Below are 57,671 nucleotides of genomic sequence, written 5' to 3'. Positions count from 1 at the left end.
CCTTGCCCGGACGCTTGTGGTTGCTTGGGCGGCACTCCCGGCGCTCGCCGACGCCGTCACCTCCGTACGCCTGGCCTTCCGGCTGCGGGGCGAACGCTTCGGAGCACGCGCCCTGGTGCCCGTGCTTGAGCGCACACTCGAGCACGCGGTCCGGGTTGCCGCGGCCCTGGAGTTGCGCGGCTTCGGGAGCCGGGCAGCACACCAACCCGGCCGCGGTGTTGAAACAGAAGCACCGGTCCTTATCCGGGACGCACAGTTCCGCATTGGTGACGCGCAGGTGCGCGTCGCAGGGTTCACGCCGTCGAGCGGGTCGATTGCGGTCATTACCGGGCCGACAGGTTCCGGCAAGTCCACCATCCTGCGGGGTATCGCCGGCCTCCTTTCACACGTTGATGGCGGAGAAATCTCCGGCACCGTGCGCGTCGCCGGAACCGACCGTGCCGCCACGCCTCCGCGCGATACCGCCCGCCACATCGGCGTCGTACTGCAGAATCCCCGCGCCGCATTCGCCACCACCCGGGTCCGGGACGAAATCGGCCTCGCACTGGAACTGCGCGGCATGGCATCCGGGACCGCCAAGGCCCGGGTGCTGGAGGTTGCGGAGCGCATCGGAGTGTCCGCGCTGCTGGACCGGAATGTCAGCACCCTCTCGGCGGGTGAGGCAACGCTCGTAGCCATCGCCGCCGCGGTGGTGGATCGTCCGGCCCTGCTCCTGGTTGATGAGCCCCTGGCTGATCTTGACACCGCAGCACGCGGACACGTCATCGCCGTGCTTAACGCCCTCGCCCGCGACGCCGGTGTCTGCGTGATCGTGGCGGAGCACCGGGCGCAGCCGCTCGTACCGGTTGCCGACTCGTGGTGGACCCTCGACGACGGCACCCTGGTCCCGGGTGCCACGCCAGCCGCGCCTTCCCACCCCCTTGAGGCCAGTCCGACGCCGGCTCAGCCGGCGGAGCACGCGCCCGTGCTGACGGCGGCCAAGCTCTCCGTGCACCGCAAGGGCAAACCGCTGGTGCGCGACGCATCCCTGACCCTGCACCGCTGTGAAGTGGTGGCCCTGGTGGGGCCGAACGGGGCCGGGAAGTCATCCCTCCTGGTGGCCCTCGCCCTTGGTGAAGGAACGGTGGGTGAAGGGACGGCCGACGGCGATCGCGTCGCCCTGGTGCCGGACGCCTCGGACGACCTCTTCACCAGGGATACTGTCGCGGCAGAGCTCCGCGCGGCCGAGCGGCGCCTTTCGCGCCGAAAAAACGGCGCACGGCCCACGCCTGGCGCCGCGGCGTCACACCTTGCCCGTCTGCGGGGAGACGTCGGGATTCCCATTGGACACGAGCATCCCCGGGACCTCTCCGCCGGTGAGCGCAGGATCCTTGCCATCGCGCTGCAGACCATGGACAGCCCCTCGGTACTCCTGATCGATGAGCCCACCCGCGGACTCGATCCTGCGGCGCGGACGGCAGTTGCGGCGGCGCTGCGGGCTGCAGCGGACTCAGGTGCGGCGGTCCTGATCGCCACGCACGACCTCGATTTTGCGCACGGCCTCGGCGCCCGGATCCTTCCGATGCGTGACGGCGTCGTGCCCTCTTCCGTGCCGGCCAATGCACCTGAACCTGTCCCTCCGTCGCCCCGGCAGGCAGGTGCCGGACCAATACCAAGGGTCATCGACGAACCGGCAGACTCCCCGGGAGCGGAAAGACAGCGCCGCATCCGGATGCCGCGGGGCGTCGAGCTCGCAGTTCTCGCGGCTGCAAACCTGCTGGCGCTGGGTGCATTCTGCTGGCCGCTGCTCGCCGCAGCCCTCCCGGAGGATGCCGCCGCGGCCCTCCCGTACGCGGCGCTGGCCATTGCGCCGCTCGCCGTCGTCGCCGTCGTTGTGGCCATCGACGGCTCGGTCAGCTCCGCACACACGGTGGCGTTGCTCGGTGTCCTGGCCGCCGTAGGTACGGCGGTGCGGGTGGCCAGCACCGGCGTTGGAGGCGTGGAGGCAGTCTTTATCCTGCTGATCCTGGCCGGCCGGGCCTTCGGTGCCCGTTTCGGCATGCTTCTCGGCGCCGCCACCATCGCCCTCTCGAGCGCCTTGTGGGGTGGGATCGGGCCCTGGACACCGTTCCAGATCTTTGCCTGTGCGTGGGTGGGCGCCGGCGCCGGCCTGCTCCCCCGGCGCGTGCGCGGGAAAGCCGAACTGTGGATGCTGTGCGGCTACGGCGTCCTGGCATCCTACGTGTTCGGCCTGCTGACCAATCTGTGGTTCTGGCCCTTTGCGGTGGGAGCCGGCACCGGCATCTCCTACGTTCCCGGCGCGCCGCTGGGCACCAACCTCAGCAGCTTCCTGCTTTACTCGCTGGTGACGTCGACGGCGGGCTGGGACACCCTGCGCGGCATCACCACGGTCATCGGAATCGCTGTGGTGGGGCGGGCCATTCTCGCCGCGCTCCGGCGGGTGAAGCCGGTCTCCAGCGCGGGCGGAAGCGTCAAGGGACACGCCACCCAAGCCAAAGACCGGCTTCGACTCGAAGTCTGATCAGTGACCAGTACCTGCGCCACGCAAGCCGGGGATAACACTCCCCGCCGGCTCGGCCGTTAGGCCAAGCAGCAGTTCTTACTTACTCGGTACCGTCGCCTGTCTGGGCATCTGGTGCCAGCGGTAGCTCCATGAACGCGTACAGCTCCCGCCAAGCGTTATCCAGACGCATCTCTGCCAACACGATTTCTTCTTTGCCGGCATCATCACCGCGCTGCCGCAACTCGTAGAGCTCGTTGTACAGCTCCTCGACCTGATCCAAGCGCTTCTTGAATTCCATGTCAGCCATCGCAAAAGACTAGCTGAACGACAGCGAAGGAGGACAGATCCCGGGCTTTTGTCATCCCGCCAAGCCCCTTTCATGGTGCCTGTGCGCCCCGGGTACCTCCGAACGTAGGTGCGGCTGCCCCAAACGGGGAAGGGACCGGATTAGCTGCTGCAGCGGTTGCATGTCCTATGGTGCTCGCGGCGTTTCCGCATTCCCCCACTTTCTCGGTCCGGATGCGCTGGAGCTCCCAGCCCTCAGGCACAAGGGCAGTGAGTTGTCGATCCGACGTATACAACCGTGTAGCCGCACTCCTCAAGGAAAGGTGTGCCGCTTGGACGCTTCCCAAAGGCTGACGAAAGATCCATAATCGGCGTTTCCGACAGTCAAGGCACCGAGGCCGGACAGATTGAGCAACCAGATCTACGCTGCGCCTTGCCTAACAATCGCGAAAGAAAGGCCCTGGCCCAAACCCACCGCTGAACATCTGGGAACCGAAAGCCCAGGATGATTCCGGCTGCCACCAATTTCGCGGCTAGTGTGATTGCACAGTTGAACCAATAGCTCCAGCCGATCGCAAAGCCAAAGACGGCGAGACGAAGCGATGTAGTTTGCTACGGTGTACCGTTACGTCGACCGATCGGCTAGGACCGTCTTGCGGAACTGGAAGTTGGGTTGAAATCAGGGGGAGCCTGATGATTTCATATACAGCCAGAGGCCGTGGACACAACACCCTTGCCCCCGGCCAAGGGGACGGAAGCAAAGGCATTGATACTCCAACCGCGGCGGTGAAGCACTCGTGAACCACGCAATACGGAAGTCGTGGGTGGCGGCTATAGCTATGTTCGCCCTCATTTTCGGCGCCATCAGCTATGTCCAGGTCATAGGTGCCGACGAGCTCAAGGCGAACCCCTGGAACCAGCGCGCCGTCCTGCAGACCTTCTGCAGCGACCGCGGCGCCATCGTCGTTGGTGGATTTCCCGTTGCAGAGTCCGTGAAAACCGGTTCGGAGACCTGTGCCTTCCAGCGCACGTACCCGCAGCCGGAACCGTACGCCGGGATCACCGGTTACTTCGCGCAGAACTTCGGCGCCACCGGCCTGGAACAGTCGATGGGGGGCGTACTGGCGGGCAACTCCGACCAGCTGTTCCTGGAACGGCTGGGGCAGCTGTTCCTCGGAAGCCAGCCCAAGGGCGCGTCCGTGGAACTCACCATCGACCCCGAACTCCAGCAACTTGCATACAGCCTGATCCCAGACGGGCAGCGCGGACACATTGTCGTCACCGACCCCAAGACTGGCGCAATCCTGGCCATGGTATCCAAGCCCTCCTACAATCCCAATCTTGTAGCAATGCATGACCTGGAAGCCGCCGCCGCCAATATGAGCGAACTCGTCAAGGTGCCTGGAATCAACCTGAATCCCAACGTCAGCGGACCCACCGGTGAGCAGCTTGCACCGGGCTCCGTGTTTAAGCTCGTGGTGACCGCCGCGGCCTTGGCGTCCGGGAAGTACAACGAGGACAGCGAGCTGCCCAACCCTGCAGAAATGCCGTTCGAGGGCATTCAATACCGGCTCCCCAACTACGCCGGCGGAAACTGCTACACCCGGGATACGGCCAGTTTTGCGTTCGCGCTGCAGCAGTCCTGCAACACCCCGTTCGCCAGCATCGCCCTGGACCTTGGTCGCGATGCCATCGCAGAACAGGCCAAAAAGTTCGGTTTCGGCCAGGAGGTGGGAGACCAGCTGAAGCTGGACCACGCCCTCGGCAACACCTTCCCCGACAACCTTGACGCCCCCGGTCTGGCGCAGTCGGCTATCGGCCAGAAAGACGTCCGGGCCACGCCGCTGCAGGTTGCCATGATGACCGCGGCGATCGCCAACGACGGCGTGCAGATGCAGCCCAACCTCATCAAGACCGTGCGCTCCCCGGATCTGCGCGTCATTGACGAGCCACAGCCAGAGCAGCTGCGGACTTCCACCACCCCGAAGATCGCCAACCAGATCACCGAGTGGATGGTCAGCGCTGTAAGCGAAGGCATCGCGAACCGTGCAGCGGTTCCGAGCGTCCAGGTGGCGGGCAAGACCGGAACGGCGGAGCTTGGCAACGGAACCAACAACTCGTGGTTCACCGGATTCGCCCCCGCAAACAACCCGCAGGTGGCTGTCACCATTGTCATGGAAGGCGTAGACATCACCACCGGCGCACAGCTGACCAGTCCGAACGCGAAGAGAATTTTTGAGGCAGTGTTGAATAAGTGATCCTCTACAGCGGGGTGGAGCAACCATGTGCAAAACAACGGTTCCCGCAACCACTTGTCAACAGGACCGCACTGGGGCGATGACGGACACTGGACAAAGCTCGGGGCCCGCCGGCACCTCCCTGGGCAGCAACCGGCTTGGCACAGCGGACGTGCTGGCCCGACGTCTGGATAGGCCCATGGGGATCCTGGGCGTCATCTTCCTCTTTGTGGTCCTCGGTCAGCTGATAGCAACAGAGCCGGTCATGGCGTGCACCGTTGCCGCTGGAGTCGACAAAAGTGCTCTAAATGGGCGCTGGACTGCAACCGGCCTCCCGCAGAGCCAGGACCTCGTTAGCGGTCGACCCCCACCTGGTAACTGCGGAGGTGTACTGGCCAGTACGGCGTCCCGGTAGACGCACGCAGACTTTGGCGTCCCGTTTGGATATGTCGATGCTGGCACACTTCTCATGAAGAACGTCCATGACGGTCTCCGCTTCCTTTCCGTATCCGTTCTTGTGGATGAATGTGTATCCGGGGAGGGCAGGTTGAAGCAGAAGACTCTCACGCGTGCTCAAGGCAACAATCCACGGTTCCCGCGGAAAGGCCCTCCAGGACCATGCTGATATGCGGGATTACGAGCACCACGGCTGAGCGGCAACTGACCGGAACACACGATCAGCCTGCGCGCCCCGGACGTTTGAGCTGGCAAGGGCCGCGAACAGGACCGGAGCGGACCACAATTTTTCTGATATCACGGAGGGCGGCAGCGCTCTCGACTGCTGATATGCGCGGGTTGGTTACCGCAGGACGAGGTGTTCGGCTGGAGGGGTGCCGCTGGTCTAGCAATGTCGGGCGTCACCGGTGATTTGCCGGTTGCCCATAGGTGTATCGCGTGTCTCCTCCACGCTGCCAGGCCATCCGGACGGGCGGGAACGGGAGGTCTATTCATCCGTCCACGGGGGCTCCTGTTGGACCGGGGCTGCCAGGGACCAGCACCCAGCCGGCCAGTTCCCGGGCAACGGCGACGTTGGCGATGACCCGGCGTTTGTGCCGGGAGCTCGAACTGCTCCCACTTGCGGTGCGGCCGGTGGTTGCCCTGATGGCCGCGGACCTAAGGACACCTCGTCCGCGACGTCCCGGCGGGAGCGCATCTCCTGGCTGGCATGGTAATGGGCCGGCGGTGATGCCAGGCGGCCTCGACCAGCAGGCGGCGGGCATGGGTGTTCCCGGTCTTGGTGATCCCGCCCTGGGAGCGGGAATACGTCAGCCCACGCCGAATGAGCCACCTCTTTCCGGAAGGCGAGTCCTTCGAACCCGATCAACGACCGTGTAGTCGTCGTGCCAGTGGCAGGAATAACCAGGTGACAAGTCCTAGTGCCAACAAACCACCAGCGGTCGCCATCGCGAGATCACCAGGAAAGACCACTTGCGTCACGTACCAGATCGAACTCGTCAGTGAGACCAGTAGCAGTGCCAGGGCCGTTATTGCTTGACGTGTTGCCGTACGGATCAGCAGCTTCTTGTCATAGGGTTTACCCCGTAGCCGATGGTAGGCGCTCTCCCCTAGCAGGAGCACGAGGGAACCACCGGCCGACATCAGCGACACCATGTATACGATCCGATCTTGCTCCGGCATACCGACGAATCGGGAGGAAAAGGGAACAGTTAAGAGGAACGCGAACAGCACTGTCACCCCGGGAATGATCGTTCGGAGTTCACTGGACAACTCGTCAAGTTGCCGTGCCGCTACCTCAGAGTCTTCGTCGTCCGTCATCTGATCGGCTCGAGAAGTGTCCGTGTGATGTGATAGGCCAAAGTTGTGGCGTCGCCTCCTATTTGCCGTGGTTCAGCTTCTAGCGCCGCGTCTTTAGTCATAATTTCATTATGGGGCTATCCTCTTAGCCGTGGGCGGAGCGGGTGCAGTCGTCGCCGGCCTACTGCTGGCCCGATGGAAAGACCGAGCCTCGGCAATCCAGAGCCTGGCGGAACAATGAGTGCCTCGCCGCCGGACGGGAGACCAAATGTCTGGACCACGGGTGTAGGCCACGCAGACGTCAAATTGAACCTGGCGATCCTCGCGGTCCTGGCCGTAGTCCTGACATCCATGGCCCTGAGCGCGGTAAAGCTGGTCCTCATACCAGCGCTGATTGCACTGCTGCTTACCGGCGCGATCCGACCCCTGGTGGGAAAAGCCGTCAAACTCCACCCGCTGGTGATCCTCATTGCTCTAGCCGTGGGTGCGATCCTGGCCGGCATCATCGGGGCGGTCCTCGCCGTTCCGATTGCCGCCGTCATCTGGACCTCCATAAGAAGCTGGAACAAAGCCCGGCAACTGAGCAAAACAACCATGAGCAGAGGGGCCTCCCGACACCACTTGGACCGAAGTCCCAATCAAACGCCCCACCGCCAACCGTAGCCCGCCACCAGAACATTGATCCAGGTTGGATAAGAACCACACGAGGGGAGCCGCAATGGCCAGCGAACAGAAAGAGGGGATGCCCCGGTTCATGGCGCAGTGCGCCTGGGCTCTTCTGCTTCTGTTGGCCTTCGCTGCCATGATGACCGGGACCTTCGGGGCGGAAACTTTGTTCTCCAGCGGATCGATACAACTCAGTGTCACTTCGGGCGTGCTGCTCCTGGTCATCCGTCCCGCAGTCCCGGTGAAAGGCAGGACCTGGGCGATAGTTGGAACAGCCGCGTCCGTGATCGGCTTCGAGATCATCCGGATACTCGCCGAGGCAGTCCCACCCGGGCCGATACTCGGTGGCTGGCTGATAGGACTCACCTGGCTGGGAGCTACTGTCCGGGCCTTTCGCCGGTGGCAGCAGACCGGCCTCCCGCGGACCCGGTGGTGGGTGCTGCCTGCACAGGACCGGGCCGCGCTGGTCCCGGCCCCAACCGGGGACCCGCCACTCCCACCGATGCGTACCACCCGCCACGCCGAACCCGGCAGTTAAGAACATGCCGCTCGAACCAACAACTGACCGACAATGAAGACCCCATCTACAATGCCAGCGACCCTCAGGCCAGCCTATGGGACTGCATTGAATCGTAATGCGCGCCGGGCGCAGTGAAGTAGGCAGTGACGAGGCACCCTCGTCGGCAGAGGACTGCACCACGGGTCGCTGAACTTGCGCAATGTCTCGGCCATATCCTTACATGGCGGTACTCGTCCCGCCACAGATGCCAACTTCCTTAATCTAAGTGTCCTTCAAAACTAAAGCCGCTAGGAGCGGGTTGGTGCTGTGGGCAGAAGGCATGAATCGGCTGAGCTCATTCCAGGCGGCTTCGAAGGTCTAGTTTGGCCTTGGTGACGGCGTCGGCTGCTCGAATGAAGCCGAGGTGGCTGAATGCCTGAGGGAAGTTCCCAGCCAGCCGCGCGCTGACAGGATCGTACTCCTCCGCGTAAAGCCCGACGTCGTTCGCGTAGCTGGTGAGCTGGTCCAGTAAGGCTGTGGCGTCCTCTATGCGGCCGCTGAATGCGTATTGTTCCACCAACCAGAACGTGCAGATGAGAAACGGGTACTCATGGCCTTCCAACCCATCGAGTCCTGAGGCCGTGCGGTAGCGGTGCAGCAGGCCGTGTTCCTCCTGCAAATCGGTCTCTATCCGGGCAACGGTGCCAAGCATTTTCGGGTCATCGTATGCCACGAAACCGGTGTGCGGCAGCTGCAGCAACGACGCGTCCACCTCGGTGTTTGAGTAAGTTTGTGTGAACGAGTTGAGCTCGTCGTTGAAGCCGCGGTCCATTATCTCCTCACGCAGCCGATCTCGCAGGCCCCTCCATCGTTCCGCAGGCCCTTCCAGTCCTTGCTCCTCCACCGCGCGTACACCCTGATCGAACGCCGCCCACATCATGACCCGTCCATGAACGAAGTATTCTGCTTCCCCTCGCATCTCCCATATCCCGTGGCCTTTACGGTCTAGGTTCTGCTCGCAGAAACGCAACAGGTTCTTCTGCAGCCCCCACGAGTACTCCCCCTCTGGCACGCCGGCGTCGCGAAGGGCAGCCAGCGCCAGCATTACCTCGCCGATGACATCGGCCTGGTACTGACCTGCGGCCCCGTTGCCAATCCGCACCGGTTTCGATCCCTCGTAGCCGCCCAGGTGCTGCAGTTCGCTCTCAGGCAGTTGGCGTTCCCCCGCGATGCCGTACATGATCTGCACCTGATCAAGGTCACCGGCAACCGCGCGCAGGAGCCAGTTGCGCCAGTGCAGAGCGCCGTCGGTGAAGTCGTGGGCTATGAGGGCCTCGATTGTCAGAGCCGCGTCCCGCAGCCAGGTGTAACGGTAGTCCCAGTTGCGAGACCCGCCGAACTCCTCGGGCAATGACGTGGTGGGAGCTGCCACGATGCCGCCAGTCCTGCCGTGTGTGAGTGCCCGCAACACCATAAGGGAGCGCAACACCGCCTGATCGTGCTGATCGTGGACCTCTACGCGAGAAGACCAGTCCACCCAGAAAGCGGTCGTTGCCTCCAAGGCTGCGGCCGGGTCTGCCGGTGTAGGAAGTTCATCATGGGACGGGTGCCAGGTGAGTACCCAGTCAGCGGACTCACCGGCGGAGAGCGGAAACTGTCCGGTCAGTCGCGTGGACACAGCGCCCTGATAATCGTCCGCGTGGCCTTCCGGGGATGCCTCGTGCCGTTCCTCCATGCCGGCTTGCGGCTCTACCTGCTGCTCCTCGTACGGATGCAGCAACGGTCCGGCCAGCAACAGCGCATCCGGCCCGGCCACCGACAGCAACCCCCGGATGTCAGTCCCGTCGAGGTCAACCCGCCGGGTCCAAGGTTTGGCCCGGACGTAGTCGAAGCGGATCCGGAGGTCATGCTCAACCTCAACGGTCCCGGAGACGCATTCCACCCGCCGCACAAGATCTGATTGCGTGTCACCGGGCGGCAGGAAGTCAGTGACGACAACCGTCCCGGTCGCTGTCCGCCAGGTGGTTTCCAGGATGAACGTCCGCGGCAGATACCGGCGGGAGATCACCTCCCCGTTGACGGGCGATAGCTTCCACCGTCCATCTTCCGGATTTCCTAGCAGAGCCGCGAAGACGGACGGCGAGTCAAAGCGGGGGAAACATAACCAGTCGATGCTGCCTTCCCGCGACACCAGCGGACCGGTGCCCATATCGGACAGGAGTGCGTATTCCTCCAATGGCGTGGACAAGTGCTCAGCAACCTGATCTCTCATCTCCCCATTCAATCAGCACCCCAAAATGCCGGCAGTGCCACGGCCAGGGCTGATATCCGGTTTCCCGGCATTAGGCGGGGGGCAGGAAGCAAGGGCATGTCCGAGTGTGGGCTACTGGTACGCGTGCATATTCGATTTCGGACTATGCAAGCCTTCTGAACAACACTGTGGGACCAGTTCAATCAAAGTCATGGCGGCCTCGGGTAGGCAGCCGGAGTCATCAAGCCCGAAAACCTGGCCGGCGTGCCGAGTGTAAGTCCGGTTAGGGCACACTCCAGCCTGACAACGGGAATTGACTGTCGCTCCGCTTCGAAGAAGCGGTGTGCAACCGCCGCCCACAGCCAGGGACAATTCTCATAGGTTATCCACCGCTGCTGCCAGGGAGTTACCCAACGGCGCCTAGTTCCAGCCGTGGATAACCTGAATTGACCCCAGCCATGGCCGGATCAAAAGTCGCCGAACAGTCCGGCCGCAGAGGACCGCAATAGCAAGGGCGCCAGTTAGGCGGGCTGCAAGGAACTGCCCGGGCCAGAGCAGGACGAGGAGGCCACTCCCGCACGCGGAGAGGATGACCAGGGGATCACATCCTGTCCAGAGGTGCGCGGATGATGCTGTATAGGCCGTAGCATACGAGCCCAATCGCTACGATCGAAAGAGCGACAGTGCCAAGGAACTGTCCCTGTAATGCTTTCAACGCCCCGTCCAAACCAGTGGAGTCCTCGGGTGATGCAGTTACTGCGGCCACAATGATAAGCGCCCCCACCACCGCCAAAGCAAAGCCCTTCGCCAAATACCCAACCGAACCCAGGATATGGATTACAGCACCACGAGGTCCTTGTGGGAGTGTCCCGAGGTCCTTGCGGTAGCCCTTAGTGGCACCCTTGAAGAGGTGATAGCACCCGATGGCAATGATTCCCACACCTACTGCAATCAACAGTGCGGCACCTAACGGAGCCGCCAACAGGTCTGCCGTTAACTTCCGAGCCTGGGCGCTGCTGTCAGTCTCGCCGCCAAGGGCATAGACACCGAATGACACAGAGACTGCAGCATATGCAGTTGCCTTGAAACCGGCTTTCAGCCGCTTCATGACTTTTTCCTTTTTGTCTCGGTGTTTCCAACGAAAAGCGGCCTCGCTCAGCTGAAAAACCGCAAGGGCCGCGGCCCCTAGGAAACTGGTCCACAGCAGGATGTATCCACCGGGTAGGTCCGCGAGGGCTTCCAGTGCGCCCGATCGTTCAATGTCGCCCCGGGCGCCAGCGGCCACGCTAACGGCGATAACGCCGACAACAAAATGGAGCAATCCATTGGCCGAGTACCCAATTCGTGCGCACACTTCGAACGTTCTGGAGTCGGCCGCATCTTCAAGACGGCCGAATACTCTCATGGCCACACGACCAAGATCGCGTGCCAGTGTCTTCCATTTCTGGGTCGAACGTTCCATCTCGTGCTGCACGATCCACCAGCCATCGTTGTGAGACTTATACTTTTCCACAATATGGGGCATTTCTCACCAGACCCAGGGCTCCCGTCCCTGCATCGGAACGGTGCAAAGTCTCGATGAACCCAGGCTGGAACCTAAGCCTGGTTATGCAGGTGTCGGCGAGGAACTCCAGAGCAGTAGCGCATCGCAGGGGCAAGTGGGGCAAGTCGTCTTTGTCGATAACCCATCAACGGGCGTTCCCGGCCAGGACACCCGCGACCAGAACCAGGAAACCAGATGCTCCCGCAGCCCGGCGCTTGCGTACCTCGTGGCATAGAGACGGTCAACACGGCCAGCCCAAGTCGTTATTTCCGACTGTTCTGCCACGAGTTCTCTTGGAACCCCGCCCGTCCCCCATGGGCGGGGTTTCCGTAGTCCCCGGCATTGCGAGGGCTCTGCCACGGGCGCCGCCTTAGCTATTCATCAAACGAGACGATGACAGAAGGCATCCAGGAGCGCTCCCAACGGCCTCCCTCTGTCCAGCCGTGGATAACCCGATTGACCCCCAGCCGTGGACGGCACATGGTCACATTGCTCCCGCCACCTTGGTCAGGAAGCAAATGCATGTCCGATCCCTGCAGCTTGACGGTAGCTCTATGATCGGGGTTTCAGGGGGTGCTAGTTGTTCCTGCAAGGGTGAACAAACGATATTTCCATCCTGCCCGGATCGGCTATGAGTGTCCCGACTCTCCGTAGGGAACGGTCCCAACGCCTACACGGCCGCTCGGCAGAACCTACTTTGCGTCGCGCTCTTTGTGGGGCTAACAAAATTTTTCTATAGGCTATATCCAGCCAATTCCCAGAAAGCTCCTTGCCGACTTGCAGTGACCTATCAGCCCGTTGCCTGCCTCTGCCCAAGCTGCCTGAATACGTTTAGGTCGTTCGGAGGTCTAAAGACAGGAAACGACACATGGCAGGCCTGGGCAGGATACGCATTGGTATGACTGTTTTGGACAGCATGGGAGCCATCATTGGGGTGGTGAAGGCCCTAGAGCTTGCTGAGGGCGTCAAGCCACCACTGAATTTGGTCTTCGGTGGAAGTCGGGACCGGCAGATCGTTGAAGCAGCAACCCGGGAAATTGCACGGACAAACCGACCCGTATTTGAAGGGCACCTGTTGATAGAAACCGGGGACGGCAAGGACATCGTTGCATCCCTAAAGTCAATCCACCGTATTGCAGACACGGCTGTTCATCTTGCGGTGGTCCGACAGATCGACAAGTCGGGCGACGGGTCATTCGAGGGCGCATAAGCATGAAGGCAGGTTCTGCTCCGTGTACGGGGGAGGTCGGTCAGGCAGGCGCCTGTGATGGCTTCATGGGCAAGTTCCGGGAGGGGCCAATACCGTGACTCTTCGTGCGTAGTATTGGCGTCCTCGCGCCGAATGATGGCACGGTAGCCACGCCCTGAGTCGGTGATGTCTTGGAGCCGAAGCAGACCGGAGGCCGAGGCCGCTCCAATGTGGCGTTAGGGGGATGGGGTGCTTGTTGGCACGTATGGGCGGTATGCCTGAAGGGTGCCGTCCAGTACGGGTGTGTCGAGCTGTGTGCTATCGGGCCCGACAGTGATGGTGACCGGAACTCTTGAACCTGGGATCTCACTGACGGAAGAAAAGAAGTGGGCGTGGGTGTCGAGTCCTAGGTTTGATTGGCCTTCCACCCGGATGGTGACGTTGTCGTCCTCGTCTGAAAGAGTGACGTTAAGCGGTTCGTCCGAGGTGTTGTATAGAGTCCCCAGCAGCCGGCCGGCCTCGTTTTCGGCGGAGGCGACGAGAATGAGACTCCGTACCTCTACTTTTCCTACCTCAGTATCGGCGCCGTTTGCTATTGCATACCAGTCCTCTTCCGGCGCCTCCGAACATCCAGGCAGGCACAGGACTATCACGCCTGCGAAGAGGGCTTTGACGAAATGTCTGTGACATTGAAGTCCTGTTCTCATCCCTGTTGTCCTGACTGCTCTCACTTGCGCGGCTGGTCCTAGACCGGACCCTGAATGGCATTTTCAGACTTGCACCATGCTGAGTTGAGGGCAAGTCATTTTTCGTTAGCCTGCTTCCCCCTTTGCTGGGATGGGCGATCCGTGCCGGGCCATCAGAATCCGCCAATGCTAGTGACAGGATTCGCAGGAGTCGAGGAAAGCCAAAGGTTTTCACCGGATTGGAACCTACCGGACCCGGCTGCAACTCCTCCATTCGTGCGCCACTGGCATGTTTGTGGGGATTTAGACCGAGGAGGGATCACAAGGCAGTAACTCCGCCGGGAAACCCGTTGCATCTGAGTCACACGCGTTGTACGGCTCCGTCGGCCCCTGCCAGCGTGGAAAGCGCGGGAACATCAGAAACCAGGCGGCGCGGGCAACCCACTGTCTGCTGAAATCAAGGAGTATCCATGTTGACTCGTAAGCCAAACCTTTTCATGCGCTGGGCGCTTGCCGGCGCCTTGTCCTTCAGTGCCTTGGGAGTTGCCTCCTGCGGCACGGAGGGCCCTGAAACGGGAGCCGATGTCGAAGACGTCCAGGAAGCACCTGAAGAGACCGAAACCAACAACACCGCTAACCCCTTTGATGGCCCCTACGACCAGGATTTCCTGGACGATGTGGACGTACGGGAGGGCCAGGAAGTCACCGTATCGGCGAACGTAAACGAAATTATCACCCCGGAAGCGTTCACCATCGCAGGAACCGAAGACACAACGGTCGACCCTCTTTTGGTCCTGCACAAGAACGCCGAGCCGGAACTCAAGCCTGAATTGACCGTCAAGGTCACCGGCACCGTACACACCGCATTCGACCTGCCGGCCGTTGAAAAGGATCTTGATGTCGACCTCGACGACGCACTCTTTGAAGACTGGGACGGTAAGCCCTACCTAAAGGCGTCAGAGATCGACACCTCCGTAGCTGCTGACGACTGAAAAGGAGAACCGTAATGGGCACGAACGAAGCCTGGGAACTGGTGAAGCTGGAAGACACCGGCAAGACCGTGGCCGCTGAGCAGGAAGATATCCGTGGATACACCGCCAGGGACCGGTCAGGCGAGGAAATCGGCAAGGTGGAGGAGTTGCTGATTGATCAGGAGGAGGAAAAAGTCCGTTTCCTCATCATCGCCTCGGGAGGTTTCCTGGGGATCGGGAAGGACAAAACATTTATTCCCGTGGACGCGGTGAAAAGCATCAACGCCGCTGACGGGGAAGTCCTCATTGACCGGACCCGGGAACACATCGCAGGGGCTCCCGATTATGACCCGGATCTGGCAGACACACGGTCGTACTATGAGGGCGTCTACGGTTATTACAGCGTTCCACCGTACTGGACCCCCGGCTACGCCTACCCTGCCTACCCCTACTACCCCCGCTGACGTTATCAGCCCTTCCCAGTTGGCCCGTCCGCACCGACCCCATTCGAGTGGGCCGGGCCGGGGACGGATAACCTCTACGGAAGGAAGGAACAGCAATGAAACTGCATGGGCACGGGGCGAGCAGCCCTAAGGGCCTCCGGGATGACACCGTCGCCGCGGAACGGGGCCGCTCCGGCGGGGTCAAGTTCGGTTCGGCTTTTTGGGCTGGATGACTGCGAGGGAATATCTGTACTTCTCACCGCCCTGATCACCGCTATCGCCGCCGCGGTGGGAGCAGCCAACAACGTGAACCCTTCCACGGTGACCAATCAAGGGGCGCAGAACCTCCAGACAGTAAACGTCGTTGAAGGGATCATTCTGGCCGTGATCCTTTTCATCTCCTACTACTGCGGAGGCTACGTCGCCGGACGCATGGCGCGCTTTGATGGAGCCAAACACGGCCTTGCGGTCTGGCTGTGGGCTGTCATCGCCACCGTCATTGCCGCAGCTCTCGCGGCCCTGGCCGGAAGCCAGTTCGACAACCTGCTCAACGCCACGGCCTTCCCCGGACTTCCAGCAAACCAGGAAGGGGTCACGGCCGGAAGTGTCACCGCCCTGATCATCGCGGCCCTGGTCACCTTCGCCGGAGCAGTTCTCGGGGGACACATGGGCATGCGCTTCCACGGTAAAGTCGACCAGACTGGAGTGGATCACCGGATTGGACTTGAAAGGTAAGCAGTGGGCCGCCCATTCACCGTGGCAGCAGCGGCACTGGCCCGAACACGGATCCTTCAATACGCTGCTTGGAGGACAAGGAGGAGGCATGGGACATGATGCCGATGCCGTCGCCGGAGCAGCGCAGGTAGGGCCGTCAGAGTTGTTCGCCAGACTTGCAACGGCTGCGGCTGTGCTCACAGCAACAGATACCCTCAATGTGGCGCCGGCCTGGGTGCTTCCCGTTGGGAGTGGTCGGCGGCCAAGACGCGCTGCAGGACAAGGTAATCACCGATAGCGTTCGGCCTGTAGCCGGGCGCTATCAGCTTTGAGGGTAGGCTACCGAGGACCCGGACCACGGTTCCAAGTGGCACCGTGGGCCGGGCGATAAAGGCCGAAGTCAGGGCCGTCTGAATGGTCAGTGGGTGAACCGTTGGACTCCCCGGGCGGGTAATGGCAAGGTCTGTAGCAGGGGATGCGTTGCTGGTGTGCTGCCAATGCTTTAGGAGGACCGGGACGGTATGGCTGCTCAGGAGCCTCTGGAGATCCCAGGGAAGTGTCTGGATGGGACAGGCATGGTGGCGAGTGTCATGACTGTGGTGGTGGCACCGGTGATCGCTGCCCGTGCGCTTTTGCATCACGGGCCGTAACAATGGCCCGGGAACGGTTACCGCAAGCGTACGGGACTTCAGTTCTGTTGGGCATGGAACTGTTTCTGCCGCTGCCACCGGGGGCTTGCATCGATCCGGGTGTCCGCGGTCATCGTGCCGATCCGCACTTTTTGAGTTCTCCCTGGGACTTGAAGATCACCGGCGCTTGCCCTGGCCGAAGACCAGCGAAACAGGACACAACCTGGCTTTCACCTGACGGCTGAGAGCACGTGAACCTGAAGTGGGACATGAGGAGGAGGATCAAGGCTTTGGATGCTAGAAGAAATCCAGCGCATACTCGTGGACGGCGTATCGGTGACGGTTTCAGGGCGGCAACCATTCTAAGTGTGGGGGTTGCCGCTATATGGCTTGGGATCGCCGAAGTCATCGGATTCGCCGTAGTCGCTGTCGGTCTGATGATTCCCAGGCTTTCCCGCTTGGCGGGGCCTTTCGATGCAGCGTTCTGCGCAACGATATTCCTCGCTTCCTGGAGTTCCGTCGTTTCCCTTTACGCTGCAATCACGTGGTGGGACATCATCGTGCATTTCGTCACGGCCGGTTCATCAGCTGCAGTACTTTTTCTGCTGCTGGCCCGCGCCGAGATCACCCCTGGCAGTGCATTAGGCAAGGCACTGCCAGGGCGTTCCATTGTGGTGATGACTTTCGCGTTCGGTGTCACCGTTGCCGTGCTTTGGGAAATTTTTGAGTGGGCCGGTAACGCGTTCATCTCCAAAGAAATCCACGTCGGCTATATCGATACCCTTCTTGATATAGCCGTGGGCGGAGCGGGCGCGATCGTGGCCGGCCTGCTGCTGGCTCGGTGGAAAGACCCGGCCTCGGCGATCCAGAGCCTGGCGGAACAATGAGTGCCTCGCCGGCGGACGGGAAACCAAATGTCTGGACGACGCGAGTAGGCCATGCTGCCGTCAGACTGAACCTGGCGATCCTCGCAGTGCTTGCCGTGGTCCTGGCGACCATTGCCCTGAGAGCGGTGAACTTGGTCCTCGTACCGGTGCTGATCGCACTGCTGCTCACCGCTGCGATCCGACCCCTGGTTCACTTCCTTGAAGACAGGAGCATTCCCAAACCGGCGGCCACGTTCATCTCCCTCTTCGCCTGTGTTGTGGTCTTGTTGGGCATCGGGGCAGGGGTGGCCTATTCCATCTCCACCCAGTGGGACGAGCTGGTGTCCAGTTCGGATGCTGGCCTTGCCAGAGTGGATCAGACCATTGCCCAGAGTCCGCTGCCGTTCTCGGAACAGGAGGTACGCCAGGCGCGGGAAAGTGCAGTCCGTTCCCTTACCGGGGACATGTCCGTTGGCGATGCTTTCGCTGCCCTCAATACCATCGGGACCTTTCTGACGGGGCTGCTGATGATGATCGTGGTCTTGTTTTTCTTCCTCAAAGACGGCCAGACCATCTGGGCTTTCCTCACGAGATGGCTCCATGGGGACCGGTTGGCCCGGACGATGCGCGCCGGAAAGAACGCGGTAGAGGTCATGGGCGCATACGTGCGCGGGATCATGGTCATAGCTTCCATCGACGCCGCAGGGATCGGACTGGCGATGCTGTTGCTGGGCGTGCCACTGGCCCTGCCCTTGACAGCCATCGTCTTCCTCGGCGGCTTCATCCCGGTCGCCGGGGCAACCATCACCGGGATCTTCGTTGTCCTTTTCGCGTTCGTCACCAAGGGCGGTGGTGCCGCACTGGCGCTGGCCGTCGCCGTCATCGCCGTACAACAACTCGAAGGCAATCTCATGCAACCGGTCATCATGGGAAACGCCGTCAAACTCCACCCGCTGGTGATCCTTCTGGTCCTGGCCATCGGCGGAATCCTCGCTGGGATCATCGGAGCGATCCTTGCCGTTCCGATAGCCGCCGTCATCTGGACCTCCATAAAAAGCTGGAACAAAAGCCTGGAAAATGACCAAAACAAGCATGAGCAGAAGGGCCTGACCGGCACCACTTAGACGAAGCCCCGACCTTAAGGCCCCACCGTTGACCGGGTGCAAACAGTGGCCGCCGCCGGGGCATGATCCAGATGGGATAAGAACTACGAGGGGAGCCGCCATGGACAAACACCTGAAAGAGGGGATGCCCAGTTTCATGGCGCATTGCGCCGCGATTCTCCTCACCCTGGCTCTTCTGGGCCTCGGCATCGAACTGGTAGCGCCACTGCAAGGCGCTGCCGTTTCCTCTGGCCCAAGCTTCATAAATGTGCTGGGAGGGGCCGCCAACTTCCTGGCAGAGATCGCTGGACAGGTCGGGTGGCTGATCCTTCCGATGACGGTCCTGTGGCTGCTCATACGCGGAATCTTCACCTCAGCACTGTACGTAGCTACTGTCGCACTGGGGATGGTGTTCCTGTCCGGCGGCGGAATCCTCCTGCTGGCCTTCGCTGCACTGATCACCGACGGGACCTCCGGGGACGGGAACTTGTTCTCCAGCGGATCGATGCAACTCACTGTCATTTCCGGCGTTCTGCTCCTGGTCTTCCTTCCAGCAGTCCCGGCGAAAGGCAGGCCCTGGGCGGTGATCGGAACAGCGGCGCCCGTGATCGGCTTCGAGATCATCCGGATACTCGCCGAGGCAGTCCCACCCGGACCGATACTCGGTGGCTGGCTGATAGGACTTGCGTGGCTGGGAGCTTCCTTCCGGGCCTTTCGCAGGTGGCAGCAGCAGGCCGGCCCGTGGCCCCCATGGTGGCGGGGCCTGCCTGCACAGGATCGCGCCGCGCGGGTCCCGGCACCAGTCCGGGACCCGACGCTGCCCGGAGGGCGAAGCAGCGCCCTCAAGCTCGCCAGCATCTGGGTCCTCCTTGCCGGCGGTGTGACCGGCGCGGGCTTTCTCATCACGGCGGTACTTGCCTCCGTGCAGCGTATGGACCATGCCGTGGTGCAATGGCTGGCTGAGCACCGCAATGATGCTTTGAACGTTCTGGCATCTGTGGCAGGGTCCTTTGGAACCACGGCCGGAATCGTGGGCGTTCTGCTTGTCGCCGCACCGCTCGCCATGGCAATCACCAGGCGGGCTGCCCCGGCGGCGTTCCTGCTCGTGGCTGTGACCGGTGAGACTGCCCTGTACCTGGTCACAGGAATGATCGTCAGCCGGGCCAGGCCGGACGTCGAGCACCTGTCCGAAGGACTTCCTCCCACCTCGTCCTTCCCGTCAGGACATGTTGCGGCGGCCGTCGTCATGTACGGCGGCCTTGCCCTGCTCCTGCGGGCGTGGACGCAATCCCGGCTCCGCAACCTCGGCCTCATCCTCGCGCCGCTCCTCGTGCTCGGGGTGGCCCTCTCCCGGCTGTACTGGGGGGTCCATTACCCGACTGACACAGCTGTCAGTCTGATGTTCGGCACAGCATGGGTCTTTGTCTGTTGGCGGTACTTCCAACCAGCCCGCGGAGCACCGAAACGCACCACCCGCCACGCCGGAACCAGCAGTTGAAACATGCCGCTCGAAAACGACAACTGACCAACAACGAAAACTCCATTTACGATGCCAACGACCCTAAGGGACTGCATTAAACCGTAGTGCGCGGCCGGGCGCAGTGAAGTAGCCAGGGAAGACGCACCGTCGGTGGCAGCCCTTCTAAACACCTATGCACCGGTCGGAAGCTCTGATGACAGGTGGCGCCAGACGCGTATCCTGGATCGTCCCGGACACGGCACCAACAGCGAGCCAAACGCCCATGACTTTCGCCCACCGCCGTGCCGACAACCCATAGTTCGGGTCACCGGAACGGTGCCCCCTCCAGTCAGCAAGCAGCGTGATGGCTGGCATCCTGACCCCGAAACGGATGCCCAATTGCGGTTACAAACCCTTTGACGCAAATCCTGAAACCAAACCCGCCAGGACGGAGGCGCCCTTATCCGGATTGAAAGCCTCACAGGGACTCATATCTCGCCGTTGTCTCAGCAGATTCAAGGCCGGGCACAGCTGCCCGCGCGGAGGTCGGACAAGTACAGACTGCAGAACCGGCAACCTCCGGGAAATTGGAAACAGGGAGTTCAAATGGGCCGAGGAGGCTGACCAGGCGGAACAACTGCCGTGCGCTTGTCGTGCAAGGGGTGGAACCTATCTGCCACTGACACTCTCCGCCATCTGTCCTTTGCTTAATCAGCGCAGGCGTGGGACCGCGCTACCATCGGGAAGCTGGACCTCAAGGATGCGGAACGAAGGAGTGCAGTAATGACCGATCTGGTTTCGTTTGATGGTACCCGGTTGGTGCTAGCCCGTTGGGGCCCGGCGGGGGCGCCAATTGTGATACTGGTGCATGGCCTTGGCCTGTCCACCGGTTCCTGGGGAAAGGTACCCCAGCTCCTGGCTGAAAGTCATCATGTCGTCGCATACGACCTGCGTGGTCATGGACAAAGCGGTGACGCCCCCAGCGGCGACTACTCCATGCAAGCCCAGGCCAAAGACCTCGACGCAGTGCTGCGCGAGGTCGTCCCCCAGGACTCCGCCGCGGTCGTTGTCGGCAACAGCCTGGGAGGGGGCATTATCGTCGCCCGCGCCCACCACTGCGGCACCACCCGGATCGCAGGCGCCGTGTTCGTGGGATCCGGTGGATCCGGAGTCACCTTCGCCGGCTTCCCCGCGCGCAACCTTCCCTCTCCTGTCCGAGGGGCTCTGCGCTGGGCATGGATGAACGCCCTACGCGCCGGGGCGCAGGCCGGAAAGCTCATACGCCCCCTTGGCTCGCTCTCCGACCGACTTACCCGCCGGTTCGCCTTCACACCCGAGGATCCCCACAAGGCCGTTGCCCATGTTCGGAAGGACTTCTTCAGCAGCCGGCCCGAGGTCCTGGCCCGCACCGCTCTCGCCAGCGTCAGTCATGACGGCACCCGGATGGCACCAGATCTGTCCGTACCCGCCCTGGTGCTTCACGGCAGTGGAGATCACGAGGTGCCCGAGAAAGAACTCTCCCGACTACTAAAGGCACTGCCGGAGGCCGAACTCGTCAGACTGCCCGGAGAGGGCCACATGCTGCCCCTGACCCGCCCGGAAACTGTAGCCGAAGAGATCTCACGTTGGGTTCGCCATACTGGAAACGACGGGAAGAATCGATCCCAGTGACCCGGGCACGATCCCCGGAGAAGACGGCCATGGCGGAAGGACCGTGACACACGTTGCAGCGAAGAGGACCTCAGGGGCCTGCTGGCAATTTCCTCAAACCTCCACACCGAAGGCCCCGCGCGGTCGATCCACCTGTCCCGGCTTCAACAGGAAGGGCCATTCCTCTAGCAATACCCGCATCAATCAAAATCAGGGGCACTGCTGCCTCGCAGCAGCGCCCCGGACGCAGTAGCAGGATCCCGTTCCTCGATGAGTTCCTGCAGCCAAAAGTAGGAAGCCTTCGGCGTCCGCTCCAGCGTTTCGGAATCAACGTGCAAAAGCCCGAAGGGCTGGTTGTATTCCACGAGCCTTCGGGGCATTGTCCAGACACTGTCTGCATCTCCAACCGAAGAGTCTTACTCATGAAACTCCAAGGCTCGAAGCCTGCCTTGTGCGTAGGTAGAGCCAACTCTTCTGCGTCCGGCATGTCCTGCACGTGTACCAGACTTCCCCCGACAATGCCTGTTCCGGCAGGCAGAAGCCTTAGCGGCTAGGTCCGCTCCTGGTTTTTGGGTGTCCAGCGCGGCGCCCATGCTTGTCTCTGCGCCTTGGGAGGCACGTACTTATACGCTGGCACTGTATGTGCAGGTCAAGACATTAAAGCAGGACCAGCACGAACTCACACCTTGAAGTACTTGGCCTCCGGGTGGTGGAACACGAACGCGTCGGTGGACTGTTCGGGGTGCAGCATCAGCTCGTCACTGAGGATCACGCCCATCCGCTCCGGTTTCAGCAGCTCCGTCACCTTGCGGCGGTCCTCCATGTCCGGGCACGCGGGGTACCCGAGCGAGAAGCGCGCACCGCGGTAGTCGAGCTTGAAGTACCCCGCCTTGTCCTTGGGCTCCTCGGCGGCGAAACCCAGCTCCGTGCGGATACGGGCATGCCAGAACTCCGCAAGCGCCTCGGTGAGCTGCATGACCAGGCCGTTGAGCTCGTAGTAGTCGCGGTAGTGGTTCCCCTTGAACAGCTCCGCAGTCACCTCATCGATCGCTGAACCGGCGGTGACCAGCTGGATTGGCAGCACGTCGATCTGGCCCGATTCGCGTGACCGCACGAAGTCGGCCAGGCACAGGTGCCGGTCCCGGCGCTGGCGCGGGAAGTCGAAACGCAGCCGCTCGGTGCCGATCGGACCGCCTGAACCACCATCGGGGGCGAGCAGTCCCGCGGTGCCGAGGACGCCGTCGTGATCCTCCCCGTGGTGCAGCACTACCACCTGTTCACCCTCGGAGACCACCGGGAAATAGCCGTACGCGACGGACGCATCAAGCATTCCCTCTGCGAGGATGCGGTCCAGCCAGTACCGCAGGCGCGGCCGGCCCTCGAGTTCCACCAGTTCCTCGTAGGAGGCGCCGTCATCGCCGCGGCCGGGCTTGAGCCCCCACTGCCCCATGAACGTGGCGCGCTCGTCGAGCAAAGCCGCGTAGTCGTGCAGCGCCACGCCGCGGACGATGCGGGTGCCCCAGAACGGCGGCGCGGGCACGGCGTTGTCGGCGGCGACGTCGGAACGGCCGGGCATCGCCTCCGGTTCGGTCACCGTAAACTTCGCGCCTCCCTTGTGGATGCGCTTCTTCAGCGGCGGAAGGCCGACGTCGTCCGGCGACTCGCCGCGTGCTACGCGGACCAGCGGTTCCATGAGTGAGAGGCCCTCGAAGGCGTCCTTCGCGTAGCGCACCACGCCGTCGAACTGCTCCGCCAGGTCCTGTTCCACGTAGGCGCGGGTCAGCGCCGCACCGCCGAGGATGATGGGCCACTTCTTCGCCAGGCCACGGGACTGCAGCTCCGCGAGATTCTCCTTCATCACCACGGTGGATTTCACCAGCAGGCCGGACATGCCGATCACGTCGGCGTTGTGCTCCTCCGCCGCGGCCATGATCTCGGCGATCCCCTGCTTGATGCCGATGTTGATGACGTTGTAGCCGTTGTTGGTGAGGATGATGTCCACCAGGTTCTTGCCGATGTCATGCACGTCGCCTCGCACGGTGGCGATCACCATGGTGCCCTTGCCCGACGAGTCCGACTTCTCCATGTGCGGCTCGAGCAGGGCCACGGCGTTCTTCATCACCTCGGCGGACTGCAGCACAAAGGGCAGCTGCATCTCGCCGGCGCCGAAGCGCTCGCCCACCACCTTCATGCCCTCGAGCAGGTGGTCGTTGATGATGCCGAGCGGGGTCATGCCTTCGCTTCGTGCCAGGTCGAGGTCCTCTTCAAGGCCCTTGCCCTCGCCGTCGATGATGCGCCGCTCCAGTCGCTGGCCGGTGGGCAGCGCAGCAAGTTCGGCGGCGCGCTGGTCCTTGAGCGCTGCGGTGTCGACGCCGGCGAACATGTCCAGCATGATGTTCAGGGGGTCGTAGGTGATGTTGCCGTCGGCGTCGTACTCCCGGCGGTCCCAGACGAGGTCCAGGGCCACCTTGCGCTGCTCCTCCGGCAGCGACGCGAGCGGCACGATCTTTGCCGCGTCGATGATGCCGCTGGTCAGGCCCGCCTGCACGGCTTCGTGCAGGAACACCGAGTTCAGGACCATGCGCGCTGCTGGGTTCAGGCCGAAGGACACGTTCGAGACGCCAAGTGTGGTCTGGATGCCGGGGTACTTCGTGGTGATCTGGCGGATGGCCTCGATGGTTTCGATGCCGTCCCGGCGGGTTTCTTCCTGGCCGGTGGCGATGGGGAAGGTCAGCGCGTCCACGATGATGTCTTCTACGCGCATCCCCCATTCGCCCACCAGGGCGTCCACGAGGCGGGAGGCGATGGCAACCTTGCCCTCGGTAGTGCGTGCCTGGCCCTCTTCGTTAATGGTCAGGGCGATCACGGCGGTCCCGTGCTCCTTCACGAGCGGCATGATGCGCGCGAAGCGGCTGTTCGGGCCGTCGCCGTCCTCGTAGTTGACGGAGTTGACCACCGGGCGGCCGCCGATGTGTTCGAGCCCGGCCTGAAGGACGGCCGGTTCGGTGGAGTCCATGACCAGCGGGAGTGTGGAGGCCGACGCGAAACGCGAGACGATCTCCTTCATGTCGGCCACGCCGTCGCGCCCCACATAGTCGATGCAGACGTCCAGCAGGTGCGCGCCTACACGGACCTGCTCGCGGGCAATATCGACGCAATCGTCCCAGCGCTCTTCGAGCATCGCCTGGCGGAACGCCTTCGAACCGTTGGCATTTGTGCGCTCACCGATGGCGAGGTAGGACAGCTCCTGGTCGAAATTCACGTGGTGGTAGAGCGAAGCGATGCCGGCTTCCCTCTCGGTGGGAACGCGGCTGCCGTCGGCGCCCCGCCCGCCGCTGGCGACCGAGGCGCCGTTGCGGAAGGGTGCAAGGCGTTCGACGACGGCGGCCATGTGCTCCGGCGTCGTACCGCAGCAGCCGCCCACCAGGCCCAGGCCGAATTCCTTGACGAACTGCTCGTGCGCGGTGGCGAGTTCGCTGGGTGAGAGCGGATAGTGTGCGCCGTTGGGGCCGAGCACCGGTAGACCTGCGTTGGGCATGCAGGCGATGGCCACGGAGGACTGCTTGGAGAGGTGGCGGAGGTGCTCGCTCATCTCGTCCGGGCCGGTGGCGCAGTTCAGGCCGATGGCGTCGACGCCGAGCGGTTCCAGCGCGGTGAGCGCGGCGCCGATCTCGGAGCCCATCAGCATGGTTCCGGTGGTTTCAACGGTCACCTCGACGAAGATGGGGAGCCGGATGCCGCGGGTCACGATGGCCTGCTTGCAGCCGTTGACCGCGGCTTTGGTCTGCAGGAGGTCCTGGCTGGTTTCGATGAGGAAGGCGTCCGCTCCGCCGTCGATGAGTCCCTCGGCCTGGAGGGCGAAGGTCTGCTTGAGGTAGTCGTAGCTGGTGTGCCCCAGGCTGGGGAGCTTGGTGCCCGGCCCCATCGAGCCCAGGACCCACCGCATGCGTCCGTCTGTTTTTTCTGCGGCTTCGGCTCGGTCGCGGGCGATCTGCGCACCCTTGCGGGCGAGCTCTTCGATCCGGTCGTCGATGCCGTAGTCGGAGAGGTTGGACCAGTTGGCGCCGAAGGTGTTGGTTTCGACAGCGTCGATGCCTGTGGCGAAGTACGCGTCATGGATGTCCGCGAGGACATCCGGACGCGTGTGGTTGAGGATCTCGTTGCAGCCTTCCAGGCCCAGGAAGTCTTCTTCAAGGGACAGTTCCCGCCCTTGCAGCATGGTGCCCATGGCCCCATCGGCAATGACAACCCGGTGGTTCACGGCGTCCAGCAGCTCCTGCGAACGGACGGGGCGGGGGACGGAGTCAATATCAAGCGCAAAACGAGGCATCTAAACAGGTTACGTGCGACACGCCGAAATGTTGCGCCGTGTTTCGATGTGCTACGACGGGGGTGGGCGTTTAGGATCCTGGACTGCACCACGTTTCCTCTACCTACACGAAGGGGACGCGACGAAAATCGCCGTCCAGCAGTTGGGCAGGCAGGACCGGATGCTGCTTAACCTCCAGCAGTAACTGCTGAAACGCGAAGGAGCGGGCGACGGCGGGACCTCCGGCCGTCGCCCGCTTGGGTTGTCCGCTCCCGAAGTCACAGGCGGCGACCATCATTCAAAAGTCGGCCTGACCGATAGTTACTTCAGCCCAAGAATCCGCCTCAGCACGACCAGCCATCGAGGTCCCTCGGGAGCTTTCTCCAAGCCGTTCCGAACTGAATGCAGACCTGAGTCTGCGGCGGCAGGCCTCGACGCGGTCGTCGTAGAGGCAGGACGACCGATCGTCATAGCCGTGGGCTTGAGTGTGGCGCCAGAAAGGTTAGCCGAATCCATAGGCACCGATGGCAAGACCAGATTGTTGGCTCTCGCGCCTGTCAAAAACTGCAGGAACTCACGTTCCCCCAGCACTGTGATTTGTTGACCGCCAGCAATGTAGTCGAGGGCCTTGCGCTCCTTGTTGGATCCGCCCAGATCTCCAACCGATGCCGAGTGCCTAGAGTCTGACCGCCCGACGACGACATAGCTTGTCTTTTTGGTGACGCCCTGACGGTTCGTAGCCCCAAAGTCCGCGACCGCGGCCATGGCCTCAAGCCTCGAAAAACTCTGCAGCTCGCCGGTAAAACAGAACGTTTGACCAAAAAATGGATGCTGCGGGTCGGCAGAGGAATTAGGTTGCGGCAGCTCAGCCAGACGGAGGCTTCGCTCGGTCGTGTAGTTGATTTGCCCGCCAACCGGCGTTCGCGCCCCCTTCGAATCCAGGCGCGTGGTCTTTTTCGCGCCGACTGGGGTCGTCCACATTTCAGCAATTGACTGACGTTGTCCCATGCGCGCAATGGCAAGCACAACCCTGGCACAGGCGATCGCGTCCGCACCGGCTTCGTGGTGTTCAAACGGCGGAAGATTCAAATGATCACTGACGTCATTCAACCTGTGACGCGGGAGAACCAGATGCTCTTGGGCGAGTTCGAGTGCGCAATAAAACTCGTGGTGTGGCAGGTCAAGTCCAGTCGCTTCCGTAGCGGCCCTCATCACGCTCGCATCGAACTTGGCGTTGTAGGCCACGAACTGCCCGCCAGCGGCGAATCGGAAGATGCTTGCGAGTGATGCTTCCCAATCTCGGGCGGTCACAACATCCTGTGCGCGGATGCCGTGAATGCCGACATTCCGAGGCTCAAACCGATCGATGCCCCTGGGTGGCTTGATTAGCCATGACGCCCGTTCGACAATCTCTCCGCTTACAACCCGGGCCAGACCGACCGCACACGCCGAACCACGTTGACTGTTAGCTGTCTCAAAATCGATGGCAGTAAAGTTCATTCCACGCACAAATTCCCCCGTTTCGAGCCCGTACTAGTTTGGGCAGTTCGATCCCAGCTTTGGACAGCTGCATCGCTATACCGGCCTATGGCCTCGAGTCGCAGGACGACAGCTTCCCACTCCGAAAGGAGTACTGCAGGGAGATTTACCATGCTTGAACGTCCATGGAGAACATCCGATGTTCGCCGATAGATGTGGCGCGCAAGTCTAAGTAGGCCAAGTAGTTCGGATGGTGCCTCCCGTGCTTCGTAGGCAACGAGGACGAAGGCCAGGCGACTTCGAATGTTGGTTTGGTCCACGGTGACTGGTTGGTTCGGGAAGGCATCCAGCACGGCCCGCGTGGCAATTTGCTCTAGCCGGAGGCGCAGGTCAATGACTGCCAAGCGCGTTTCCGCTTTATTGGTTGCACCGTTTGCCGTCATGAAGCAGCTGCCAACGCCTTACAAGCATCTCGCGCCGCGCGGATTTCCTCTTTTGTGGCATTGCTTAATTGAGGATTTCCGTGAACTGACTGATTCCAAGACGAAAGATATGTCTGGCATTTTTGCTCAGCGCGTCTTACAGGATTAGTGCCAGCAGAAGTTGTGCCCTGCCAAAAGTCCGCCGCTACCGCCAGCCGTTTCTCAGTCGTGTAAGCCTTGTCGAGCTCTGTGAGATCGGTTTCCGTGTCCCGACCGAAGAGGACGGCATTCCGAAGGACAAACGTCCTGAGCGCATTGTCAATACTCATTCGGCACAGTCCGCGAATTGAGTCTGTGACATCCTCAGTGGTGCCAGTTTCTTCGAGTGACAAGTCAAGTACAGTCCGAGCATCCTGGAGCAACTGATCCCAAAAGTGGCTACTGTCCTTGACTTCAACGGCTCCTGTGGCGCCGGACCTATCAACCAACCGCGTGTCACAGTCATAGGTCCTGGCGGCCAAATGTTCTTTTAATCGATCATCATGCGTAAGCACGATTACACGACGCGTTTCCGCGAGCTCGGCCAATAAGGCAGCGAGCCTATCAATCCGCAGCTCATCGAAAGCGTGAACAGGGTCGTCGAGAATGAGGAACCCGAACGGTCCAGCGTCTACTGACGCGAGCAGTGGGGCTAGCAGGACAGCGTTTCTCTGTCCTGCACTCAACATTCCAAGATCAACCTGATTGTCGTTTCGGTCGACCAGTTCCATTGATGCTTTTGTAGCAAGAACATTGATGCTTTTCAGCTTGAGCTCGGCATCAGATAGAAGTTCCATCACCCGTGCGCCAGCTTTCCCTTCAAGGGAGTCACTCCGCCTCTTCCGCAGATGTTTTCGCAGCTCCTCCACCCGGCTCGAAGTCGCTACCCAGCTGGCCGACTCTGCAGCAGAAACTCCGTCCGCTTCCCAAACAGCCGCAAATCTCTCGACTGCTCGTGCCCTGGCAATAAGCCATTGCTTCGTTGCATCGGTTCGCGCTACGGCCTCATTCACCAGGGTTTGCGCGTCATCAGAACGAAGCCAACCCGCCAGGTCCGCCGTTGCTGTCAGGACTGAGTGCTGAGTGGCGAGTCCTGACTCACGTGCGGCATAGAATTTTTCTAGCAGCTTCTGCCCCGAAGAACTCAACGCTTTGATGGAGTCACCCGGCTCGGCCTGAGAACCTACTTTGAGGACGGGTGTCAATAGTTCGTCTGCAACGGCAGCCAACGCTTTCGTATCGGACCCGACCTTTGCCCTAAGTGACGCCAAGTTCTGGTTGCGTTTTACCGTTTCACCCAGAGTTACCAGCCAGCCAGAGCCCCCGTCCTCGCAGACAGGGCACGTACCGACATCCAGATGACGCCTGCTAGCCTCATCGTGTAGTTGCTCGAGAGGTCCTGATAAAAGTTGCTCGGCAGTGGTGCCAGCTTGCTCGAAAGACCTAATGGTGTTTTGAACACTCCTAGCCGCATCCGAGAGTCGTTCCCGGCTGTCGTCCGGTAAGGAGGCTGAACTCAATCCCGACTCCAGCAGGCCTGCTTCCTTCAACCACTTGTCCTTGGAATCACTCAAGGTGGGCTCAGGCACGGGACCAAGGGGGGTGAATTTGCATGTAGCGCTTCGTTCGTCGTCGACCTGAGAAAGAGCACGCATGGCTTCTTCCTTCGCCCTGCGCCACCGGGTTAGCGCCTCCGCGGACGCGTTTCCTCGAAGTGTTATGGCTTCTTGAATAGCGTTGAAGCTTCCACCCAAGGCCAGCAGTCCCTCGAAGTAGGTCGCGAGATCTTTGCTCAACTGCACCCGTCGTTCAAGTGATGCGTAAGCGAAGACGGGTTGATGGCTGGCCAATGCTTGATGCCAGTTTGATCCCAGATCCACCGGCTCCAAGCCGTTAGGTCCTACGAGGCGAGCTTCGTGGGATTCGACGAGGCCTGATTCTCCCAAAACTGTGGCAACAACCAAATATTCTCCCCGCGAGGACAGGGTCACTTCGACACGCGCCGATGACGATCCCCTTGCAAGATGTATGGGGTCCCATAGAGCAGCCTTACCAGCTTTTCCGCCAGTCGGGGCGGCCGCAGTGCCACTAAGTGCCAAATCGATTGCGTCGCTAATACTGGACTTTCCCGCCCCGTTCAGTCCATGCAGAACGGTGATTCCTGGTGTGGGATCAAAGAGAAGTTCGAGCGGAACTTCGTTCAGAATGCCGCGATAATTATCTATGGAGATCCGCTCAAGGTGCCAACTACGGTTCGGCTCCAACCAATGTGTGCTTCCTTCAGATGAGCCAGCAAGCTCCGACGCCACGGCATGAAGCCGGTCCCAACTCTCGGCACCTTGGCGTGCCGATGCTCGTTTAAGAGCAATTTCCTGGACGATCTCCTCAAATGAAAACATCGTGAGAGCATCACTTTGCTCTTCCTCTACTACCAACGACACGCATTTCCCCAGTTTTAGGCAAGCTCAATCATATTTCGAGTTTATCTTTGCATACATTGGCGAAAATATACGCTTCGTATTCAGAGGCGTGGACTGGGCTCGTACGTGATGTCAGCAGTCAAATTTCTCATCTTCTTAGCCGTCGAAGGAATGCCATATCTGACACAAGGACCACCCGACGCTCCCAATTGGGGTGACAGACCTCGCTACGAAGTTCAAGAAATCGATTCGCCTCGAAGGGGATTCTCTGGCTAATCGGGCGGCATTTACCGGCCTGCCGAAACACGGTACGTCATGAAGCCGAACCCGCCGGGGCCCTGGCCCACGGTAACGGCGCCGCAGTCCGGACAACCGGTCACGTCCTCGCCGGTCTCGACGCCCAGAACCAGGCCCTTCCGGTCGCAATGACGGAACTGACGTGGATGCCCTCGACCCCGAGCAGCGCGTCCGCGCGTGTGCACCACCGGGCATCGGAACAAGACATAGAGTTATTCATGTCGGGGTCTCTTTGGTCATGCGTTTACTTGGTCGCTACCAATTCAAAGAGGCCCTGGCCTCTTTCCAGCCGCACCACGCCGAACAACAAACGGCCACCACTCCAGCGACAGCCTCAGCCCACCCCAACCATGCTCATCTGCGAATGGCCCCTATTGGACTCTCACGCTGTCCCCTCCGCCTGCAACTCGCCCTGGGATACGATTTCACCAAAAAGTCGCCAAAAGCACTCGAATTCAGGCCACACTGCAGGGGATGAATTTCCTTTAGGCGAGGCTCAATTCCCGCCTTGAACCATGGTTTTCATGTATGACGCGAGGGCAGGCGAAACTTTCGAAATCCTCACGATCAAATTCGGCAGATTCCTTTGGATAAACACCCTTCCAGGCACATGCCTCGGCACCGAGTATCTGTCCATGAGCGAGAGCCTTTGCCAGGTCTTGGGTTTTTGCGGTCACCACGTTCGCAAAAAGTTCATCTATAAGACCCGCGGTTGTCCAATCTCCAGCGCCGGCCGAATCGACGACATTTTCAACCGGGTTGGCCGCGACATGGCGCCAATCATGGGAACCCGCAACAAGCAACCTCGCCCCATCTGCGCCGAGAGTCTCGACGAGAGTGGACGGACTTGCACGCAGGTGCTCGCGGAAGGCAGGAGCTCGTTCCGAACTGAACTTGATCAAATTCGCAACACGGACCGCTCTCTCGAATAGATGCGGCCTCCCAAGCCCGGCGGGCTCAAAGACAACAAAAGTCCCTTGCTGCGCCCAAGTATCTGCGATCGACAACGCGAAGAGGCTCAGACGGTCGAAAAAGAACACATCGGGTGCCGGGAGCGTGCCAACTAGGGAAAGCGCCAATCCGCTAGGGGTGGGTCTGTGCTTCGCGAAGGAGGTTCGGCACAACGGGCATTGAAACCGCCATACGTGGTCGCCCCGCCTTTCCTCCTGAAGAACGATCGGTGTTGTCCATTTCGGATCGAGTCGAAGGTTGTCAACTCCGATCCCGTCTGCGCAAAGCTCAGACCTAAGAAACCTACCCGCGGGATCGTCTCCGATGGTTCCGATAACTTCCGTTGCCCAGCCCATTGTTTGCAGCGCTCGTGCCACGTTTGTGGCAGTGCCCCCCGGTGATGCTTTCACAGCACCATCGAGAATGACGTCGACAGCAGTAAAGCCGCTGCTAACGAATCTGGGAGGACGTCCAGCTACACCTCGAGCGGCGAACCTGTCGTGGAGGGAAGTACTAATGGGTTCGTTTGTCATCACTTCAATGATCGCTGCTTTTGACCGATAGATACAGCTGGCCCCTTCGATCTTTCAACTTCGACAGAGTTTCCACGAGCGCCTGCGGACCCCTAGAACCCGAACCAGCGATGTTCCAGCACCTTGTTGGATCCGCAGAACAGCAGTCCACTGAGACGGTTGTCAGAGTCGAGGCAAGGAGAGCAAAATCGTTGCCTCCCGGTTGACCTTGATCTCCGATAGCCAAGGCAGACCCGTAGCGAGACACAGTGCTAGCAAAAATCCTTTCCTTGCCAAAATCGACATCAATGACATCCACGCTGTGCCCACTCGCGGCAATCCGAACTAATTTGGCCCCGCTGTTATCGACGACAGAGGTTACAAGTTGACGAAGCCCGGCTGAAGTCATCTCAGCCGCATCGCTCGTCACCGTGATTTGAGACGGCCCAGTCCGGAGTTTGATTAGTCCTCGCTCTTCGAAGGGCCGAAGTCGCATCTGCAGTTGCTCTGACCACAAAGGCACTGGGATCCGCGCCTCCATCAAGTCCTCCGCTAGCTCCACTCGCCAGGCCCCATTGTGAAGTCCCAGTGAAATCATGTGCCAGTACTTCTCGGGGACCCATTTGCGTAAGTCTTCGTAAAGGCTGCCCCCTCTCCCTGACGCAAACGTCACCGGAGTGCCAACGGATAGCAGACCGATCAACGCCTGTTGAACGTCTCGGTTGGGTACCTCATATCTACCTGTCGTAGTCACACAAGTACCGTCGTAATCAAGCACCAGGGCACCGATCGGCCTTCTTCGCATTTCCGCGATCCAGTCTGCGTATGCCGACATGTATAGGGTCCATACTTCGTCATTCGCTAGGTCAAAACCCGCCGCTTGGATCTTTCGCCCAATCGGACCAACCTTTCTTGCCACGTAAAGACGCTTGTAAGGCAGATGATAAAGCCCACGACCGTACACAGGGACGGTTGGCTTGCTGGGTTCCACAGATTGGCCTGCGGCCACGGCCCGGGGCAGTGACATAACAGATGCAAGTAGATCGAGTGAGCCAGCTGCTCCTTCCAGGGAAGTCTCGATACGGTGCACGTCGAGTCTTTCCGGGAGCAGGCCGAGGGTTTTCGTCGCGAGCCTGTCTGACGCCGGGCCGACCAGAGCAATAATTGTCGACTCGTCCCAGTTACGCTCCAGGCCGACATGTCGCCCGTGGGCGAGATTTCTGTAGTCCGCCACCTGAACGGTGACGAGTCCTAACTCATGCATTCGGGTCTCCACGTCGACGGCAGCCGCTCTCCCGTCTTGTGCATGAAGTACGAGCACCCGACTATTGAGATTCTCTGGGCGCTGAATAGTAAGTCCGGGGAGTTCGGCTGGCAGATCTAATTTGCCGTAGAACCTTGCGACCACTGTGGCCATCATCAAAACACTACGAGTAGCCAGGAACCCGTCGGCTTGTGCAGAAGGAACAGTTAAAACGGTCACTGAGGGACTGGCAAGCGGTCCCTCCAGTTCAGAAACCTCACGTTGCGTGACGAGCACGATGGGTATGCCCCGCGCTATTGCGTGCTCGACCACAAGTCCAGTATCAGGGTGTTTGGCACGCGCAGAGAAGACGATAACCGCAGCGTGCGACGTTCGAGCGGACACCTCCAGAAAACGCAGAGGCGTAATCGCAAGGGCAAACTGACCGGTCTTGCTGTGATGAAGATCAGCAGCAAACTCTGCCACCGGCAACGTTCCGCCACTTCCCACTGCATAGAGAGACCGGCCGCGCAGGTCACCAAAGGCGGCCTTGAGTAAATCGTCCCCGGGCTGTTCCAGAGCTTCTGCGTATGCAGCCTGGAGGCCAGCTAGCTCATCGGTATAGTGTGCCATGACGGCATCCTCCCTCATACCCCTGACGCTCATGCATAAGGTTCGCCCGTGAGCCATGCCGTGTAGATAGAAGGTCTGCGGTCGTTGGAAACTGGATCCACCAATTGATAGGCCATTGGTCGTACATATCCGATAACGATCTTCGCCTCATGGGCCGCTAGAAGTACACCGAGGCTGAGAATTTTGCTTGTGTGCTCACTTACCACGACGGTTGCACCGCCCAGGGGTTCAAGCGCCGTCCGGTATCTCTGAGCAAGCCATACCAATTGGCGGTAAAGATCAAATGGATTGGTTTCTGAAGCATAAAGAACATTCCGCGGCTCGAACTGCAATTCATCGATCAGCAAAACTCGATGTTCGAGCACAAGATCGTCGCCTCTTCGCGGATCCCTTGATGGGAAGGGAATTACGGGACAAACCTCGTCTGGCTCCAGGAGAGTAGCCAGAGCCCGAAGCTCCTCGCTGGCTCCCGAACCCAGCACTGGAACCCAGATACAGGTTCTTGATTGATCAGGAAGCCTGGCGAAACCCGCGAGAATACCCGCAGAGCCGAGTCCGCTCGCAATGATTCGCTCATCCGTTGACACGTCTTCGGACACTGTAACTAGGAGATTCCCGTCAAATCGTTTGTCTGACGGAACCCCGGGGAGTGATTGCTGTAGCAGCAGCTGCAGGACTGTGAAGGATATCGAAGATGGCAAGCCACTCATGTCCACAATTACAGTATCGAAATCCAGAACATGATATTCGGATTGAAGTTGCCTGCTCAGGACCGTCCCAACCGTGTTAGGGTCTTGGACCGTGGGAGAACTCACGATATTGAGTCTCTCCCCAAAGAGTAGGCGTAATTCAGCTGCGTTATTTCGCGATGCCTCTTCCGCGTCTTCGTGCTCACCACTAGCTCCGGGTCTCAACGCAAGAACCGAGAGGTCTTTCCAGTCCTGCGCTGAAATTCTTCTTGGCGTGTCCAATGTTCGCGGGTCGAATCCAGAGCCACATATTAGAAGAACTCTCTGCCCTTCACGGCACGCGCCAGTCCACAGCAGTTCGCTTTGCTCCGTTCCTTCTGCGAGGACATAGTCGTACCAGCGCAATTGGGCCGAGTCAGCAACACTCATTTCGGCCATCCTTCGATCAAGCTCAGCGATTCCTTTGGATCAGGGACGGGACGATCGCCCTTGGCCTGGACAGCCAGTTCGAGTCTCCGCGACAGCTTCGCGATTGGTTGCTCGCGAAAGCCGCCTCGCTGCAACGGAAGGTCGAAGTGGGGGCATAGAAGGCGGTTGAGATAGATGACGGACCACTTCCGACCTTTCGTACTGGTTGGCTCCGCCGACATTTCCAGCAGATTGTTCGCCACTGCCGATGACAAGGCCCTCGAAAGTCGCTCATATCGCCCAAGAGCCCCGTGCTCTGTTCGAGCGAATAGCAATTCACGATCATAGAACTCAATAGCTGTGCCTGTGACGCCAGGGGCATAGGGGGCCGTCGGCCGGAACGTTTCAGCTCGACTATGGTCGGCAATGATATGGAGCAGCGCCAGCACATCAGGACCGTGCGCGACACGACGGACGACTGCCTCCCACAGCTGTTTGCTGGACCTTCGTAGGCGTTGGTCCTGTTCGGCTGCGCTCAAGTGCGCACCGGTACGCTTCCGCTGGGTAACTGCTGATGTCATCATCTCGAACAAGTCACCGCCGAGACCCAGATACTGTTCCACATTGCGGCTCGACAAATCTGCGAGTGCATCCGAGCCCGCGTAGTAGGGCAAGCCAAACTCCTTGGCAAGAAAGAGCCGGGCAGCGGCTCTTGTACTCGATGAGGCCAAACGGGTCGCATGTTCGAACCCAACATCAAGGTCAAACAAGGCTGGGGGCGACCGTCTCACATCCCGCTCGATGATGATCTCAAGTTCACGCCATTGGCAAGCGATCTCCATTCGGTCGGGGCTGGAAAATTCAGCTTCGGCCGCAGGTATCCAGCTGCGGTATTGGGGGTTCTTCTCGACCAGGTCGCGCAGATTGCTAAACACCGTATTCAGGATTTCTGATTTGCGACTGGAATCTATAGGATCCACGGATCTCAATAGTGACGTAAAGGCTTCATGGACTCCGAGGGACGCCAAAGGTACCTGAGCGCGGCTGTCAGCAATTCCGCCCAGTATTCGTTCCAAACGTGGGGAGTGACCTCCCTTCGAGCCAGCGCTGAGTTCGTCTTCGAGAGCAACCAACTGGTAATCTCGACCGTCAGTCGTGCCGGCAAGCAGCTCATCGTCGGGTACCGCTTCTTTTCTTTCGGCGATCCAACGCCCCAGCCTGTTGCTCCTGTCCAAGAGCTGCCCGTAAAGCGCCTCGCGCTGCCCACCTTCGAGTTCATGAACGTCATCGAACAGCACTACCGGTCTGTAGTCCACGACGTTTCCATCTACTTCAATATCAACATTTCCCAACAGCGCAAGGGAGTACAGTTTCGAGTGCCCTCCCTCCGAAGCCCAGTCAACCGGCAGAAGTGAGTCCAAGAGGGTCAGGACACTTCCCTCTTTCGCGCGCGCGACCCGAAGAAGCACATCCCCGTCGATTTGGTCATTATCAGACGAAGAAGAAGTCTCGTCGCCTAATGACGAACCAATTTGTGCCATCGCCTCTCGAGCCGCTTCTCCACCTGAACCATCACGAGGCCGTAGTCGAATGCGCGACGCATCATGCGGAAACCGAAGACCACCAGCTGAGGCAATCGCTTCTATCGCTCGAGCAATTATCCGTGCATCTAAGAGCTTAAAGAATACCTTTTGATTTCCTGCACCTTTGGGACCAAGGTCAATCAGCGATCTGTAATCCTTGCCTACACTGACAAGCATCCCCAATACTTGTACTTGCCCGTTTCCAATGACTTCCATTCTCTCGAGGACAGTTCTCAGACCTCTAATAGAATCGTCAGGGTTCTCCATTCTGACAATGGCAATAAGGGATTGAGGTGTGAGAAGACGGAGAATCGATGTCTTGCCTGCGCCTGGAGCGCTACGCAGAACCACCAACCGATTCCAAGCACTTTCCGCAGGAGGAAGTACTTCTAACATCTCGGTCCCGAATGTCCTCAGGAAACCCATGTGATCCCGCTGCTGTTCAGTGAAACGCAATCGGAACGGATTTACTACTGACATCTAAGGCCTCCCCGGATGATGACGCTCGTGGCGAGGAAAAACACCAATCCACTCGCGTTGCGTTGCATCCCCTCGAACGCTCTCATTCGATTCGTCTTTCCATAGGATTGGCGGAGCGTTATTCGGAGCATTATGGTGAATGATCAACGGCAGGGCGCTGCCACCGAATCCATGCGAAAGATCACCGGCCAGAGCTGAGTGTTGGTTAGCCCACTCCTTTCTAAAGTACTCAGCGCAAATCCCCCAGAACTCCCCATCATTCTCCTCGGTTAGAGGGAAATCTTCGTCAAACGTGTGGGCGGCAATGAGGGTGAAATCTGGCTCGGTCAGTCCGGCCTCCTGCATCCGGCTGATGAGTTGACATTTCGCCAAATGGGTCAGCAGATATAAAAGGACAATCACGCTTGCGTCCTGTGCAACGACGCCGTTCAATTTAAGATCTGCGATATGCCTCTGTATCTTCGGCAACTTTCCTTTCCAAGCATCATCATCGAACCTCAGCATCGTCGTACCGCTTCCGGAAAAATCATCCACAACAATGACTGACTGAAACTTAGCCTCACCCGGCAGTTGTCGTTCCCTTAGCGCCTCGCCAAGTTTTGATTTCATATCCATTGCTTTGTCTTCATCAAGCGTCGAAACCAAATGAAATTGCTCTGTGGACAGCTGGCTGGCACGTCGCAGCTTATCCAGGCGAGCGCCGTCGCTCATCCCCAGAATCAGGGTTCGACGCTGTATAGATTGAAATTCAGCCGACTTAGCTATCCTCGTAACTGCCCAAGTTGGCAGCATCAGTTGGCGGGCGGCCGCTTCGAGTAACTTTGGACGAAGCATGTCCTTGTACACGGTCGAAACAAGGTGGTCCAACTCAGTTCCAGAGATGTAAGTGAGTCGATTGAGGATGAACTTTAGCGCGGGCTCTCGGTGCTCATCTTTGAACTCATTCAGCCAGAGGGCCAGCGACTCCATGAACCGAACGCCCGGCCCGTAGCCGTCATAATCGTCGTATTTTACGTCGGCCAGAGTCCTAAGCCGTTGGGTAATTTCGGTTAAACGGGAAAGGTCATCGATCCCGGTCACCTCAGCCAGCAGTTTCTCGGCAAGAAGAGCCTTCACCCATACTCCTTAGCAGCCCAAAACCACCCAATTCGGTCTGTATCACCGTACTGTAGCAAATCCATTTCAGATGGCTTATAAGTCCCATCTTGTTCAAGTATCGGAAGCTGTCCACGGTTTTCAGGGCAAGACAGCCGGGGCGTAACTTGCCGAAACCGTCGTCAATTCAACCGTAGATTGCGGTCGCTTCCGACCTCCACATCTGCCTAGAGGCACGGAGTGCCCAGAAACGAGGACATGTGACGAATCGGCATGTCGGTTTCGGATAAGTAGCTGAAAATCAATCCCCTATTTCAACAGCGCTCAAACCTCCGCCGCAGGCGCCGCGAACTGCGCCTCGTACAGCCGTGCGTACGCCCCGCCGGCAGCCAGCAGCGAAGCGTGTGTGCCCTGCTCCACGATCTGCCCGGCCTCCATCACCAGGATGAGGTCGGCGTCGCGGATGGTGGACAGGCGGTGCGCGATCACAAAAGAAGTCCGGTCGGAACGCAGCGCACTCATAGCCTTCTGCACCAAGACCTCGGTCCGCGTATCCACTGAAGACGTCGCCTCATCCAGGATCAGCACCGACGGCCGCGCCAGAAAAGCACGCGCGATGGTCAGCAACTGCTTCTCACCGGCGGACACGTTCCCACCCTCGTCCTCCAAAACCGTGTCGTACCCGTCCGGCAGGGACCGCACGAACCGGTCCACGTATGTGGCCCGGGCCGCCTCCAGGATCTCCGCCTCGGTAGCTGAAGGCCGGCCGTACGCGATGTTGTCCCGGATGGTCCCGCCAAACAGCCACGTATCCTGCAGCACCATGCCCAGCCGCGAGCGCAGCTCGCGCCGCGGCACCGAGGTGACGTCCACGCCGTCGAGCGTTATCCGCCCCGCATCCAGCTCGTAGAACCGCATCATCAGGTTCACCAGCGTGGTTTTCCCAGCCCCGGTCGGCCCCACAATCGCCACAGTCTGCCCCGGCTCGGCCACCAGAGAAAGCGAAGAGATCAGCGGCTTGTCCGGCGAGTAGGAGAAGGAGACGTCCTCAAACACCAGCCGGCCCCGGCCGAAACCGTCGGACGAAACCCCAGGCAAAGGATCCGGCAGTTCCTCATCCTCGTCCAACAAGGAGAACACCCGCTCGGCGGACGCCACCCCGGACTGCAGCAGGTTGGCCATGGACCCCAGCTGCGCCAGCGGCATGGTGAACTGCCGCGAGTACTGGATAAACGCCTGCACGTCGCCCAGCTGCATGGCACCGGACGCCACCTGCAGCCCGCCCACCACCGCGATCCCCACGTACACCAGGTTCCCGATGAACGTCATGGCCGGCATGATCAGCCCGGAAATGAACTGCGCGCCGAAGCTCGCCTCGTACAGCTCCGCGTTCTTCTGCCGGAACCGCTCCTCCACCTCGCGCTGCCGGCCGAACACCTTCACCAGCGCATGCCCGGTGTACGTCTCCTCGATCTGCCCGTTCAGCTCCCCCGTGTTCTTCCACTGCGCCACAAACAGCTTCTGCGAGCGCTTGGCAATCAGCGCCGTGATCCCCAGCGTCAGCGGCACGGTCACCAGAGCGATCAGCGCCAGCGTGGGCGACAGGATGAACATCATCACCAGCACACCCACCACCGTCAGCACCGACGAGACAACCTGGCTGATTGACTGCTGCAGGCTCTGCGAGATGTTGTCGACGTCGTTGGTCACCCGGCTCAGAAGCTCACCGCGCTGGATGGAATCGAAGTACCGCAGCGGCAGCCGATGGATCTTCGCCTCCACCTCCCCGCGCAGCCCGAACACCGTCCGCTGCACCACCCCGTTCAGCACATACGCCTGCACCCACATAAACGCCGACGCCAGCACATACAGCACCAGCGCCCACAACAGCACACTGGACAGCGCCGCGAAATCGATCCCCTCACCCGGCGTCAGCGCCATGGGCGTGAGCATGTCCGCCTGCTGGTTCTGCCCCGTCGCCCGCAGCTGCGCAATCACGTCCGCCTTGCTCGCCCCGGCCGGCAGGTCCCGGGACACCACCCCCGCGAAGATCAGGTTGGTGCCCTCCCCCAGCAGCCGCGGCCCGATCACCGACAGCGCCACACTGGCGATCCCCATCACCAGCACCAACAGCAGCCACGCCCGCTCCGGCCGCAGCGTGCCCAGCAGCCGCCTGGCCGACGGCCCGAAGTTCATCGCCTTCTCCGCCGGAACGTTCATCCCCGCGAAGGGTCCGCCGTGTCCCGGCCCGCCGCGGGGACGCGGAATGCGTACGACGTCGGCAGTCCCGGTTTTGGAGGCGGGTGCGGTTCCGCCGGTGGCGGCGTTGTGGGTGGCGCCCGACGGCGGCCGGTGCGGCGAGCTCATACCGTTTCCTCCGCTGCCAGCTGGGAGGAGACGATCTCGCGGTACGTTTCCGAGGTCTCCAGCAGCTCGCCGTGCGTTCCGCGCCCGACGATCCTGCCGCCGTCGAGCACTAAAATCTGGTCCGCGTCAACGATGCTGGACACGCGCTGGGCGATGATCACCAGCGTGGCGCCGGCGGTGCTGCGCTTGAGCGCCTGCCGCAGCCGGGCGTCGGTGCCGGTGTCCAGCGAGGAGAACGAATCGTCGAAGATGTAGAGCTCGGGCCGTTTCACCAGGGCCCGGGCGATGGCCAGCCGCTGCCGCTGCCCGCCGGAGACGTTGGTGCCGCCCTGCGAGATGGACGCATCCAGCCCGCCCTCCATCTCCTCCACAAAGTGTCGGGCCTGGGCGATCTCCAGCGCGGCCCAGAGCTCGTCCTCGGTGGCGTCCGGCTTGCCGTACTGCAGGTTGCTGCGGACCGTGCCGGTGAACAGGTAGGGCCGCTGCGGCACCAGCCCGATGTGCCCCCAGAGCAGGTCCGGGTGCAGCTCGCGGACGTCCACGCCGTCGATCCGGACCGAACCCGTGGTGGCGTCGAACAGCCGCGGCATGAGGTTCACCAGGGTGGTCTTGCCGGCGCCGGTGCTGCCGACGATCGCCGTCGTCTGCCCCGCCCTGGCGGTGAAGCTGATCCCGGAAAGGACCGGCTGGTCGGCACCCGGGTAGGCGAATCCGGCGTCGAGCATTTCCAGCTCGCCACGGCGCCGGCCGTCTGAAGAAACAGCGCTGGGGAGCGGGTTCTTCGGCGGGCGGACGCTCGACACCGTGCCCAGCCCCTCGCCGATCCGGTCCGCGGACACCGCGGCGCGCGGGATCATCACCGCCATAAACGTGGCCATCATGACAGACATGAGGATCTGCATGAGGTAGCTCAGGAACGCGATGAGGGTGCCCACCTGCATGGAGCCGTCCTCGATCCGGAACGAACCGAACCAGATCACGGCCACGCTGGAGACGTTCAGCACCAGCATCACCACCGGGAACGCGAGCGCCATCAGCCGGCCGGCACGCAGCGCGGTGTCCGTGACGTCCTCGTTGGCCTGGGCGAAGCGGGCGGTCTCGATGTCCTCGCGGACGAACGCGCGCACCACCCGGATGCCGGTGAGCTGCTCGCGGAGCACCCGGTTCACGGTGTCGATCCGCTTCTGCATCTTCCGGAACAGCGGCACCATCCGGATGATGATCAGGCCCACGCCGACCAGCAGCACCGGCACGGCGACGGCGATCAGCCAGGACAGCTGCACGTCCTGCCGGACCGCCATGATCACCCCGCCGATGGCGAGCATAGGCGCGGCCACCATCATGGTGGCGGCCATCAGCACCAGCTGCTGGACCTGCTGGACGTCGTTGGTGGAGCGTGTGATCAGGCTGGGCGCGCCGAACTTCGTCACTTCCTGCTCAGAGAACTCCCCCACCCGTGCGAAGATGGCGCCGCGCAAATCCCGGCCGGTGCCCATGGCGGCCTTCGCCCCGAAGTACACCGCGATCACGGCGCAGATGATCTGCAGCAGCGTGATTCCCAGCATCAGGGCACCCAGGCTCAGGATGACGCCGGTGTTCCCCTTCGCCACGCCCTCGTCGATGATGTCCGCGTTCAGCGTGGGCAGGTACAAGGACGCGATGGACTGTGCCAGCTGGAAAACCACGACGGCGACCAGCAGCGGCCGGTGCGGCCGCAGGTATTCAACAAGCAGTTTCCAGAGCAAGAGCGGCTCCTGGTCCAGGGCTCACGGAACGTGATGCGAAGGTCAGTTTACGTCCGCGGGCTGGGATTCAGCCGGGCTGCCGGAGGGGAAATTGGGTTGGTTCTCGGACAGCGTAGATGCCGGCTCCGAAAGGGCAAACAGCGGAAGATGTCCGACGCGCTGGTCAGCGTCACCAGCTTCGACTCCCGGGCGTCGGTCCGCCCTTAGAGGGTCCACAACACCGGGTATTCGTGCCCGTGCTGGCCTACTTGGCTAACCGACCGCGCTGGGTATCTTGCTCAACGTCCCGATAGGCTGAGGGAGCATGCGACGATGCTCTCTTCAGTGGCCGGCGGGAGCCTTAGAGGACGATTAGTGGTGGACCTTATGCACATGGAGAATATTCACCACTCGACAGATAACGCCGTTGGTGGACGCCAGGCAGGAACTGAACAATGAGAGTGGGACTGCGGCTAGAGGGAACCAGCTGCCGGACCGTTGTGCTGGACGGGCTGACTGTAGTTTCCGCCGGTCAAGAGGTGCACGCGGGCAGCTTGCCGGAAGCGTTGGAATCGTCCCTGTCAGGGCTCCGTCGGGAGTTCGGGTCGGGCATCACGGAGATCACTGTCGACGTCGGGCGGGTCTTGGGGGAGCGGAAACTGGCCGACGTTGTCGCCATCCGTATTTCGCCCCGTCCCCCCGCGGACGCCTTCCACATGACCGTGCTACCACCCCTTGTTGAGCCGGCAGTGACCCGGACGGTTCATGTCGCCGGGGGTCACGATCTGCGGGGACGGCCTCTGGCCCCGTTGGACTTGGAGGGGTTCCTGGCCGATCTCCCCGGCATCCTTTCCCGTGACGTACGGAACGTGGCGGTAACTTCCGTTGGTTCGACGGCGTCAAGTGACCATGAAACGCGCATAGCCGATGCGATCCTAGGCAACGACAGAGACATCCGGATCAGTATTTCCAGTGACTTCTATTCCAGCGTTTTCCGCGACCGCGACTACACGGCCATCCTTAACAGTGCCCTGATGCAGACGGGGGAAGATCTGGCTGTCATGCTTGAGGCGGCAGGCCGGCGCCAGTTCCCGGCCGCCCTCTTGTCGTTTGCAAAGAACGACGGCGGCCGCGCACCTCTGTCACGGCTGGCATTGGCGCCTGTGCACGGGTTGCGCGCCGAGCCCGCGATGGGAATCCTTGGCGCGGCCACGTTGGCGGGAATCCCCGAGGGGGAAGTCATTCTCTGCACCGAGGCTGGGGCCATGGTGGGTCACATCCATGGAGGCCTGCCCGTCGCCAGAAGCCTCATTCGCCAAGGATTTGACGCGAGCCTCGCCAGCAACGCCGCCATTCTCGAGCCATACACCGCCCACCATCCGGTTCGCGCAGACTTCCCCTCCGTGATTGCCGACCTCCGCGACTCGAAAGATGTTGCGCTGCCCTTCGGGCTGGTGCCCACCCTGTCGGCGGCCCAGGACGCCGCGCTGGTAGGATCTGCCGCTGCGCCGCTGACAGCTTGGATCGACAGGCTCGAGACCGTCAGCGGGCGGGTCGACCTGAAACGAGTACAGAACCTCGCCGAGGACGACGCCCACTCAGCGGCCGTCCAGTTAGGCGCCACCCCCGGGCAAACCGACATCATTGAGTCGAACGTCTATGCCATGCCCTACGGCAACCCCGGCATCGTTCGAATCCGGGTCCAAGCGGCAGGAGAAACGTTCGCCGACGAGGAACACGTGCTGCCCACAGCCGCGAGGGGAGCCACCCAATGAGCACCGTACTCAATACCGAGGACGTCCGGAACCTCCGCACCGGGGCCCACTTCCTGACCTGCACCATCGACCCGACAGCTATTTACATCTACGCAGAAATGATCCAACGGGCCATGGAGGGTCGGTCATTGGAACTCATCACCGTCGACGAGCTTGCTCCCGACGATCTGGTGGTGGCGGTCGGAATGGTAACGCAGGGGCTTTTCATCGCCGACATGCCTCCCGTGGGCGATGAGTTCCTCGGCTGCATCCGTGCCATCGAGGCCAGTCTCGGCCGGTCGGTGCGGGCGATCTACTCGCTCGCTGCCGCCAATATCAACGGAATCGTCCCCCTCATGGTTGGGCTGCAGTCCTCGCTGCCCGTTATCGATGCCGACCCCATGGGCCGCGTCTTCCCCTTGATCAGCCAAACGACGCTGAACATTGGAAACGTGGCGATCGGCCCTATCGCGCTCATGGGGGTAACTGGGGAACGGGCGGTGGTTGAGGTCGAAAGCGCGCAGCGGGCCGAAACGCTGGTGCGCGCCATAGTGACCGAACTCGGCGGCTGGGCAGCCACCGCCATGTATCCGTGTTCCGCACAACAGCTGATGGAGCATGGCGTCCATGGCTCCATCAGCCGAATGATACGGATCGGGCAAATCCTGAACGCGAGCACCACTGTTGAGAGAAAGCTGCTGTTGCTCGCCGAATTCCTCGACAGCACCCGAATCGCCCGGGCCCGCGTGAGCCACATCGAAAGCCTCTCCCGGCCAACAGACCTCGGTCTGCCGGCGCAGCCGTCCAGCGTAACGCTGGAAGACGAAACCACCGGACGCATCGTCCGTCTTGAAATCCAGAATGAGATCCTGCTGGTCCTCGTGGACGGCGCGGTAACAGCAGCCGTCCCGGACATGGTAACGCTGCTCAATTCCGAGCAGGGCACAGTGGTCAACATCGACGACGTCCAGGTAGGCGACGTCATGGACATCGTGAAGATCACGGCAGCGGCGCAGTGGTACACGGAGGCGGGGCTTGATCTCACCGACCCAAAGGCCTTTGGCATTCCGATTCTGCACCCAAGACGGCGACATGCGTAGATCGAAAAATGAAACCCGGCTCGACGTCGCCGGTCTATTGGCGCACGGCTCCCTCCGTGGCTCCACGCCGCTGTATCTCACTCCATCCAGCGGGTTGATTGAAAGTGTTGTTCTCGTCTCCCAGCTTGAGGCAATCCGGCAGGTGCGGCCTAATACTGTGGTGGTCCTCTCGTCAGAGATGGGATCAGGGGGTTGGCTGGTATCCGCGGCGTTGCGACAGGCCTGGGAGCGGAGGGCCAGCGCCGTCGTCGTGGCCGACGGCGCCTATGCAAGCGCGGCAGTCGGATTGGCCGAGCGGCTGGGCATCACCCTGTTGGCCACTGACGGGGACCCTGCAGCGCTGGCCCTGGCACTGGCGGCCGAGATCGGAGCGGCCCTGTCAGTGGTCGATGCCGAACTAGCCAGGGTCGCCCGGACAGTCGCAAAGGACACCACCCTCGGTGATGTCCTCAAGACCATTTCCAAGGAACTGGACGGGGTCGGAGTTTCGCTGGAGTACGACGGCGTGGTTCTGGCCTCCACCGGAATGCCTCCACGGGAGGCTGACGAAGTCATCACCGTCGAAGTCGGCGAGGCCAATAGCGCCGTCCACTTCACCCTCTTGGCCCGCGTGCCCACTTCCGGCGTCCACAACCTGCGGCTGGTGCGCTCAATCCTTGAGGTAGCCACCCCTGCGGTGAAGGCTGCCTGGCTGTTGGAGGACCTACAGAGCACTGCCCGGGCCGTTCCCACAGCAGCGATCGCCGGGTTGGATCAGGACCCTGACGCGTCAGGCGCCGAGTTCGAGATAAAACACCGACACCTGCTGAACCAATTGGGCTGGCGCGAAGGGGAATCATACGTTGCCGTGTGCTTCGGCAGCGGGCAGGTGCAAGACCATCGGCCCGAGCTGACGGCCGTGTTGCGCCTGCTCTGGCGCAAGGTCACGGTGCGCAGCCCCTTGGCTGAGGTTCACGGCGGTTGGCTAACGCTCGTACCGGCCGGGGATCAGGACGCCTCGACCCAGCTCGAAACCCGACTCAGGACACGGCTGGGGCCAGCTCTTGCCGAGCTTGGCTTGGTGGCGGGACTGTCTCGATGGCGGGAGGAGGCCCCGGCGTTGGCGTTGATCGTGCGTGAGGCGCGGCTCGCCGCTGAGTCCGCCGGATCAACGGGGCCCGGCACGGTTCTAGGCTTCGCCAACCTCGGGGTGGCCGCGGCCACTACATTCGTCGACGTGGACGCCGTCGCGCTCGTGGCTGAACTAACACTGCCGCGACTGATGACCTCCCCTGACCGCGACGTGATCATTACCGCGCTGGCCGCCTTCCTCGATCACCGCAGCTCAGTCAGCCTCGCCGCGAAATCCCTTGACCTGCACCGGAACACACTGCAGGCCCGGCTAAACCGGGCAAGGGAACTCGGTGTCCCGCTTGATATCCCCTCTGCGCTGTTGTCTGTCCACCTCATCGCCAAAGTGCTGCGGCCACCTATGCCAGACAAAACGACTTCGGAAGCCCCCTCGAAAACCAGAAAGGACTCACCTGAGGACGCCGGGCACGAGCACGGCGCGCGTTTACATCCGTGAACAGTCCGGGACGGTGCGGTCCATGCCTGAGCCAGACCCCGGTCCGTGTCCGCCGGACTGTCCACGGACACGGACCCAGGCGCCTCAGGCTAACTTGTTTCTACGACAATCTTCCCTGACTGTTCGTTCGATTCCATGTAGCGGTAAGCGTCAAGCACTTGGTCGAAAGCAAAGACCCTGTCGACTCTGGGCCGCAGGGCGCCGGAGCGAATCCCCTTGAGGATGAAGTCGACACCTCGCCTCCGCTCATCGGCCCGTCCAACGTGGTTGAACATTGAGTACGGGTGGAAAACCGATTGGGTTCTGCACATAGCGGCCATAGGGATTACGGGCTGCAAATCGCTCAGTGTCCCGTAGCCGAAAACGACGGCGTTGGGTGCGAGATGATCGACGTAGGCGCCGAGGGACTCTCCTCCGACAGGATCGAAAGCGACCCGAACGCCTTTGCCATTGGTGGTGCGATCGATGACCTCGCCGAGGTCATCGACTCCCACGAGGACTACTTCGTTTGCGCCGGTCTCAAGGAGGAGCGATCGCTTCTTATCGGAGCGTGTCGTCGCGATCACCTTCGCCCCCAGCGCGCGTGCGATCTCGATGGCGCCAAGCCCGGCTGAACTGGCGGCGGCAGTGACGAGCACTGTATCTTCGCTTCCGAGATTGGCTACCTCTGCGAAGGCGAAGTAGGAAGTGAGATATTGCATCCAAACAGAGCAGGCCTGGGCATCCGAAAGTTCCGGCGGGGCAAGGGTGAGATAGTCTGACGGTAGGACCGCTGTTGTTCCCTGCACGCCGTCGGTTGCGGTGAAGAAGGGAATGCTCGTGACGCGGTCGCCGATGTTGAAGGCCGTGACGTTCGCGCCGATCTCGGTAACGGTTCCCACTGCCTCGGACCCGATGCGCGAGGGGAACACCGGGACGGTGTAGTGCTCTCCATGGATGAACATCAGATCTGCCCGGTTGAGTGCGAATGCTGCCACGTTGATGCGTACATCGTTTTCGGCGACTTGACGTGGAGAAGCAGCTTCGACGGCCAGCACTTCGGGGCCGCCTATTTTGCGGAAGACAACCGCGGATTCCGGCCTGCTCATACCTGGACCAGCGAGCGGTTGGGCGTGAGGGGGGACAGCAGTCCGATAGGGATCTGGTAAGCGTGGGTCATTATGGGGTTGATACATAGGGTCTTTCTGGACATCGCCGTACCTCCGTTTATGCGTAGTGCCGTGTGCACGTCTGATTTTGATTGGGCTAGCCGGCGCTGGTGCCGCCGGGGTTATGGGAAGGATGCGGTTACCCGTCCCCGCATTGCTGGTAAGCCTGCAAGGGCTCCCTCGCCTGCCTCGATCACGGGATGTCAAGGCAAGCGAGGGTATCCGGGTAACTTCCGGCCAAAGAGGCCCTAAGGGTGGAGGGGCCCTGCGGCGCGCAAGCAGTCGGCCTGACGAGCGGGAAATGTATTACGCGGACACCGTGGTCATGGACACCAAATGCTTTGGCTCGAGAGCCGGGAAGAACCGCTGGCGTTCCTGGGCCGTGGGCCCGTCGTAGCCCAGGCGCTTGCTGTGCGTCCAACCGAACCGACGGACCGAGTCGACGAGCTGCTCGGCGTGTTTGAGCGGGGCCACAGTCGCGTCGATCACGGGTACGCCAATTTCGTCTTGAACCGTTCGGAAGAATCCGAATTCGGCCGTGCAGCCGAGGATGACGACGTCTGCGCCGTCCTGCTCCACGGCCTTGCGGGCTTCGGTCATGATCCGCTTCTCCGTGAGTGCCGGGTCCTTTTGGAAGTCATCGACGCCCATCTCGAGCACGCGCCACGAGGCAAGACGCTCTGATGCGCCGCAACGATGGACGTTCTCGGCCATCTCGGGAATCCACTTTTTCCGTCCAACGAGGATGGAGAATCGCTCGCCCAGGCTACCGGCGATGCTCAGCGCCGAATGCGCCGGGCCTACAACCACCATGCGATCAGTGATTTCGCGTGCCGCCCGCAGCGCCGGGTCGTAAAAACAGCCGATGACGGCGGCGTCATAGCCTTCTTCTTCCGCCCACCGCACCGTTCGCAACAGCTGTGGAAGCATGAGTGCTTCGAAAGCGTTGTATTCCACATGGGAGGGGCCCTCTCCGTCAAGGGAGACGACGTCAACTTCGGTGCCGGGGCGGACTATCTGGCGGAAGGAATCAGCCATAGTGCGGTTGTACACATCGGTATAGAGCGGATTGATCCATAGGATTCGGGCGTTCTCCGAGAGAGCGTCGAGATTGTCGGTGTGGGTTATCATTCCAATTCACTTCCTTCGGTTTCGGGCAAGAACAGGCCAAGGATGACCGTGGCAAACAAGAACATGTTGATAAACAGAATTGTCGAGGTAGCTCCGGCGGCGGAAGCTAGGAGGAACCCGACAAGACTCGGTGCGACCGTATTCGCGACGCGCTGACCGAAAATCCCGAACCCGTAACCTGAGCCACGGATGGCCGAGGGATAGAACTCGCCCATCCACGTGTCCCAGACACCCCAGGCCCCCATGGCAAAGAAGGCCAGCGAGAACATCCCGATATACATCTCGGTTTCGGTTGCGGCTGTACCGAAGAAGAAACCGCCGCCTGCCGCGGCGAGGACGTAGAGAGTGAATATCCACTTGCGCCCAAAACGTCCGGTCAGGTAGGAGGCCGTCATGTATCCGGGGATCATGAGGACCGCGCTTAGGGCGATGAAGGAAAAGCTTGATGAGGCACTCAGTCCCCGCCCTTCAAGCAATGTTGGCATCCACGATTGGAGTCCCCAGTAGCCCCAGGAGAAGGTGAAGTTGATGAGGACTTGAATGACCGTGATCCGGCCCATCTTCCCCTTGAAGAGGCTCCAGATGGACTGCTTCTCGCCCTCGGATACGGTGAGAATGGTGCCACGCGAAATGCCGCGTGCGCCCAGACGTTCGAGGACATCGTGCGCCTCTTCGTTCCGCCCCTGCCTCGCAAGCCAGTACGGGGATTCCGGAACGACCTTGTACAGAACGATGCCCCACAGGCTGGCAAATGCGCTAACGGCAATGACCCAGCGCCAGCCGTGCCCTCCGATCAGAGCAGCAGTGCCGAGGGCGGCCAATATACCAATCGGCCACCCTGCGGCAAGGTAGACCGTGGCCTTTCCGCGGACCTTAACCGGGAGCAGTTCTTCAAAATAGGGGAAAGTGACTGTGAAGACGCCGGAGAACAAGAGGCCGGCGAGGAAGCGAGCCACCGAGAGGGTCTCAAAGTTCGGTGCGAAGCAACTCAGGAGCGTGAAGACCCCATAACCGGCGAAGCTCCATGCGCACGTGGCTTTCCTGCCGATCCGGTCAGAGATGGGCCCCCACATTAGTGAGCCGGGGATCATGCCCAGGAAGAGCGCCGAGATGGCGATTCCTACCTGCGTCGTGCCGATCTGCAGGCTAGTAGCCACATCACCAGCAACATAGGTGAGCATGAGCATTTCCCAGGCTTCGATTGCGAAGGCAATGAAGAGGACCGCGCAGATTTTGAAGTGGATGGATCCGAAAGGCATGTCGCGGAACGCGTGCCCGACGGCCATGAAGCGAGGTGGGCTCGCCGTCCCGGGCGCTTGCCCTGAAATGAGTGGGTCGATACTGGACATGTCTTGACCTCCGATATTTTGGACAGGATAAGAAGTTCACGCAGGGTTTCTGCACGGAGAACAGTCCCGATATCAGGGAATTCACCTCGGAGCAGCTCACCAAGCCTCCACTCGGAGCAGCTCGTCCTAGCCTCCCGCCGAGTGATTGCACTCACACTACAAACGAGGAGCGCTCAGGCGGTGTTCACTTTGCACTTTTTTGATTCACCCGTTTGGGCGTAAAGCACTGCTCTTCTAAACGCGCACTCTCTGCGCAAGTCAAAAGGACTGTCTTGGTTGTGAATATCGGGCGGATCCTCGATCCGCCGTCACGAAGCCCTTCGCGATGGCACTACGCGTAGCAGGGATCCCTAAGGGGGGCACTCAGCCGCGGTTCATTTCCGGCACCTGCGCCCGCCCCGGGGCGCATGCCCCCCGCCAGTAGCGGCCAGCCGGAAGTAACTTCTTGCCGCCCTGGCGAGGGGCAAGCGCCAGTTCAGTAACCCCAACCCTCATTCTGCGGAGCCCGCCGGCCCGGACAATTCCGGTGCCAGCAGAACGCTGTTATGCACTTTGCCCGCCCAGCGGGGGCCTAATCATGCAGCATGCCCACCAAATCGGTCGACCCCAAAGGTACCGTGATTTTCCACACACAAAGTTCCATTCCAAAACCATGAGGAGATACACATGCCGAACTACAGGGTGTCGATGGATATCGGCGGAACCTTTACGGACATTGTGGCGTACGATCAGCACGCCGGAACCTACGCGGCTACGAAAGCGTCCACTACGCCGGGGAACCTGAGTGCCGGTGTCATCGCAGGCCTCGAATCGATAGTTGATGATCTATCGGACATCGATTTCCTGGTCCACGGCACCACCCAGGGCCTGAATGCGTTCCTGGAACGTCGTGGGGTTCCCGTGCTGCTGCTGGCCACGGCCGGTATAGAAGATACCTATCACATTGCCCGCGGCCCCCGTCTTGAGCTCTACAATGCCCAGTACCGCAAGCCTGCTCCGCTGGTCGATCGCAAGGACGTCATCGGCGTCGGTGGCAGGTTGGACAGTCAAGGCCAGGAACTCGTGCCCTTGGATGAACTGGCAGTCCGCCAGGCAGCGCGCCGGGCAGTGGATCAGGGGTACGGCGCCGTCGCCGTTGCGTTCCTGTTCAGCTACAAGAACCCCTCGCACGAACTCAGGGCCCGCGAAATCCTGCTCGAGGAACTCGGGGAAGAGTTCACAGTCTCCCTTTCGCACGAAGCAGCCAAGGAATGGCGCGAATACGAACGCACGTCCTCCGCCGTCGTCGAAGCCTACACGGGTCCGGTAGTACGCAACTACCTCCTGGACTTGGAAGAGAAACTCGCTGACCGGGGAGTGGAAGCCCCGCTGCACATTATGCAGTCCTCCGGCGGAGTGCTTACCGCCGAGTCCGCTCGTAAGCGCCCGCTGCAGACATTGCTTTCCGGCCCTGTCGGCGGTGCCATGGGCGATGTCGAACTGGCCGGAGTCTCGGGAAACCGCAACCTCATCGGTGTGGACATGGGCGGCACATCCTTTGACGTTTCCTTGGTGGTCGACGGCAAGCCGGATGTCTCCACGGAGGCCCACCTTGAAGGTCTGCCGATGCTCATGAGCGTTGTGAACATCCACACCGTCGGCGCTGGCGGCGGCTCCGTCGCTTGGCTCGAAGCCGGCGGCCTGCGGGTGGGACCGCGTTCCGCAGGAGCCAACCCCGGACCGGCCTGCTACGGCCGCGGCGGGACGGAACCCACCGTTACCGACGCCAACCTCATGCTCGGCCGTGTCGACCCGGACTGGTTCGCCGGAGGACAGGTCGCCTTGGACCGTGAAGCCGCGATAACAGCCCTGAAAACAGTAGGTGACCAACTCGGGCTGGACCCCATCGCTATGGCTGAAGGCATCTGCGACGTCGCCAACTCGCAGATGGCACAGGCCATCCGGACCATCACCATCTCCCGCGGCATCGAACCCCGCGACTTCTCCCTCGTAGCCTTCGGCGGAGCCGGACCCATGCACGCCGTCTTCCTTGCTAAGGAACTTGGCATCCCGGAAACGGTCGTTCCGCGCTTCCCCGGCGCTTTCTCCGCCTGGGGCATGCTGCAGACCAACATCCGTAAGGACTTCTCCGAACCTTACTTCTACCTCGACGAAGACATCGATGTGGCAGACATGGCTGGCATCCTGCGCTCGATGGAAGTCGAAGGCTTGTCGTCTCTGGTCTCGGAAGGAGTCCCGGAGGAAAGCCGCGCCACGACGGCGTCCGTGGACGTCCGTTATCAATCGCAGGAGTTCTCCCTGAACGTGCCACTAACGTCCGCTGACGAACCTGAGTCTCCCGACTTCATCGCCAACCTCGCTGTCCGCTTTTCCGCGATGTACCACGAGCGCTACGGCCACTCCAACCTCGGCGCCCCGATCGAAATCGTCACACTGCGCACCCAGGCCGTAGGCGACCTGGGACGACTGGAAGCTCCCAGTTACGTCACCGCAGAGGTCCCGGAGTTCAAGCACGAAATCCGCCGCGTGGTCTTTGACCACGTCGAGCAGGACACTATCGTGGTCCGCCGGGACGACCTCGGTGCCGGCCACACATTCGAAGGACCCGCCATCATCGTGGAGCAGACCGCCACCACCGTGGTCCCCCCCGGTTTCAACGTCAAGGTCGACGAGTTCGGCTCACTGATCATCCGCTCTGAAGACATCGAAGGAAACTGAGGTACAAAAAATGACAATTGCAGCAGTCAAAACCCTGGATCCCGTCACCGTGGAAATCATCCGCAACGCGCTCACCAGCGCCGCGGATGACATGAACGCCACCCTGATCCGTTCCGCTTACTCACCCATCCTCTATGAGGGCGGGGACTGCGTCGTGGCCCTCCTCGACACGGAACACCGCGTGCTCGGCCAGTCCGCTGGCCTGCCGCTGTTCCTCGGCAACCTTGAAACCTGTTCGATAGCTGTGGAGGAGATGTACGGCCGCGCGGTCTGGCAGGAAGGGGACATCTGGATCCTCAATGACTCATACCTGGGCGGCACCCACCTGAACGATGTGACCATTTTTGCTCCGATCTTCGACGAAGGCGCAGTGGTCGGATTCGCGGCCACCCGTGCGCATTGGATGGACATGGGGTCCAAGGATGTCGGCGGCTCGATGGACTCGACGGATATCTTCCAGGAAGGCTTCAGGATGGGGCCGGTCAAGCTGGTCGAAGCCGGAATTGAGACTTCGGTTGTGGACCTGATCCGGACCAATGTGCGTTTCCCGTACCAGACCATTGGTGACATGCACGCGATGATCGCCGCCCTCCGGATGGGGACCACCCGGATGAAGGAGCTCGTGGGCAGGTACGGGATGGAGCAGTTGAATGCAGCCCGGGATGAGATCTTCCGCCAAACGGAGGAAATTGAGCGTGCGACCGTCCGCAACATCCCGGACGGGGTCTACGAAGCCGAGGGCTTCCTGGACAACGACGGCATCAATTTGGGTACTCCCATTCCGATCAAGCTGCGGATCACTGTAGCCGGCGACACCGTTGACTTCGACGTCACCGGATCGGCGGACCAGACCCTGGGTCCGGTCAATTGTGGTGCCGCCCAGGCCGTCTCGGCACTGCGCGTTGGCTACAAACTTCTAGTCAGCCCGGAGTCCAACTCCAACGGCGGTTCATTCCGGCCAATGACCACCCAGGTTCGGTCCGGCTCAGTGCTCGGCGCCGTGACGCCGGCACCGTGCCAGTGGTACTTCTCCCACCTAGGGCTGCTGATCGACCTCGTCTCCAAGGCAATGGCCCCTGCCATGCCCGAACGCGTCGCCAGCGCCAGCCACGGTGACTCAATGATCATCACCGCCGCCGGTTTCGATGCCCGCTTCGGCCGGAACTTCGTCACCATGGAAGCAACCCTGGGCGGTTGGGGTGCCTGGCAGGGCACGGATGGTGAATCTGCCATGATCAACAACGTCAACGGCTCACTCAAGGACCTGCCCATCGAGATGCTGGAGACCCGCTACCCGTTCCGGATCAACGAGTACTCCATCCGACCCAATTCCGGAGGCCCCGGGCAGTACCGTGGCGGCAACGGCGTGGTGCGCGAATACGAATTCCTGGCTGACTGCGTGGTCGGGCTCTGGTTCGAGCGGTCGAAGACCCCCGCCTGGGGGCTCTTCGGCGGATCAGACGCCCAGGGCCCGGAAGTTGTCATCAACCCCGGCCGCTCTGATGAGGTCCGTACGCTGAAGGCGAACGCCCACAGGGTCAAGGCCGGCGACGTCGTCCGCCTCGCCGTGGGAGGGGGCGGCGGCTTCGGAGAGGTCTCCAAACGCTCCCGCGAAGCTATCACCTATGACATCGTCAACGGTTTCATCACCGAAGACTACGCCAAGACCCACTACGGCTACTAGGTACAGCCAGCGGATGGTTCCCATCAAGAAAGATAAGGACTTTATGAGTTCCCAATTTGAATCCTTTGACGAGGTGCATGCTCACGCCCGGGAAGCAGTCGGTGTCACGCTGTTTACCGCCTCCGTCATTGCCGATAACGGTGCCAGTATGGCCCGCGTCTACACCACTCATCCCGATGTCTATCCGGTGGGCGGGAGGAAGACCCTCGCCGGGGACACGAACCGGGTGTGGCTGGAGCAGGTGCTCATTGGACAGCAGCCGTTCCTGGGGGCGGATAAGGAAGCGGTCCGCGCGTTCTTCTTTGATTCGGCAACCATCGAGTCACTGGACTGCGGGGCCATCGTCAACGTTCCGGTCGTCAGTAACGGCCAGACCATCGGATCCATGAACTTCCTCGCACCTGAGGGCAGTTACGACCAGAGTTCGGTGGACGCAGCCGTGGACGTCGCACGGCGGTCCGTCCATCTGCTCGAAGAAGCCCTTACCACCGCCAACTAGTTCCTCCGCGGGCGGGCACCAATTGGGGGGCCCGCCCGCGGAGGGCAACAGGAAGGTACCACACGTGACCACTCAGGAAAGCCTGACAATACGGAACGCCCTAATCTTCGACGGTGAATCACCTGACCTGATTGAGGGCTCTATCAGCATCCGGGATGGCCGGATCACCGCCGTAGGGCGGGAGGTGGAAGAGACCGGAACGATCCTCGACGCGGGCGGCCGAACCGTGATTCCCGGCCTTATCGATGCGCACTTCCACGCCTATGCGCTCAGCCTGACTTCGGCCCTGAATGAAACCGGACCGTTGAGCTACTCCGCCCTGGCCGGGGTCCGCAGACTCGAGGCCGCACTCGGCCGGGGCTTCACCTTCGTCCGGGACGTGGCCGGGGGTGACGTAGGCCTTGCAACTGCCATCGAGGAAGGACTGCACCCCGGTCCCCGCTACTTCTTTACCGGTCCCGCGCTGAGCCAGACCGGCGGCCACGGCGACATCCGCGCTGCCAACGATGGCAGTTGCTTCCATGGCGGCCACATGTGCGAGGTAGTGGATGGCGCAGAGGACTTGCTGCGGGCGGTGCGCCACAGGTTCCGGACCGGTGCCACCGCCATCAAGATCATGACCTCGGGAGGTGTGATTTCCCCGGTCGATCCGATCCGTGTCCCGCAGTACAGTGCCGCAGAGATACGCGTGGTCACAGAGGAGGCAGCCCGGCGGGGCAGTTATGCCACCGCGCACGCCTACTCTCCCGAAGCCATCAGCCATTCGGTGCTCAACGGGGTTCGCTGCATTGAACACGGCAACCTACTGGATGCTGAAACGGCCCGCCTCATGGCCGAGTACGACGTCTATCTCGTGCCCACCTTGGTGACGTACGATGCCATGGGCCGCCGCGGAGCCGAAATCGGACTTACCGAGGTGGGTGCCGCTAAGAACCAGGAAGTACTGGCCGCGGGCAAGAACGCCGTGACACTGGCACGGGAGGCAGGGGTTCGCATTGGCTTCGGCACCGACCTCATGGGTGAACTGGAAGATGAGCAACTGGCCGGGCTGCGCCTGCAGTGCGAAGTGCTGGGCGTCTACGACGCACTCCGCTCGGCGACTTCGACCAACGCGGCACTCCTCCGGCGCGAAGACCTGGGACGCATCGCGAGGGGGGCCTGCGCGGACCTGGTGATACTGGACGGCCATCCGTTCGAGGAGCCATCAGTGCTTTGGGACGGGAGCCGGCACCGCGTCGTCATCAAAGCCGGCCGTATTGTCTCTTCAGACGGCCTTCCGCCAGGTCATGCGCCGATGAAAGAGGCCATCGGCGTTCCCGCCTGACGGTTTCCGGGCGGAAGGTGACGGGCGCCCAAGGCGTCCGCCACCTTTCAGTTTGTCTGGGTCTTCACCCTGCAGAACCCGATCCGGCCATAGCAACCTGCTGGGCCACCACCACCTCACCGTCCACCATGGTGAGGATGACGGGGGCATGCGCAAACTCGTCCGGGTGGTGGTCAGCGGGTAGGAGATTCGCCGCCAAATGCGCCTGGGCGGCAAGGCGGTCGATGGTGAGGGGCTCGCCCAGGCGGCCCAAAGTCCAGGCGCGAAATCGGATCGTCGTTCGAGCGCGCCGGCACCGGGCGCTCGATGTATTGCGCCTGTCCGCCCCCCGGTGCGGAGCGATGACCAGGCTCCGTGCCACCCGGTTCGCCGCCTCAGCCCCGAGCCGGGCGCGCACCAGATGCAGGCAGGCGTCCACGGCGGAGGCGGTGCCAGCCGAGGTCAGAACGTCACCGTGGTCGATGGACAGCACAGACTTGTCGTCCTCGCCTCCGCCGCGGAGGCAGAGTTCCTCGGCTTCACCACCGAAGTCCTCTCAGACGCCACCGACGCGATCAACCTCGCCAACGACGCACGCTTCGCAGACGAAAAACCGTGCAAACAACACTCCTCGCACTGCTGCACTCGAACTGGGCAGCGGTAGCCGATACCGTCACATGGACCGATACCCCGGCCACGCAGCAGGCCCTCTCAAGGGAGCGACCTCGGCAGCTCCGCACCGCCAGGGCGAGCACTCAGCAGCCTCATCATGCATCCCACCCGGAAAGCCTTCCTTATCGAACCGGTAGGGGGCTGCTGCCGCCGGGGCTGTCGCTTGTGCTCTCCAGAATTGCGACGAGCTTGCCTACCTGGATGACGGCGGCCTTGATCCGTTCGGGGTCGCTGATGGTGAGGAATTGCAGCATGAGGCCGTCCAAGGCAGCAAAGATGGCCAAGGCCGCACCGTTGTCCACGTTGAGGCCCCGTTGCCTCAGGGCATCTTCAACGGTATTCATGTAATTCGCGTAAAGGCGTTCCACCAAGGCCCGTACCTCGGGGTTGCGCCGGGATTCGAGAAGCATCTCGAACTGGAACAGCTGCAGCTCCGGTTCCCGCGACACCGTTTCGAGGAGTGAATCGGCGAAGTTCTCGTCAAAATGCGCGATCTTCTCCAGGCCGGTCTCCTCGATGGACCGCTGGATGGCCCACTCCATGGTGGCGGCAAGAAGACCCTCGATAGAGCCAAAGTGGTGCGTGACAAGAGTGTGATTCACCCCTGCCCGCGACGCAACGGCACGGTAGGTAACACCCCGCAGGC

At 61.3% G+C, this 57,671-nt stretch carries 42 protein-coding genes and 2 pseudogenes (2 of these 44 running past the window's edge); 20 read left to right on the top strand and 24 right to left on the bottom strand.

Going from position 1 to position 57,671, the window contains the following annotated elements; translation table 11 throughout:
- A protein-coding gene (locus AU175_RS13500) for an ATP-binding cassette domain-containing protein (RefSeq protein ID WP_066289751.1) crosses the window boundary here: on the top strand, positions 1 to 2,521 show its 3' portion. The gene continues 317 nt to the left of window position 1, outside the view; the window shows 2,521 of its 2,838 coding nt (coding positions 318-2,838); its start codon lies beyond the left edge, outside the window; it ends in the stop codon at positions 2,519 to 2,521.
- 82 nt (positions 2,522 to 2,603) lie between these two features.
- Here AU175_RS13500 and AU175_RS13495 read toward each other — a convergent pair whose 3' ends face one another.
- Both AU175_RS13495 and AU175_RS22430 read right to left on the bottom strand, forming a co-directional pair.
- Positions 2,604 to 2,810: a hypothetical protein gene (locus AU175_RS13495; RefSeq protein ID WP_156642312.1), complete on the bottom strand. Its 207-nt coding sequence runs from the start codon at positions 2,808 to 2,810 to the stop codon at positions 2,604 to 2,606.
- A gap of 413 nt (positions 2,811 to 3,223) precedes the next feature.
- Positions 3,224 to 3,390, bottom strand: a pseudogene (locus AU175_RS22430) (amino acid permease); the annotation flags it as partial.
- Positions 3,391 to 3,585: 195 nt separating this feature from the next.
- On the opposite strand from AU175_RS22430, the gene AU175_RS13490 reads away from it, so the two are divergent.
- Complete coding sequence (locus tag AU175_RS13490; RefSeq protein ID WP_066289746.1) at positions 3,586 to 5,046, top strand: peptidoglycan D,D-transpeptidase FtsI family protein; 1,461 nt, start codon at positions 3,586 to 3,588, stop codon at positions 5,044 to 5,046.
- Between the two features lie 1,299 nt (positions 5,047 to 6,345).
- On the opposite strand, the gene AU175_RS13485 is transcribed toward AU175_RS13490, so the two are convergent.
- Positions 6,346 to 6,801 (bottom strand): DUF6328 family protein, encoded by a 456-nt coding sequence (locus AU175_RS13485; protein ID WP_066289743.1) that lies wholly within the window; start codon positions 6,799 to 6,801, stop codon positions 6,346 to 6,348.
- Positions 6,802 to 7,017: 216 nt separating this feature from the next.
- Between AU175_RS13485 and AU175_RS13480 the strand changes: the two genes are divergently transcribed.
- Positions 7,018 to 7,443, top strand: coding sequence for an AI-2E family transporter (locus AU175_RS13480; RefSeq protein WP_231938565.1), 426 nt, complete (start codon positions 7,018 to 7,020; stop codon positions 7,441 to 7,443).
- Between the two features lie 55 nt (positions 7,444 to 7,498).
- Entirely contained in the window at positions 7,499 to 7,984 is a 486-nt protein-coding gene (locus tag AU175_RS13475; RefSeq protein ID WP_066289737.1) for a hypothetical protein, read from the top strand.
- Between the two features lie 316 nt (positions 7,985 to 8,300).
- On the opposite strand, the gene AU175_RS13470 is transcribed toward AU175_RS13475, so the two are convergent.
- Positions 8,301 to 10,217 (bottom strand): glycoside hydrolase family 15 protein, encoded by a 1,917-nt coding sequence (locus AU175_RS13470; RefSeq protein WP_066289734.1) that lies wholly within the window; start codon positions 10,215 to 10,217, stop codon positions 8,301 to 8,303.
- A 580-nt stretch (positions 10,218 to 10,797) separates the two neighbouring features.
- A complete protein-coding gene (locus tag AU175_RS13465) occupies positions 10,798 to 11,721 on the bottom strand; it encodes a DUF1206 domain-containing protein (RefSeq protein ID WP_082979151.1) in 924 nt (307 codons plus the stop codon).
- 916 nt (positions 11,722 to 12,637) lie between these two features.
- Between AU175_RS13465 and AU175_RS13460 the strand changes: the two genes are divergently transcribed.
- Positions 12,638 to 12,949, top strand: coding sequence for a hypothetical protein (locus AU175_RS13460; RefSeq protein ID WP_156642311.1), 312 nt, complete (start codon positions 12,638 to 12,640; stop codon positions 12,947 to 12,949).
- Between the two features lie 215 nt (positions 12,950 to 13,164).
- Here the strand turns inward: AU175_RS13460 and AU175_RS21770 are convergent, their stop codons facing one another.
- Entirely contained in the window at positions 13,165 to 13,635 is a 471-nt protein-coding gene (locus AU175_RS21770) for a hypothetical protein (RefSeq protein ID WP_156642310.1), read from the bottom strand.
- Positions 13,636 to 14,084: 449 nt separating this feature from the next.
- On the opposite strand from AU175_RS21770, the gene AU175_RS13455 reads away from it, so the two are divergent.
- The 6 genes from AU175_RS13455 to AU175_RS13430 all read left to right on the top strand — a co-directional run bounded on the left by AU175_RS13455 (position 14,085) and on the right by AU175_RS13430 (position 19,838).
- Entirely contained in the window at positions 14,085 to 14,606 is a 522-nt protein-coding gene (locus AU175_RS13455) for a hypothetical protein (protein WP_156642309.1), read from the top strand.
- Between the two features lie 14 nt (positions 14,607 to 14,620).
- Complete coding sequence (locus tag AU175_RS13450) at positions 14,621 to 15,049, top strand: PRC-barrel domain-containing protein (protein WP_066289726.1); 429 nt, start codon at positions 14,621 to 14,623, stop codon at positions 15,047 to 15,049.
- Positions 15,050 to 15,190: 141 nt separating this feature from the next.
- Complete coding sequence (locus tag AU175_RS13445; RefSeq protein WP_231938564.1) at positions 15,191 to 15,763, top strand: hypothetical protein; 573 nt, start codon at positions 15,191 to 15,193, stop codon at positions 15,761 to 15,763.
- 976 nt (positions 15,764 to 16,739) lie between these two features.
- Entirely contained in the window at positions 16,740 to 17,258 is a 519-nt protein-coding gene (locus tag AU175_RS13440) for a hypothetical protein (protein ID WP_066289723.1), read from the top strand.
- Positions 17,255 to 18,361 (top strand): AI-2E family transporter, encoded by a 1,107-nt coding sequence (locus AU175_RS13435; RefSeq protein ID WP_066289722.1) that lies wholly within the window; start codon positions 17,255 to 17,257, stop codon positions 18,359 to 18,361. The genes AU175_RS13440 and AU175_RS13435 overlap by 4 nt, the downstream gene beginning before the upstream one ends.
- A gap of 100 nt (positions 18,362 to 18,461) precedes the next feature.
- Positions 18,462 to 19,838: a phosphatase PAP2 family protein gene (locus AU175_RS13430; RefSeq protein WP_066289721.1), complete on the top strand. Its 1,377-nt coding sequence runs from the start codon at positions 18,462 to 18,464 to the stop codon at positions 19,836 to 19,838.
- Positions 19,839 to 19,982: 144 nt separating this feature from the next.
- Here AU175_RS13430 and AU175_RS22810 read toward each other — a convergent pair whose 3' ends face one another.
- A complete protein-coding gene (locus AU175_RS22810) occupies positions 19,983 to 20,174 on the bottom strand; it encodes a cytochrome ubiquinol oxidase subunit I (protein ID WP_156642308.1) in 192 nt (63 codons plus the stop codon).
- A 408-nt stretch (positions 20,175 to 20,582) separates the two neighbouring features.
- Between AU175_RS22810 and AU175_RS13425 the strand changes: the two genes are divergently transcribed.
- Positions 20,583 to 21,470: an alpha/beta fold hydrolase gene (locus tag AU175_RS13425; protein WP_066289717.1), complete on the top strand. Its 888-nt coding sequence runs from the start codon at positions 20,583 to 20,585 to the stop codon at positions 21,468 to 21,470.
- A 179-nt stretch (positions 21,471 to 21,649) separates the two neighbouring features.
- Here AU175_RS13425 and AU175_RS21765 read toward each other — a convergent pair whose 3' ends face one another.
- The 12 genes and pseudogenes from AU175_RS21765 to AU175_RS13380 form a co-directional block, all read right to left on the bottom strand.
- Positions 21,650 to 21,829 (bottom strand): family 1 glycosylhydrolase, encoded by a 180-nt coding sequence (locus AU175_RS21765; protein ID WP_156642307.1) that lies wholly within the window; start codon positions 21,827 to 21,829, stop codon positions 21,650 to 21,652.
- Positions 21,830 to 22,128: 299 nt separating this feature from the next.
- Positions 22,129 to 25,779 (bottom strand): methionine synthase, encoded by a 3,651-nt coding sequence (metH, locus tag AU175_RS13420; protein ID WP_066289714.1) that lies wholly within the window; start codon positions 25,777 to 25,779, stop codon positions 22,129 to 22,131.
- Positions 25,780 to 26,079: 300 nt separating this feature from the next.
- Entirely contained in the window at positions 26,080 to 27,258 is a 1,179-nt protein-coding gene (locus AU175_RS13415) for an exonuclease domain-containing protein (protein ID WP_082979149.1), read from the bottom strand.
- A gap of 418 nt (positions 27,259 to 27,676) precedes the next feature.
- On the bottom strand, positions 27,677 to 30,139 hold the full coding sequence (locus AU175_RS13410; protein ID WP_156642305.1) for an ATP-binding protein: 2,463 nt from the start codon (positions 30,137 to 30,139) through the stop codon (positions 27,677 to 27,679).
- Positions 30,140 to 30,900: 761 nt separating this feature from the next.
- Complete coding sequence (locus tag AU175_RS22420; RefSeq protein WP_231938618.1) at positions 30,901 to 31,455, bottom strand: PfkB family carbohydrate kinase; 555 nt, start codon at positions 31,453 to 31,455, stop codon at positions 30,901 to 30,903.
- A gap of 129 nt (positions 31,456 to 31,584) precedes the next feature.
- Positions 31,585 to 31,899, bottom strand: a pseudogene (locus AU175_RS22415) (PfkB family carbohydrate kinase); the annotation flags it as partial.
- Between the two features lie 4 nt (positions 31,900 to 31,903).
- On the bottom strand, positions 31,904 to 33,754 hold the full coding sequence (locus AU175_RS13400; RefSeq protein WP_231938563.1) for a hypothetical protein: 1,851 nt from the start codon (positions 33,752 to 33,754) through the stop codon (positions 31,904 to 31,906).
- 29 nt (positions 33,755 to 33,783) lie between these two features.
- On the bottom strand, positions 33,784 to 34,872 hold the full coding sequence (locus tag AU175_RS21400) for a hypothetical protein (RefSeq protein ID WP_231938562.1): 1,089 nt from the start codon (positions 34,870 to 34,872) through the stop codon (positions 33,784 to 33,786).
- Entirely contained in the window at positions 34,869 to 36,650 is a 1,782-nt protein-coding gene (locus AU175_RS13395; protein ID WP_231938561.1) for an ORC-CDC6 family AAA ATPase, read from the bottom strand. The genes AU175_RS21400 and AU175_RS13395 overlap by 4 nt, the downstream gene beginning before the upstream one ends.
- Before the next feature lie 264 nt (positions 36,651 to 36,914).
- The gene (locus AU175_RS13390; protein ID WP_066289699.1) at positions 36,915 to 38,030 is read right to left on the bottom strand and encodes a phosphoribosyltransferase-like protein; all 1,116 of its coding nucleotides are present in this window, start codon (positions 38,028 to 38,030) and stop codon (positions 36,915 to 36,917) included.
- Positions 38,031 to 38,333: 303 nt separating this feature from the next.
- Positions 38,334 to 40,376, bottom strand: a complete 2,043-nt coding sequence (locus AU175_RS13385) for an ABC transporter ATP-binding protein (protein ID WP_066289697.1) — start codon at positions 40,374 to 40,376, stop codon at positions 38,334 to 38,336.
- Entirely contained in the window at positions 40,373 to 42,121 is a 1,749-nt protein-coding gene (locus tag AU175_RS13380; RefSeq protein WP_066289695.1) for an ABC transporter ATP-binding protein, read from the bottom strand. Before AU175_RS13380 ends, AU175_RS13385 begins: the two co-directional genes overlap by 4 nt.
- 434 nt (positions 42,122 to 42,555) lie before the next feature.
- Here AU175_RS13380 and AU175_RS13375 point away from each other — a divergent pair, with 434 nt between their 5' ends.
- The 3 genes from AU175_RS13375 to AU175_RS13365 are packed head-to-tail and all read left to right on the top strand — an operon-like array spanning position 42,556 to position 46,521.
- Positions 42,556 to 43,875 carry a hydantoinase/oxoprolinase N-terminal domain-containing protein gene (locus AU175_RS13375; RefSeq protein WP_066289692.1) on the top strand — a complete coding sequence of 440 codons (1,320 nt, stop codon included), beginning with the start codon at positions 42,556 to 42,558 and terminating at the stop codon, positions 43,873 to 43,875.
- Positions 43,872 to 44,954 carry a DUF917 domain-containing protein gene (locus AU175_RS13370; RefSeq protein ID WP_066289691.1) on the top strand — a complete coding sequence of 361 codons (1,083 nt, stop codon included), beginning with the start codon at positions 43,872 to 43,874 and terminating at the stop codon, positions 44,952 to 44,954. The genes AU175_RS13375 and AU175_RS13370 overlap by 4 nt, the downstream gene beginning before the upstream one ends.
- On the top strand, positions 44,947 to 46,521 hold the full coding sequence (locus tag AU175_RS13365) for a helix-turn-helix domain-containing protein (RefSeq protein ID WP_066289686.1): 1,575 nt from the start codon (positions 44,947 to 44,949) through the stop codon (positions 46,519 to 46,521). The genes AU175_RS13370 and AU175_RS13365 overlap by 8 nt, the downstream gene beginning before the upstream one ends.
- Before the next feature lie 89 nt (positions 46,522 to 46,610).
- Here AU175_RS13365 and AU175_RS13360 read toward each other — a convergent pair whose 3' ends face one another.
- The 3 genes from AU175_RS13360 to AU175_RS13350 form a co-directional block, all read right to left on the bottom strand.
- On the bottom strand, positions 46,611 to 47,609 hold the full coding sequence (locus AU175_RS13360; protein WP_066289684.1) for a zinc-dependent alcohol dehydrogenase family protein: 999 nt from the start codon (positions 47,607 to 47,609) through the stop codon (positions 46,611 to 46,613).
- A 366-nt stretch (positions 47,610 to 47,975) separates the two neighbouring features.
- Complete coding sequence (locus tag AU175_RS13355) at positions 47,976 to 48,800, bottom strand: aspartate/glutamate racemase family protein (protein ID WP_066289680.1); 825 nt, start codon at positions 48,798 to 48,800, stop codon at positions 47,976 to 47,978.
- Entirely contained in the window at positions 48,797 to 50,059 is a 1,263-nt protein-coding gene (locus tag AU175_RS13350; RefSeq protein WP_082979237.1) for an MFS transporter, read from the bottom strand. The genes AU175_RS13355 and AU175_RS13350 overlap by 4 nt, the downstream gene beginning before the upstream one ends.
- 756 nt (positions 50,060 to 50,815) lie before the next feature.
- On the opposite strand from AU175_RS13350, the gene AU175_RS13345 reads away from it, so the two are divergent.
- The 4 genes from AU175_RS13345 (at position 50,816) to AU175_RS13330 (ending at position 56,374) form a co-directional block, all read left to right on the top strand.
- Complete coding sequence (locus tag AU175_RS13345; RefSeq protein ID WP_066289676.1) at positions 50,816 to 52,867, top strand: hydantoinase/oxoprolinase family protein; 2,052 nt, start codon at positions 50,816 to 50,818, stop codon at positions 52,865 to 52,867.
- A 10-nt stretch (positions 52,868 to 52,877) separates the two neighbouring features.
- A complete protein-coding gene (locus AU175_RS13340) occupies positions 52,878 to 54,551 on the top strand; it encodes a hydantoinase B/oxoprolinase family protein (RefSeq protein ID WP_066289673.1) in 1,674 nt (557 codons plus the stop codon).
- Positions 54,552 to 54,594: 43 nt separating this feature from the next.
- Positions 54,595 to 55,050, top strand: a complete 456-nt coding sequence (locus tag AU175_RS13335) for a hypothetical protein (RefSeq protein WP_066291097.1) — start codon at positions 54,595 to 54,597, stop codon at positions 55,048 to 55,050.
- A gap of 64 nt (positions 55,051 to 55,114) precedes the next feature.
- Positions 55,115 to 56,374: a metal-dependent hydrolase family protein gene (locus tag AU175_RS13330; protein WP_066289670.1), complete on the top strand. Its 1,260-nt coding sequence runs from the start codon at positions 55,115 to 55,117 to the stop codon at positions 56,372 to 56,374.
- Between the two features lie 64 nt (positions 56,375 to 56,438).
- On the opposite strand, the gene AU175_RS13325 is transcribed toward AU175_RS13330, so the two are convergent.
- Positions 56,439 to 56,846, bottom strand: a complete 408-nt coding sequence (locus tag AU175_RS13325) for a hypothetical protein (protein ID WP_066289668.1) — start codon at positions 56,844 to 56,846, stop codon at positions 56,439 to 56,441.
- Here AU175_RS13325 and AU175_RS22030 point away from each other — a divergent pair.
- A complete protein-coding gene (locus AU175_RS22030; RefSeq protein WP_197497103.1) occupies positions 56,829 to 57,017 on the top strand; it encodes a hypothetical protein in 189 nt (62 codons plus the stop codon). The two genes, AU175_RS13325 and AU175_RS22030, sit on opposite strands and share 18 nt — an antisense overlap.
- Before the next feature lie 130 nt (positions 57,018 to 57,147).
- Here AU175_RS22030 and AU175_RS13320 read toward each other — a convergent pair whose 3' ends face one another.
- Positions 57,148 to 57,671, bottom strand: the 3' portion of a protein-coding gene (locus tag AU175_RS13320) for a TetR/AcrR family transcriptional regulator (RefSeq protein ID WP_066289665.1). The gene runs 85 nt beyond the window's last position; the window shows 524 of its 609 coding nt (coding positions 86-609); its start codon lies beyond the right edge, outside the window; it ends in the stop codon at positions 57,148 to 57,150.

The sequence above is a fragment of the Arthrobacter sp. B6 genome (genome assembly GCF_001663775.1).
GTDB lineage: Bacteria > Actinomycetota > Actinomycetes > Actinomycetales > Micrococcaceae > Arthrobacter.
The sequence above is the reverse complement of the archived record's forward strand: the minus strand, read 5'-3'. Positions and strand labels throughout refer to the sequence as shown.

What these genes read in the sequence shown, in the direction of transcription:
- AU175_RS13460 (WP_156642311.1), top strand. Translation starts at nt 12,638, where the DNA reads ATGACTGTTTTGGACAGCATGGGAGCCATCATTGGGGTGGTGAAGGCC.
- AU175_RS13435 (WP_066289722.1), top strand. Translation starts at nt 17,255, where the DNA reads ATGAGTGCCTCGCCGGCGGACGGGAAACCAAATGTCTGGACGACGCGA.
- AU175_RS21400 (WP_231938562.1), bottom strand. Translation starts at nt 34,872, where the DNA reads ATGAGTGTTGCTGACTCGGCCCAATTGCGCTGGTACGACTATGTCCTC.
- AU175_RS13475 (WP_066289737.1), top strand. Translation starts at nt 7,499, where the DNA reads ATGGCCAGCGAACAGAAAGAGGGGATGCCCCGGTTCATGGCGCAGTGC.
- AU175_RS13335 (WP_066291097.1), top strand. Translation starts at nt 54,595, where the DNA reads ATGAGTTCCCAATTTGAATCCTTTGACGAGGTGCATGCTCACGCCCGG.
- AU175_RS13370 (WP_066289691.1), top strand. Translation starts at nt 43,872, where the DNA reads ATGAGCACCGTACTCAATACCGAGGACGTCCGGAACCTCCGCACCGGG.
- AU175_RS13445 (WP_231938564.1), top strand. Translation starts at nt 15,191, where the DNA reads ATGACACCGTCGCCGCGGAACGGGGCCGCTCCGGCGGGGTCAAGTTCG.
- AU175_RS13345 (WP_066289676.1), top strand. Translation starts at nt 50,816, where the DNA reads ATGCCGAACTACAGGGTGTCGATGGATATCGGCGGAACCTTTACGGAC.
- AU175_RS13360 (WP_066289684.1), bottom strand. Translation starts at nt 47,609, where the DNA reads ATGAGCAGGCCGGAATCCGCGGTTGTCTTCCGCAAAATAGGCGGCCCC.
- AU175_RS13395 (WP_231938561.1), bottom strand. Translation starts at nt 36,650, where the DNA reads ATGGAAGTCATTGGAAACGGGCAAGTACAAGTATTGGGGATGCTTGTC.
- AU175_RS13485 (WP_066289743.1), bottom strand. Translation starts at nt 6,801, where the DNA reads ATGACGGACGACGAAGACTCTGAGGTAGCGGCACGGCAACTTGACGAG.
- AU175_RS13455 (WP_156642309.1), top strand. Translation starts at nt 14,085, where the DNA reads ATGTTGACTCGTAAGCCAAACCTTTTCATGCGCTGGGCGCTTGCCGGC.
- AU175_RS13355 (WP_066289680.1), bottom strand. Translation starts at nt 48,800, where the DNA reads ATGATAACCCACACCGACAATCTCGACGCTCTCTCGGAGAACGCCCGA.
- AU175_RS13415 (WP_082979149.1), bottom strand. Translation starts at nt 27,258, where the DNA reads ATGAACTTTACTGCCATCGATTTTGAGACAGCTAACAGTCAACGTGGT.
- AU175_RS21765 (WP_156642307.1), bottom strand. Translation starts at nt 21,829, where the DNA reads ATGCCCCGAAGGCTCGTGGAATACAACCAGCCCTTCGGGCTTTTGCAC.
- AU175_RS13495 (WP_156642312.1), bottom strand. Translation starts at nt 2,810, where the DNA reads ATGGCTGACATGGAATTCAAGAAGCGCTTGGATCAGGTCGAGGAGCTG.
- AU175_RS13480 (WP_231938565.1), top strand. Translation starts at nt 7,018, where the DNA reads ATGAGTGCCTCGCCGCCGGACGGGAGACCAAATGTCTGGACCACGGGT.
- AU175_RS13400 (WP_231938563.1), bottom strand. Translation starts at nt 33,754, where the DNA reads ATGGCACACTATACCGATGAGCTAGCTGGCCTCCAGGCTGCATACGCA.
- AU175_RS13350 (WP_082979237.1), bottom strand. Translation starts at nt 50,059, where the DNA reads ATGCCTTTCGGATCCATCCACTTCAAAATCTGCGCGGTCCTCTTCATT.
- AU175_RS13375 (WP_066289692.1), top strand. Translation starts at nt 42,556, where the DNA reads ATGAGAGTGGGACTGCGGCTAGAGGGAACCAGCTGCCGGACCGTTGTG.
- AU175_RS13340 (WP_066289673.1), top strand. Translation starts at nt 52,878, where the DNA reads ATGACAATTGCAGCAGTCAAAACCCTGGATCCCGTCACCGTGGAAATC.
- AU175_RS13470 (WP_066289734.1), bottom strand. Translation starts at nt 10,217, where the DNA reads ATGAGAGATCAGGTTGCTGAGCACTTGTCCACGCCATTGGAGGAATAC.
- AU175_RS22810 (WP_156642308.1), bottom strand. Translation starts at nt 20,174, where the DNA reads ATGCCAGCCATCACGCTGCTTGCTGACTGGAGGGGGCACCGTTCCGGT.
- AU175_RS13385 (WP_066289697.1), bottom strand. Translation starts at nt 40,376, where the DNA reads ATGAGCTCGCCGCACCGGCCGCCGTCGGGCGCCACCCACAACGCCGCC.
- AU175_RS13365 (WP_066289686.1), top strand. Translation starts at nt 44,947, where the DNA reads ATGCGTAGATCGAAAAATGAAACCCGGCTCGACGTCGCCGGTCTATTG.
- AU175_RS13465 (WP_082979151.1), bottom strand. Translation starts at nt 11,721, where the DNA reads ATGCCCCATATTGTGGAAAAGTATAAGTCTCACAACGATGGCTGGTGG.
- metH (WP_066289714.1), bottom strand. Translation starts at nt 25,779, where the DNA reads ATGCCTCGTTTTGCGCTTGATATTGACTCCGTCCCCCGCCCCGTCCGT.
- AU175_RS21770 (WP_156642310.1), bottom strand. Translation starts at nt 13,635, where the DNA reads ATGAGAACAGGACTTCAATGTCACAGACATTTCGTCAAAGCCCTCTTC.
- AU175_RS13425 (WP_066289717.1), top strand. Translation starts at nt 20,583, where the DNA reads ATGACCGATCTGGTTTCGTTTGATGGTACCCGGTTGGTGCTAGCCCGT.
- AU175_RS13430 (WP_066289721.1), top strand. Translation starts at nt 18,462, where the DNA reads ATGGACAAACACCTGAAAGAGGGGATGCCCAGTTTCATGGCGCATTGC.
- AU175_RS13450 (WP_066289726.1), top strand. Translation starts at nt 14,621, where the DNA reads ATGGGCACGAACGAAGCCTGGGAACTGGTGAAGCTGGAAGACACCGGC.